The organism is Streptomyces sp. NPDC046821, from assembly GCF_040645335.1.
GTDB lineage: Bacteria > Actinomycetota > Actinomycetes > Streptomycetales > Streptomycetaceae > Streptomyces.
The window spans coordinates 57,212-107,836 of sequence record NZ_JBEYYB010000020.1; the positions used below are offsets into that span (position 1 = coordinate 57,212).

Here is a 50,625-nt window from a genome sequence, read left to right on the forward strand (position 1 = left end):
TGGAGGCTCATCGTCAGCAGGACCTATCCGGGTGAGACGGGATGGGGAGTCGCGTTCTGGGTGCTTCTGGTGGAGACATGAAGTCTGCATAAAGACTTCGGGCCCATCGTATGCGGGGCCGTCTCCGGAGATCACCCCGACTCTGCCGTACGGGCATCCGCCCAGCCCGCGGCCGCTCCCGGCGACCTGTCGCCGTCAGCCTCCGGCGCGCAGCCCGCGGCCCGTCCCGCCGTCAGTCGTCGCGCTTGTAGCCGCGCAGCAGGAACCAGCCGAGCAAGGCGCTGCCGACCACGCCGACGACGATGACCGTGCGCAGCAGATTGCCCGCACCCTGCTGCCCGTAGGAGGCGGCGCTGACCACGTGGGTGAGCCAGGCCGCGCCGGAGGTGTACTCCATGGTGTGTTTCGCTCCTTCTGTGCTGCTGCCCTGCCACGGTAACTCCGCCTACTGTGGAGACCTCCTCGGGGGCACAACAGAACACGCAGGCACACGAACATGGGGGAAGCATGTCCGACGTCCACGACGACCGGAACGAGCGCGTACCGAGCAGGCAGCGGCGGCGCTTCGAGGGAATCTCCTCGCGTGCGTACGAGCACCCGGCCGACCGTTCGGCCCTGGTCGCGCTGCGCAAGCTCAGCGGTTTCGACACGGTCTTCAAGGCGCTCAGCGGCCTGCTGCCCGAGCGCAGCCTGCGTCTGCTGTTCCTGTCCGACTCGGTACGGGTCTCCGACGAGCAGTTCGCGCACCTCAACGACATGCTGCGGGACGCCTGTTACATCCTGGACCTGGAGAAGGTCCCGCCGATGTACGTCAACCAGGACCCCCAGCCGAACGCGATGTGCATCGGTCTCGACGAGCCGATCATCGTCGTCACGACGGGTCTCGTGGAGCTGCTCGACGAGGAGGAGATGCGGGCGGTCGTCGGCCACGAGGTGGGCCACGCGCTGTCCGGCCACGCGGTCTACCGGACGATACTGCTGTTCCTGACCACCCTGGCGCTCCGCGTCGCGTGGATCCCGCTGGGCAACCTCGCGATCATGGCGATCGTCACGGCGCTGCGCGAGTGGTTCCGCAAGTCGGAGCTGTCGGCGGACCGCGCGGGGCTGCTGGCCGGCCAGGACCTCCAGGCGTCGATGCGCGGCCTGATGAAGATCGCGGGCGGCAACCATCTGCACGAGATGAACGTGGACGCGTTCCTCGCCCAGGCCGACGAGTACGAGCAAGCGGGTGACCTGCGCGACTCCGTCCTGAAGATCCTCAACGTGCTGCCGCGCACGCACCCCTTCACCACCGTCCGCGCGGCCGAGCTGAAGAAGTGGGCGGCGACCCGCGACTACCAGCGGATCATGGACGGCCACTACCCGCGCCGCACCGAGGACAAGGACACGTCGGTCACCGACTCGTTCCGCCAGTCGGCCTCGCACTACGCGGACCATGTGCGCAGCTCCAAGGACCCGCTGATGAAGCTGGTCACGGACATCGCGGGCGGCGCGGGCGACCTGGGCGGCAAGCTGTTCGGCAAGTTCGGCGGCGGCACGAGCGGCGGCGGCAACACGGGCAATCACGGGACGCCGGACGGGGACGGGGCGCAAACCCCGTAGCTCCTGTGGGGGCCGATCAGACCGACGGCTGCGCCTTCGGCGACAACGCCCCGCACAGGGCCGCCCCCGCCGCGTCGCCCGTCGCGAACGGGTCAGTGACGGCCGGGCCGCCCTTCGCCGGCTTCTGGCCCGCGAGGAGCGGGCTCAGGTGGCCTGCCGAGTCCACGGAGCAGGACAGCGGCCCGGCCTGCAGATAGCTGACGGTCAGCTCGGCCTGGTGCATCCGCAGGTCGTTCCGGTCGAAGCGGAAGTGCAGCTCGCGGCGGACGGTGAACAGGGACGCCTTCGAGTCGGCGGGTGCGCCGGCCGGGCGCAGCGCGTAGACGAAGGTGTGGTCGGAGGTGACTTCGAGGGTGTCCGTGTCGCTCTCGGCGACGCGCAGGGTGCCCTGGACCCGGATCCGGTTGTCGGCGAGCTGGGCCTTGGCCGGGTCGAAGCGGACGAGCCAGCCGGTGGCCTGGTGCCGGCCGTCGGCGGCGGGCCGGGCGACGCTCTGGTCGAACTGGCCGAGCTGCTGCGGGTCGAGCAGGATCCGCACGGGCCGTACGGCGTTGTGGGTGAGGACGTCGGGGTCGAGCGAGGACTCGACGAGGTAGTCCTTCGCCGTCGTCAGGGCTGAGAGGACCTGGCTCTGCGAGAAGTGCGCCGTGCGCTCGGCCGGGGGCAGGTTGATGCCTTCGGCGGCGGTCCTGAACTGGGCGGCGGGGCTGTGCGCGTACAGCTCGGGGACCGATGTCGCGCCGGGCACGGGTCCGGCCGGGGCGAGGGGGACGACGGTCATCCGCAGCGGGTCGGCGCCTCGCGCCGCCGGGTGCAGATACGGGTTGCGTACGCCCATGTAGATCGCCGTCCCGAAGGCGACGAGGATCAGGACGACGAGGAGTACGGCCTGCTTGCTGAAGCCGCGGCGCGCTCCGGGGCGTCGGCGCACCGCGGGCGCGTGGTCCTCGATGCGCTCGTGCGCGGAGAACTCCTGGAGCCGGGCAGCCTTGATGAACGACTCGTCGAAGACGACGGATCGGTACTCGTCCTCTCCACCACTGCCCGGAGCGCCGTCGGGGGCGCCGTCCGGAGGGTTTCCTGGCCCGCCCATACCTTCAGGGTAGGTCGCGGAGGGGTCCGGTAAACGCCCAGGTACACGACAACTTCGGACAGGCCGGCAACGCCGTTGTCAGCGGGTGCGCGGGGTCGCGGCGACCGGTGGCCGGGAATGATCGGCCGGCGCCGAGGGGGCCGCCGGGAAGCCCTTCTCCAGCTCGGTCGTGGCGGGCGGCGGGACCTGCTCCTGGCGCCCGGAGGAGGACGCGCCGCGGTAGACGGCGGAGAAGGCGAGGGCGACCATGCCGACGCCCATCAGGACGGCGAGCGCCCAGGCGACGGGGCGGCGCCAGCGCACGCTCGACGCGTAGGCGCCGGTGCGCAGACGGTCGTCGTCATCGGGGTCGTAGAGGTCGTCGTCGTCCGGGCCGTGCGCGAATCCGCCGTGCGGTCCGGGTCCGTACCCGTCGTCGTAGAGGTCGTCGTCCACGCCCGAGCCACGCGTACGGGCTCTGCGGGCCTCGGCCTCCTGGGCCTCGGCGCGCGCCTCCGCGGCGGCGAGCAGCCGCTCGACGGCGCTGGGTTCGTGGATCTCGGCGGCCTGTACGAAGGCCTCGTCGAAGACCACGGAGGCGAACTCTTCGTCCGCGCCTCCGCGGTCGCGCTCGTCGTCGGGCTTCCAGCCGTCCGGGAACGGCATGCCCCCCACGTCGTCCGGCACGCGTCCAGAGTAGACCTGGGGGGTCGATTTGGGCAGCCGGTGCGGGAATTCCCCTTGCCCCGCACCGCCGCCCTCGTGGCTATCGGATGTGTCCGTCGCCCGTGACGATGTACTTGGTGCTCGTGAGCTCCGGGAGGCCCATGGGGCCCCGGGCGTGCAGCTTCTGGGTGGAGATGCCGATCTCCGCTCCGAAGCCGAACTGGCCGCCGTCGGTGAAGCGCGTCGACGCGTTCACGGCCACGGTCGTGGAGTCGACCAGCTGGGTGAACCGGCGGGCCGCCTGCTGCGAGGTGGTGACGATGGCCTCGGTGTGGCCGGACGACCAGAGGCGGATGTGCTCGACGGCCGCGTCCAGGGAGTGCACGACGGCGGCGGCGATGTCGTAGGACAGGTACTCGGTCTCCCAGTCCTCCGGGGTCGCCTCGACGACGGTGGCCTTGGAGCCCTCGGCGTACGCGAGGAAGCGCTCGTCGCCGTGCACGGTGACGCCGGCCTCGGCGAGGGCCTCCAGGGCGCGCGGCACGAAGGCGTCGGCGATGTCCTGGTGGACGAGGAGGGTCTCGGCGGCGTTGCAGACGCTGGGGCGCTGGGCCTTGGAGTTGACGAGGATGTCGACGGCCATGTCGATGTCGGCGGCGGCGTCCACGTAGACGTGGCAGTTGCCGGTGCCGGTCTCGATGACGGGGACGATCGAGTTCTCGACGACGTTCTTGATGAGGGAGGCGCCGCCGCGCGGGATGAGGACGTCGACGAGGCCGCGGGCCCGCATCAGCTCGGTGACGGAGTCGCGGCTCTCGCCGGGCACGAGCTGGATCGCGTCCGCGGGCAGCCCGGAGCCGCCGACGGCGTCGCGCAGCACGCGCACGAGGGCGGTGTTCGACTCGTACGCGGAGGAGCTGCCGCGCAGGAGGACGGCGTTGCCCGACTTGAGGCAGAGGGCGGCGGCGTCGACGGTGACGTTGGGCCGGGCCTCGTAGATGATGCCGACGACGCCGAGCGGGACGCGGACCTGGCGCAGGTCGATGCCGTTCGGGAGGGTGTTGCCGCGCACGACCGTGCCGACCGGGTCGGGCAGGGCGACGACGTCGCGCACGTCGGCGGCGATGGCGCGGACCCGCTCGGGGGTGAGCGTGAGGCGGTCGATGATCGACTCGCTGGTGCCGGCCTCGCGGGCGCGCGCGATGTCCTTGGCGTTGGCCTCGACGATCTCGGCGGTACGCACTTCGAGCGCGTCGGCGATCGCCGCGAGCGCGTCGTCCTTCGCGGCCCGCGGCAGCGGTGCGAGGGTGGCGGCCGCGGCCCTGGCACGGTAGGCCGCCTGGGCCACGGGAGTCATCGAGTCGTACGGGGAGAGCGAGGTCATATCGGCAGGGTAATGCGCCCGGCGAGCCGATTCGGCGTCCGTTCCGTTCCCTGAGATGTGACCTAAAACGGGTGTACGCCCACCGGGGTGGCAGGGAGCGGGCCGTATCCCTCGGCGATGCGCTGGTGGTAGGTGTCGCGGTCGATGACCTCGAGGCCGACGATCTCCCAGGGCGGGAGCTGGGAGGTCTGGCGGTGCTCGCCCCACAGGCGCAGGGCCACGGCGGCCGCGTCGTGCAGGTCGCGGGCCTCTTCCCAGTAGCGGATCTCGGCGTGGTCGACGGCGTACCGGCTCGTGAGCAGGAAGGGGTGGTCGTGCGCCAGCTGTTCGAGGCCGCGGCGCACTTCCGCGAGGGGCGCGTCGGCGCCGGACACGCTGAGGGTGACATGCCAGAGGCGGGGCCCTTCCTCCGTCACGGCGCTCTCCTCCCGCCCGCCGGGCTGGTACGACTCGCCGGCCGCGACGCTGGTCAGTGCCCGCTCCGCCGACCCTCGGGACGCGGCCCCCGGGCGCGCTCGCCTCACGACGGCCTCCTTTGCGCAATGGTCGTGCGGAACTTCCTGAATCAAAGTTGAGCAGGCCAAGCGCCCTCGTGGGGTGGTTTTGGGGAAGGTCCCCCACACAAGGCCCGCCTTTCAGCCGTTTACACGGTTTACGACCGCTGCGGACGCCGGATCTTCACGTTCCGCCGTCAATGGCGACGTCAATCACATGCGTCCGGCGTCAGGCCATCGAGTGCGCGACGCGATTTCGCGGGCGCGGGTTCGTCCGTGCGGGCCGAATACCGAGGCCGTCAGCCGTGCAGCAGAACCAGGTCGTCCCGGTGCACGACCTCGCGCTCGTACGCGGGGCCGAGTTCGCGGGCCAGTTCCCTGGTGGAGCGGCCGATGAGCTGCGGGATCTCCTTGGCGTCGAAGTTCACCAGACCCCGCGCGACGGCCCGCCCGGCCGTGTCGCGCAGTTCCACGGGGTCGCCGGCGCCGAACTCGCCCTCGACGGCCTCGATGCCCGCCGGCAGGAGGGACTTGCGGCCCTCGACGACCGCCTTGACGGCCCCGTCGTCGAGCGTGAGCGCGCCCTGCGGGGTGGAGGCGTGCTGGAGCCACAGGAGGCGGTCGGAGCTGCGCCGGCCCGTGCGGTGGAAGTAGGTGCCGGTGTCGCGGCCCGCGAGCGCGTCGGCGGCGTGCACCGCGCTGGTGAGGACGACGGGGATGCCCGCGGCGGCGGCGATCCCGGCCGCCTCCACCTTGGTGACCATGCCGCCGGTGCCGACGCCCGCCTTGCCCGCGCTGCCGATCTTGACGTGCGCGATGTCGGCGGGGCCGCGGACCTCGGAGATACGGGCGCTGCCGGGCTTGCTGGGGTCGCCGTCGTAGAGGCCGTCGACGTCCGAGAGGAGGACGAGGAGGTCGGCGTTGACCAGGTGGGCGACCAGGGCGGCGAGGCGGTCGTTGTCGCCGAAGCGGATCTCGTCCGTGGCGACGGTGTCGTTCTCGTTCACCACGGGCAGGGCGCCCATGGCGAGGAGCTGGTCGAGGGTGCGCGACGCGTTGCGGTGGTGGGCGCGGCGGGCCATGTCGTCGCTGGTGAGGAGCACCTGGCCGACGCGTACGCCGTAGCGCGCGAGGGACGCCGTGTAGCGGGCCACGAGGAGGCCCTGGCCGACGCTGGCGGCCGCCTGCTGGCGGGCGAGGTCCTTGGGGCGGCGGCGCAGGCCGAGCGGCGCGAGTCCGGCCGCGATGGCACCCGAGGAGACGAGCACTATCTCCTTCTCGCCGCCGCTGCGGACCTTGGCGAGCACGTCGACGAGGGCGTCGACCCGGTCCGCGTCGAGGCCGCCCTGTGCGGTGGTGAGTGAGGAGGATCCGACCTTGACGACGATCCTGGTGGCTTCCGCCACGCCCTGCCTCATGTCCTGCCCTGCCGCTGACACGTGCTTCCCCAAAAGTGCTGACTGACCACGGCCCTGATAAGCAGCTACTGACCATGGCCCTCGTCAAGCAATCTACGTGAGGGGCGCGGTGCGGCGCCTCCGAGTTCCGAGGGGCGGACGCGCGTGGGCACACGGGAATTTCCTGTGCCCGGGGGGCGGATGCGAATTCCTTCCCATTGGTTCCGGACCCTTTGCCCCTTTATCCGGTGATAGGTATCACGAAGGATTGCTAGTCAGGGCGCGAAAGTCATACGGTCGGTGGTCGGCCTTCGTCAGACGAACGCCTGAACCCCCACTATTCTTTGCCCGCCCTACCCGACCGTTTCCAGGAGCCCCGCCCAGTGCCCTCCGCCGGACTCGCCCCCCGCCGCGTCGTGCAGCTCACCGCACTGTTCGCGATGTTCGCGCTCTACACGGCTCAGCTCGTCAGCGCGCTGATCCCGTTCGTCCCGGTATTCGTCGCAGCGAGCGCTGCGGGTCTCGCCCTCGACACGTACCTGCAGTACAAGCAGCCCGGTCTGCTGTCGCTCCTGGGCAAGATCCGGTTCGACGTCACGGTCCGGCAGCTGCTGCGCGACATGCTCATCCTGGTGGGCCTCCTGCGCATCGACGGCATCGAGCCGCTGGAAGAGCAGTCCCCCCTCACCATCACGCTGCTCTCCTTCTACGGTCTGCACTTCGTGTGCCAGGCCGTGGCCGTCCTCGTCCGCCGTTCGCGCGCGCTGCCCATCGTGACGCGGAACATCGACGCGTCCGAGCTGCGGCTTTCCGCCGCCCCGCCGCGGATCCTGTCCCGGCGCCCCGGCCACCGTCTGCTCACGTTCGCCATCCCCGGCACGATCGGCCTGCTGGTCACCGCCGTCACCACGAACGCCCTGTGGGGCGGCGTCGGTCTCGGCGTCTCGATCGCGCTGCTCGCCGGCGGCACGGCCCACCTCGCCACGTGGCTGCTCCCCAAGAAGCGCGCCCTGAGCGAGCAGAAGGTCATGGCGTGGCTCGACCGCTGGCTGGCCGACTACAAGCCGACGGTCGCGATGTACTTCTCCGGTGGCACGTCGTCCGCGTACCAGGCCAACATGTGGCTCTCCACGCTCGCGGCGGTCGACGGCAAGCCGCTGATCGTGCTGCGTGAGCGGTTCATGGTCCAGAAGATCGACGCGACCGACGTGCCGATCATCTGCTTCCCGCGCGTCGCCACGATGTTCTCCCTGGAGAACTCGACGCTGAAGATGATGCTGCACCCGGCGAACGCCGCGAAGACCTCGCAGGTCCTGCGTATCCCGACGCTCAAGCACGCCTTCATCAACCACGGCGAGAGCGACAAGCTGTCCTCCTGCAACCCGTACGCGAAGGCTTACGACGAGGTGTGGGTGGCCGGCCCCGCGGCCCGCGACCGGTACCAGCTCGCCGACATCGGCGTCGAGGACAAGGACGTCGTCGAGGTGGGCCGCCCCCAGCTGTCGCCCATCAAGCGCTCCACGGGCGCCTCGAAGGGCAAGTACACGACCGTCCTCTACGCCCCCACCTGGGAGGGCTGGGACGGCAACCCGGGCAATACGTCCGTGCCGCTCGCCGGCGAGAACATCGTGCGGCACCTGCTCGCCGACGAGAACGTCCGCCTGCTCTACAAGCCGCACCCGATGACCGGTTCCGTCGACCCGCGTGCCGGTGCCGCGAACGAGCGCATCAAGGCGATGGTCCGTGACGCCGCCGCGAAGCGTTCCGGTGAGCGGCCCGGGCCCGAGGCCGCCGTCGAGCTGGCGCGGCGCGCCGCTGCGCTCGACAAGCTGACCTCCACGGTGTTCCGGCCGAGCGTGGACGAGATGGAGCGGATGATGCTCCAGGGCAAGCCCGACGGGAACCGGTCGGCCGCGGTGGCCGAGGCGACCGCTGCCTGGGAGGACGCGTACTGGGCGTCGTTCCCGGAGTGGGAGCACCGCGTCATCACGGACGCCCGCCCGGCGATCTTCACCTGCTTCAACCAGGCCGACGTCCTCATCAGCGATGTCTCCTCGGTCGTCTCGGACTGGCTGACCAGCGAGAAGCCGTACGCCGTCGCGAACACCTCGGGCATGTCCGAGGGTGACTTCCGCGCCGGGTTCCCGACGGTGAGCGCGGCGACGATCCTGACGCCGGAGGCGACGGAGGTACCGGCCCTTCTCGCGGCCGTGCGCGACCCGGAGACGGATTCCCACGCGGAGGCCCGCGCGGAGCTCAAGGAGCACCTCCTGGGCCCCTCCGACCCGCCGTCCCTGGACCGCTTCAACGCGGCGGTACGCGCGCTGTGCGCCCAGGCCGACGAGCGCCGCGTCCGCATGGAGTCCCGCCTCGCTGCGGAGATCCCCGGCCAGCGGGACGCCGACGCGGCGGACGAGATGGCGGAGATCCTGGAACCGGGTGACTCCGTCAGCACGTGACACTGCGCTCCGCGCGGTACTGGAAATGGGGAAGGCCCCCGGGAGATTTCCCGGGGGCCTTCCCCATGTCAGTGGCCCGGCGAACGGCTGCCGCACAGCGTGCGCCGAGTCCGGCACCGCCGACGACCCCGGCGGGGGCTGATCGCCGTCGCGGCGGATATAGGGGGCGGGCTACCCGCCCCCTATGACCCCGTAGAACATGGACGAGCGCCCCGCGACACGGCGCGGCCGCGCCAGAGCGTCCACCAGACGCACGGCGGGGCCACAGCGGCGGCGTGCGCCCCTGTGGCCCCGGTCAGCCGACCTGCTCGCCCCTAGAACGGCTCGAAGTCGTCGTACTCGCGCTCCGCGTCGTCGCGTTCCGCCTGCTTGTCGCGGCGGCGCTGGGCGGCCGGGCGGGGGGCCTCGAAGCGGTGGTCCTCGCCTCGGCGGCCGAGCATCTCGGCGCCCGCCATGAGCGTGGGCTCCCAGTCGAAGACGACCGCGTTGTCCTCGGGACCGATGGCCACGCCGTCGCCCGCGACCGCGCCCGCCTTCATCAGGGCCTCCTCGACACCGAGGCGGTTGAGGCGGTCGGCGAGGTAGCCGACGGCCTCGTCGATGTTGAAGTCGGTCTGGCGCACCCAGCGCTCCGGCTTCTCGCCGCGCACGCGGAAGAGGCCGTCCTCCTCCTGCTCGACCGTGAAGCCCGAGTCGTCGACGGCCTTCGGACGGATGACGATGCGGGTCGCCTCCTCCTTGGGCTTCGCGGCGCGGGCCGCGGCGACCATCTCGGCGAGCGCGAAGGACAGCTCCTTGAGACCGCGGTGGGCCACCGCCGACACCTCGAAGACGCGGTAGCCGCGGGCCTCCAGGTCGGGGCGGACCATGTCCGCGAGGTCCTGGCCGTCCGGCACGTCGATCTTGTTGAGGACGACGAGGCGCGGCCGGTCGTCGAGCCCGCCGTACTGCTTCAACTCCTCCTCGATGATGTCGAGGTCGGAGACGGGGTCACGGTCCGATTCGAGGGTGGCCGTGTCCAGTACGTGCACGAGCACCGAGCAGCGCTCGACGTGCCGCAGGAACTCAAGGCCGAGGCCCTTGCCCTGGCTGGCGCCCGGGATGAGACCCGGGACGTCGGCGATCGTGTAGACGGTCGAGCCGGCCGTGACGACGCCGAGGTTCGGGACGAGCGTCGTGAAGGGGTAGTCGGCGATCTTCGGCTTGGCGGCCGACAGGACCGAGATGAGGGACGACTTGCCGGCGCTCGGGTAGCCCACGAGCGCGATGTCGGCGACCGTCTTGAGCTCGAGGACGATGTCCTGGAGGTCACCGGGGACGCCGAGGAGCGCGAAGCCGGGGGCCTTGCGGCGGGCCGAGGCGAGGGCCGCGTTGCCGAGGCCGCCACGGCCGCCCTGCGCGGCGACGTATGTCGTGCCCTGGCCGACGAGGTCGGCGAGCACGTTCCCCGCCTTGTCGAGGATGACGGTGCCGTCGGGCACGGGCAGGACGAGGTCCTGGCCGTCCTTGCCGGAGCGGTTGCCGCCCTCGCCGGGCTTGCCGTTGGTCGCCTTGCGGTGCGGCGAGTGGTGGTAGTCGAGGAGCGTCGTCACGTCCTGGTCGACGACCAGGATGACGTCGCCGCCACGGCCGCCGTTACCGCCGTCGGGTCCACCGAGCGGCTTGAACTTCTCACGGTGGACGGAGGCACAGCCGTGGCCTCCGTTACCCGCGGCGACATGCAGTTCGACGCGGTCCACGAAGGTGGTCATGGTTCAGTGCCTCCAGAAAACTACGGAAATGTCTTGGCTCTGCGGTGACAGAGCCCGGCTTCAGCGTCGCGCCGGCTTCACCGCACTCATTAGAAACACGCGAAAGGCGGACCTGCTTCCCGAACCGAAGCCGAAGCTTCGGAACCGGGAGCAAGGTCCGCCCTCGCGAAACGCTCTACGGAGCCTGAGTCCTAGGAACTAGGGGTTTCAGGCGACCGGAACGATGTTCACGACCTTGCGGCCGCGGTGCGTACCGAACTCCACCGCGCCGGGGTTCAGCGCGAACAGGGTGTCGTCGCCACCGCGACCGACGCCCGTGCCCGGGTGGAAGTGGGTGCCGCGCTGGCGGACCAGGATCTCACCGGCGTTAACGGTCTGACCGCCGAAGCGCTTCACACCGAGCCGCTGAGCGTTGGAGTCGCGACCGTTCCGAGTGGACGATGCGCCCTTCTTGTGTGCCATCTTGTCTCAGTCCCTTACTTCGCAGCCGTGGGGATACCGGTGACCTTGATCGCCGTGTACTGCTGGCGGTGACCCTGGCGACGGCGGTAGCCGGTCTTGTTCTTGTAGCGAAGGATGTCGATCTTCGCGCCCTTGTGGTGGTCCACGACCTCGGCCTGGACCTTGATGCCGGCAAGGACCCACGGGTCGCTCGTCACGGCGTCGCCGTCGACAACGAGCAGGGTCGAGAGCTCGACCGTGTCGCCAACATTGGCAGTGGAAATCTTGTCAACCTCAACGATGTCGCCGACAGCAACCTTGTGCTGGCGACCACCGCTGCGCACGATGGCGTACACGCGGATCTCTCTCTCGCTCGGAACGGAAACCCCTGAAGCCAGCCGCAGGCACGTGCCCGAAGGCGCGATGTGATCATGGCGAAAGCAACGATCGAGCGGCCTCCCCCGGCGGAACCGGGAGGTGAGGTGCTCAGGGGTGCGGCGCTCAAAACACGCCGACGGTCAAGGTTACGGGTCACCCGCCGAAAGGGCAAAATCGGCTCCGCTGCGACGCGACGGGTGCTCGCCGCTACGCGGGCGGCTTCTCACCGTCCTGCGGCAGCGGCTTCACGCCCTTGCAGAGGTCGGTGGCGTCGGCGGTGCCGGGCCAGGTGACGTTCCACACCCGGTTGAAGTGGTCACGGTAGGCGTCGTGCACGTGGTCGTCGTCGACCTTGACGATCGCCTCGTCGTTCTCGCGCAGCGCGGGGCCCGTGTAGTTCTGCGACCCGGTGAAGGTGACCTTGTTCCGCTTGCCGTCGTACATGCCGTCGATGAGCAGGTACTTCGAGTGGATGATGTACGGCGTCGTGAGCTTCTTGCCCGGGTTGAGCGGATCCCGGTCGTCGTTGAAGCAGCGCAGTGAGGGGCCGCCGGTGGCGTGCAGTGCCTCCCAGGTGCCCTTCGTGCCGCCCTGGCTCTTGGCGCTGTCGGTCTCCGCGTACATCAGGCTGACGGCGCAGCCCGCCTTCTTCAGCGAGACCAGCTTGTCCGCGATCTGCTTGCGGGTGACCTTGAAGATCGCGGCGCGGACGACGGTCTTCCTGGCGGCGCCGGTCACCGGGTCCTTGTAGGTGCAGGCGACGTTGTTGAGGACCGAGTACATGGTGTCCGACTCGTTGACCGTGCCGGCGCGCGGGAAGAAGTACGCCTTGTAGAGGCCGCTGCTGACGGTGCGGTAGTCCCAGGTCGACCAGCTCTTGCCGGTCATCTCCGTGAAGTAGTCCGAGTACGCCTCGTACATCACGCTGTTGTTCGGCAGCATCAGCGCGTCGTTGTAGAACTTCGTGTGCGCCGACGGCGTCGAGTTCGACGTGGTCTGTACGACGACGTTCCGGGCGCCCTCGACCTCGGAGAACAGCCAGAACTTGTTGTGCATGATCGACTGGCCGAACTTGGGATCGCCCAGGCAGGACTTGTGCGCCGGACACAGCGTCACGAAGGACGAGCTGGTCCTGCTGGTGCCGAGGGCCGACTTCAGGGTGGCGTACGCCGTGTTGGTGGGCCGGTCGCTGACGCTGGACTCGTCGAGCAGTATCTGCACGTTCACGCCGCGGTTCTTGGCGGCGACGAGCGCGTCGACGACCGGGGCCTCCCACACGTGGTAGACCGCGACCTTGATGACCGAGCCGGGCAGGGCCGCGTTCGTCAGCTCTATGAGCCGGGTGCGGATCGCGTACTGCTGGTCCGCGGTGCCGTTCGGGTCGTTGAAGATCGGCCCTTCGGTCCACGTCGGGACGTCCGCGGACGCGGTCCCCGTGGAAACGGCCTGGATCCCCGCCGCCGACAGGACGGTGGCGAGCGCCACGGCCTGCTTCCCGCCCTTGACCGGTCTCACGGCGCGGTGGCGGCCCGTGCCTCTCAGACGCGCGTGCGCCATCACTGTCCCTCCCCGTTCCCACGGCCCGCGTCATCTCCCCAGAGCGCGGACACGTGGGTCATCCCTTGCTCACTCTTCCGGCTCGATGAGTTTTACAGGTAGTTGACCGGTCCCCAAGAGGTGGGGCGCCGCAACTGGCGCGAAACAGGCCGTGAGCAGCACTCTGACACACCGACGCCCCCGCGCCGCGGAAGGCGGCACGGGGGCGTCGGGACCGGATCAGCGGAGTGCTCAGGCCTCGTCGGCCGCCGCGGAGACGGACGACTGAGCCTGCTGCTCGGCCGCCACGGTCTTCTTGGCGGCCGTCTTCTTGGCGGCGGTCTTGGTCGCCGCCTTCTTGGCCGTCGTCTTCTTGGCGGCGGTCTTCTTGGCCGTCGTCGTCTTCTTGGCCGTCGTCTTCTTGGTGGCGGCCTTCTTCGCCGGCGCCTTCTTGGCCGTCTTACGGGCCGTCTTCTTGGCGGCGGGCGCCTCCTCGACGGCCTCCGGCTCGACGGCCTCCGGCTCGGCCTTCGCCGGCTCGGCCGGGGCCTCCGTGGCCGACGGGACGACCGTGACGGCCGCCTCCGCGGACGCGGTGGGCGCGGTGGCCTTGCGGACGGCGCGGCGACGCGGGCGGGCCGGGGCCGCGCTCTCGACGGGCTCCGGGACCGCAACTGCCTCGGGCTCCGCCTTCTCCTCGGCGACGGGCTCGGGCTTGGCGGGCGTGACGGTGACCTCGGCCTCGGCGGCCTTCGGCGAACCGGCCGGAGCCGACGCCTTACGGGTCGCCCGACGACGCATACGGCCCTTGGGAGCGGCCTCGTCGACCGGGGCGGCCTCCGCCACGACGGGCTCGGCCTCGACCTTGGGAACCTCGACGGGAGCCTCGACCTGCGGAGCCTCAGGCTCGGGCGTCACGACCGGGGCCGCGGCCTCGGCCTTGGGCGCGCCGGCCGGAGCCGACGCCCTGCGGGACGCCCGACGACGCGAACGGCCACCGCGAGCAGCGGCCTCCGCCTCGGCGGGGCTGCTGTAGAGCTCCTCGTCCGGTACGAACTCGGGCTCGGCGAGCGCGACGGGAGCCGCGACCTCGGCGGCGACCTCGGCCTCGGTCTCGACCTCCTCGGCCTCCGTCTCCGGAGTGACCTGCTCGTGGTCGTGCTCGTGCGCCTGCTCGCCGTTGCCGCCGCGGCCGCGCTTCTTGCGCTTGCCGCCGCCACCGGTGGACGTGGGCTGCTCCATGTGGACGATCACGCCACGGCCGTTGCAGTGGACGCAGGTCTCGGAGAAGGACTCCAGGAGACCCTGGCCGACGCGCTTACGGGTCATCTGGACCAGGCCGAGCGAGGTGACCTCGGCGACCTGGTGCTTCGTACGGTCCCGGCCCAGGCATTCGAGCAGGCGACGGAGGACGAGGTCGCGGTTGGACTCCAGGACCATGTCGATGAAGTCGATGACGACGATGCCGCCCAGGTCGCGCAGCCGCAGCTGGCGCACGATCTCCTCGGCCGCTTCGAGGTTGTTCCTCGTCACGGTCTCTTCGAGGTTGCCGCCCTGGCCGGTGAACTTGCCGGTGTTGACGTCGACGACGATCATCGCCTCGGTCTTGTCGATCACCAGCGAACCGCCGCTGGGCAGCCAGACCTTGCGGTCGAGCGCCTTGGCGAGCTGCTCGTCGATCCGGTACGTCGCGAAGACGTCGACCTCGGAGGTCCACTTCGACAGGCGGTCGGCCAGGTCGGGCGCCACGTGGTTCACGTAGCCGTGGATGGTCCCCCAGGCGTCGTCACCGCTGACGATGACCTTGGAGAAGTCCTCGTTGAAGATGTCGCGCACGACGCGGACGGTCATGTCCGGCTCGCCGTACAGCAGGCTCGGCGACGACGTCGAGATCTGCTTGGACTTCTTCTGGATCTCTTCCCACTGGGCCTGCAGACGCTCGACGTCGCGGCGCAGCTCGTCCTCGCTCGCGCCCTCGGCGGCGGTGCGCACGATGACGCCCGCGTCCTCGGGGACGATCTTCTTGAGGATGGTCTTCAGGCGTGCGCGCTCGGTGTCGGGCAGCTTGCGGCTGATGCCGGTCATCGAGCCCTCGGGCACGTAGACCAGGTAGCGGCCGGGCAGCGAGACCTGGCTGGTCAGGCGGGCGCCCTTGTGGCCGATCGGGTCCTTGGTGACCTGTACGAGGACGGACTGGCCGGACTTGAGGGCGGACTCGATGCGGCGCGGCCCGTTGGCCATGCCGAGCGCCTCGAAGTTGACCTCACCGGCGTAGAGCACCGCGTTGCGGCCCTTGCCGATGTCGATGAAGGCGGCCTCCATGGACGGCAGCACGTTCTGGACCTTGCCCAGGTACACGTTGCCGACGTACGAGGTCGACTGCTCCTTGTTCACGTAGTGCTCGACGAGGATGTCGTCCTCGAGCACGCCGATCTGGGTGCGCTCGCCGTTCTGGCGGACGACCATGACGCGCTCGACGGCCTCGCGGCGGGCCAGGAACTCGGCCTCGGTGATGATCGGGACGCGGCGGCGGCCCTGCTCACGGCCCTCGCGGCGGCGCTGCTTCTTGGCCTCCAGGCGGGTCGAGCCCTTGATGGACTGGACCTCGTCGGCGCCGGTGCCGCGCTCCTCCTGCTTGCGGGGCTCGCGGACCTTCACGACGGTGCGCTCGGGGTCGCTGTCGCCCGGCTCGGTGTCGGTGGACGCGTCGCCCGCGCGGCGGCGACGGCGACGGCGGCGACGGCTGCTGCTGGAGCCGGCCGCGCCGGTCTCCTCGCGCTCGTCGGCCTCCTCCTCGTCGCCCTCCTCGGCGTGCTCGGCCTCGGCGCTCTCGTCGGCGGCCTCGGCCTCGTCGTCGGAACGCTCGTCCGACTCTGCGTCCGCGGAGTCACCGCGACGACGGCGGCGGCCACCGCGGCGACGGCGGCGCGTCGGGCGGTCGCCCTGCTCGTCCTGGTCCTCGTGCTCCTGGTCGCCCTCGGCCTCCTCGGCCTCGGCGCTCTCCTCGGCGGCGGGCTGCTCGACCGGCGCTGCGGGCTGCTCCTCGGCGGCGCGGCCACGGCGGCGGCGACGGCGCGGGGTCTCCTCGGCCACGACGTCCGCCACGGTCACCGTCTCGACGGGAGCCTCGGCCTCGGCGGCCTCCTCTTCCTCGACGGCGGCCTCGGCGGCGGCAGCGGCAGCGGCGCGCTCGGGGGTCTGGAACATCGGCTCGGCGAAGACCGGCGCCTGGAAGACGGCGACGGACGGCCGCGCGGGACGGCGTCCGCCCTTGGTCTCTTCGGCGGCGGGCTCGGCGGCACGCGCGGACTTCTTGGCGGAGCGCGCGGGCTCGGAGAAGCCGACGGCGGCCTTGCGGGTGGCACGGCGACGCGGGCGACGCCCGCCTTCCGCATCCTCGTCGGACACGGCGGGGGCCTCGGCCTTGGGAGCCTCGGCCTTGGGAGCCTTCGCCTCGGGGGCCTCGGTCACGGCGGGCTCGGCCTGCTCGGCGGCCGCCTCGGGGGCACCGGCGGGGGCGGAGGCGCGACGGGTGGCACGGCGGCGGGTACGTCCGGCGGGCGCGGCCTCCGGCTCGGGGGCCTGCGCGGGCTCGGGCGTGACGGCTTCGGCGGCCGGGGCCGCGGCTTCGGCGGCGGGCTCGCTCACAACGGCGGCCTCGGCCTGCTGGGGCGCACCGGCGGGGGCAGAGGCGCGGCGCGTGGCACGGCGGCGCGGACGCCCGGCGGGCGCGGCCTCCGGCTCGGGGGCGGTCTCCTCGGCGACGGCGGGCGCGGCGGCGGCAGCGGTCTCGGCCGGGGCGCTCTCGGCCACGTCGGAAGTCTTGGGTGCGCCGGCGGGGCTGGCGGCGCGGCGCGTGGCGCGGCGGCGCGGGCGGCCGGCGGGTGCGGCGTCCTGGGCCGGGGCCTCGGCCTCTGCGGCGGGGGCCGCGGGCTCCTCGGCCTGAGCTGCGGCCGTCGCGGCGGGGGCGGTACCGGCGGCGGCACCCGTGGGCGGGCCCGCGGGGCGCGACGCGGCGCGGCGCCGGCGGCGCGGCGGCAGGGTGTCGCTGGGGCTGTTGTTGTCGGATCCCACGGACGAAGTCGCGTCGGTGGGCTCGGTCGGCTCGAGCATGTCGGGTGGATCTCCCGTCAGGCTCCCGGGCGCCGCGCCTGGTCCGGTGACGTCCGCGGCTCGCGCTTTCCTGCGCGGTGCCGCCGTCCGGGGCGCGGGCGCCGCACGGGAGCTCTCTGTCTGTTCTCGCCGGTTCCGTACGCCATGTGTGCGTACGGCCTGGCGAAAGTCCTTGGGTTCGTGCGCTGCCCGACCCAGGTGGCTCCCGAGTACGAGGGCTGCGCGGTGACGACCGTCCTTACGCTGAACCTGGCACCGGCGCCGCCGCGGCGGCCGTCGTGGCGCTTCCCCCGCGTGCGGGTGATGCGGCCTCGGCTGCCTCGCGGTCGGGCGCGAGCGGGTCGGTCACCGTGCCGGTCTCTTCATCGAAAAGCCCCTGCGCCAGCCTGGTCACCGCTGCGGGGACCGGCGGCGCCAGGTCGGCCACGGCTAGGAGACCGGACAGGACGTCGTCGGGTCGAACGGCAGGCGTCACGTGCCGAACAACCAGGCGCAGTATCGCACAGGCCTTGTCGGTCGGCCTATCAGCCAGGTCGTCGTATCCCTGCGAGGCCTCGGCGGCTTCGAGGCTCACGACTGCGGCGCGGGCGTCGAACGTCCGCATCCCGTTCTTCGTGCGGCGCTGGACCTCGACGGTCTCGGCCGCCATGAACGCGTCCGCGGCGGCCTTGGCCTGTGCGGCCTCGATGCCGTCGAGGCGCAGCTCCCAGATGGAAGCGGTGAGCCGGTCGGCGAGGCCCGAGGTGCGGGACTCGACGGCCTCGGTGATGTCGAGCCCGGTGGGCAGCGACTCGTCGAGGAGCTCGCGCAGCGTTTCGGGGTCGCGCGCTTCGGTGAGCGCGATCTCCAGGTACTCGGCTTCGCTGCCCGTGCCGGTGGGTGCGGCATTGGCGTACGACACCTTCGGGTGCGGCGTGAACCCCGCCGAGTACGCCATGGGTACCTCGGCGCGGCGCAGGGCACGCTCGAAGGCGCGCTGGAAGTCTCGGTGGCTGGTGAACCGGAGGCGGCCGCGCTTGGTGTAGCGCAGTCGGATGCGCTGCACCGCGGGTGCGGGCGGCGGGCCTTCGGGCTGTCGCTTGCCCAGTGTCCTAATCCTTAATGAATGCGGTCTTCGTGAGTGCGGTCGTACTGCTACCAAGAGTACGTGTCGGAACGGATCCAGGTTCCCGCCGGTCCCTTACCAGCGGTTCGGGTTCCGCTCGCGGGGCGCCGAACAGCGCCCTGCGCACGTCGGCCCTCGCCTGCCGGACGCTCGCGCGCGCCGCCGCGAGGATCTGGCGGGTGGGGCGCCAGAGGGTGTCCCGGACGAAGTGGCCGAGCGGGGTGCACACGGAGCGGTACACCCAGCGCGCCGGGTCGACGAAGATCCACCGAAGAATCCGCCCGAGGAACCGTCCGACGGCCCGCGACACATACCCGGCCACCCGCCACGCGTGCCCGAGCGCGTCACCGATCTCCCGTACGAGGATCAGGAGCGCCCGTCCCACGGGCACGAGGACGGGGCTGAGTACGTAGCGCCAGAGGACGGCCCACGGCCAGACCAACAGCGCCTTGGTCAGCCACACGAGTGCGACGCCGAGCGCCCGCCCGACGACAGCGAGGACGGCGCCAACTCCCTTGCCCAGTACGGCGATTGCCCGGCCGAGCGGGGTGAGGACGTACGTGTACAGCCATTGGGCGGGGACGGCGACGAGGATGCGCAGGACCGGCGCGAGTGCGTAACGCCACAGCCACACCACCGGCACCACGAGAAGCCCGTGCAGCAGCCGGCCCACCCCGCGCGCCAGTGGCACCAGGCACCGCCTCCACACGAAGCGGCCGGCCGCGGCGAGGGCGTCCCAGGCCAGGCGGACCGGCACGACGAGGACCAGGACGACGATGCGTACCGGCACACGGATCGCCGCGACGAGGCAGCCCTCGGACGACGGTTCGCCACCCACGTGGCGTTGCCCCCACTCCATGCCCTCGAAGACGCCGTCGGCCGGGATACGGATCCGCGTCACGGGAACTTCATGCATCCCTCTGGCCACGGCCACTTCTGTCTCGTACTCATAACGGGTCTGGGCCAAACAGGCCCCGTGTGGACGGACGTTGGAGGACACCCCCGATGAGCACGAGCACCGGCTCGCACAGCACCGAGCCGAGACCCGCAGTCTCCCGACGCACCCTGATCGGCGGCGCCGCGGCCGCCGGCGTACTCGCCGCGCTGCCGCTCAGCCTGCGCACCGCACTCGCCGCACCCGGCAGGCCCGGCACCCTCGAAGACATCCAGCACGTCGTCGTGTTCACGCAGGAGAACCGGTCCTTCGACCACTACTTCGGCACGATGCAGGGCGTGCGCGGCTTCGGTGACCGCGCCGCCGTGCGTGGCGTCAACGGCAAGCCGGTCTTCCACCAGCCCGACCCGTCGCGCCCCGAGGGCTGGCTCGCGCCGTTCGCGATGAACGCCGCGCACACCAGCGCGTACCGGCAGGGCGCCGCCGCCTTCGGGTTCGGCGACTCGATGAACGCCCGTAACGACGGGATGGCCGACGGCTATGTCACCCGGCGCGGCAGCGGCTGGCTGGGCCAGGGCTACTACGCGCCCGCCGACATGCCGTTCTACAACGCGCTGGCCTCGGTGTTCACCGTCTGCGACCACTACTACTGCTCGGTCGAGACCAGCACCAACCCCAACCGCGAGCACCTCATGTCCGGCACCAGCGGCGGCACGGTGCGCGACATCGCCGTCGTCGACAACAGCGAGCCCGGCTTCGAGTGGACGACGTACGCGGAGCGCCTCGAAGCCGCCGGGATCTCCTGGAAGACGTACCAGGCGCAGGAGAACTTCGACGACAACGCGCTCGCCTGGTTCAACACGTTCCGCGCCGCGAAGCCGGGTGAGCCGCTGTACGAGCGCGGCATGAAGCGGGCGGGGAACCCGGCGCAGCAGGGCGACCCGTGGGCGATGGGGGACGCGCTCGTCGAGGAGTTCGCCACGGACGTGAAGAACGACGCGCTGCCGCAGGTGTCGTGGCTGATCGCGCCGGCCGCGCTGTCCGAGCACGCGAGCTACGCGCCCCCGCACGGCGAGGATCTGACGGCGCGCCTGCTGTCCGCGCTCGCCGACAACCCCGAGGTCTTCGCCAAGACGGCGTTCATCCTCAACTACGACGAGCACGGCGGTTTCTACGACCACCTGGTGGCGCCCGTCCCGCCGGTCGCCGAGGGGCGCGGCACGTCGACGGTGACGCCGGACGGCGAGGTCGTGGTCCGGGTCAGCAAGGGCTCCTCGTCGTTCTACCGGCCGGTCAACCAGCGTGGCCAGTACCGCGTGAAGGCCGCGGACGGGTCGCTGACCTGGGCGGATTCACTGCCAGACGGCGAGACGAAGGCGGCGGGGCCGTTCCCGCTCGGCCTCGGTATACGCGTACCGATGGTCGTCGTGTCGCCCTGGACGCGTGGCGGCGCGGTGGCGTCGACGGTGTACGACCACACCTCCGTCATCCAGTTCCTGGAGAAGCGCTTCGGGGTGCGCGAGCCCAACATCAGCGCATGGCGACGCGAGATCACCGGCGACCTGACCGACGTGTTCGACTTCTCCGGCAAGAACCCGTCGTGGCCCCAGCTGCCCGACACCGGCGGCAACCGCCAGAAGGTCACCGACACCGGCAAGCTGCCCGCGCCCACCGTGCCGAACCCGCAGCTCCTGCCCGTGCAGCAGCGCGGCAGCCGCACCGCCCGCCCCACCCCGTACGACCTGCGCGTCAAGCCGCGCGTGCGCGGCGGCAAGGTCACGCTCGACCTCGCGAACCACGGCGGTCAGGGCGCCGTCCTCGCCGTGTACCCGGAGCCCGGCAGCGCGCCCCGGCACCACACGCTGAGCCCGAAGGCCGACGCCACCGACGTGTGGACCGCGGGCGACAACGGCTACGACCTGCGCGTCCACGGCCCGAACGGCGCCCTGTGGCACCTGCGCGGCGACGCGGCCGGCACGTACGAGGCGCACCTCGACCTCTCCGACGACGGGCGCGCCGCCAATGTCGAGCTGAGCAACGGTGCCCGGACCGCCCGCACGTTCCTCGTCGGCGACCTCGCGTACGGCGGCGGCACCCGCGAGTTCCGCGTCGCGGCGGGCGCGAGCCGCAACCTCCGGGCCGAGATCCCGGCCGAGGGCTGGTACGACCTGGCGGTCACCGTCCAGGACGAACCCGGCTTCCTGCGCCGGTACGCGGGCCGGGTCCCGGGGAGCCTGGAAGGCGTCACCGACCCGGCCATGGGCCTGCCCGACGCGCTCGGTGTGACGGTCTCCCTCCAGGCCGCGTCCGCCACGATCGACGAGCCGATCCTGGTCCCGGGCAAGGGGGCGCGCGTCCGGGCCCGGTTCGACGCGACGGCCGCCGTGTCCTCGATCGAGGTATACCCGGTGGTGCCCGAGGGGTGGGCGTTGAAGGAGATCTCGGCGCCGCCGGCCTCGCTCGCGGCGGGTGCGTCGGCGACCGCCGAGTGGGAGGTGCAGGTGCCGGACGGACTCTCGGGCACGGCCGCGCACCGCCTCCTCGTCACCGCCCGCGCGCGCTCGGGCGAGCGTTTCGTCCTGGCCGACGGCGAGATCTCGGCCCGCACGGCGCCCTCCATGGCGGGCAACCTGCTGGGCGAGGACTTCGAGTCGGTGGCGGACGCGCTGCAGCCGGTCGCGGGCATACTCGGCTGGACGGCGACGGCCCCGAAGGGCTGGTCCGTGGTGAACGCGCCCGGGATGCCGCAGGGCACTGTCCGCCTCCAGGGCTGGACGTTCCACACGAAGCGGGCCTGGTCCACGGGGGCCCAGGACCGCGGCAACTTCACGCGCGGGCTCGGCATCGTCGCGGTGGCCGACCCGGACGACTGGGACGACACGGGCTCGCCGTCGTCGAAGGGCAAGTTCGACTCGACGCTGTCTTCCCCCGAGGTCGCCATCCCGGCCAACACTTCGAAGCTGTACGTCGCCTTCGACTCCCACTACCGCCAGGAGGCCCCGCAGAAGGCCATGGCCTCGGCCGTCTTCGACACGGGCGAGGAGACCCGCCTCCTCTTCTACAGCTCCGACGCGACGGGCAACGACAACGCGGGCCACGACGCCGAGAACACGACGGTGACCCGCGAACTCCAGGTCCCCGCGAACGCCAGGACGGTCACCCTCAAGTTCCGCATGTACGACGCGGGCAACAACTGGTACTGGGCGATCGACCACGTACGCGTGAACGACAAGCCGATCACGGCGTGACATGAAACGAGGGGCCGGAACACCATCACGGTGTTCCGGCCCCTCGTCCTACGCTGTCGCGCTACCTACGGTCCGTCTGGCCCACGAAATAGCTCACGACGATGACCAGTCCGAGGACACCCAGGCCGAACGCGCCGAGCACCCTCCAGATCCCCTCACCGTCCATCGCGGAGCGCACCGCCCCGACGAGGCCGGCGACCGACATGATCATGCCGAGGACGACGGAGTGTGAGCTGCGGGACGAGTTCGTCATCGATGCCGGACGGCGTCAGTGCGTGTGGCCGCTGGCAGCCGGCGTCGGGCCCGCGTTCTTCACCGTCAGCGGCAGCAGCTTCTTGCCTGTCGGGCCGACCTGGATCTCGGTCTGCATCGCCGGGCACACACCGCAGTCGAAGCAAGGCGTCCAGCGGCAGTCGTCGACCTCGGTCTCGTCGAGGGAGTCCTGCCAGTCCTCCCAGAGCCAGTCCTTGTCGAGGCCCGAGTCCAGGTGGTCCCAGGGGAGGACCTCCTCGTAGGTGCGCTCGCGCGTCGTGTACCAGTCGACGTCGACGCCGAAGTCGGGGAGCGTCTTCTCGGCGCACTGCATCCAGCGGTCGTACGAGAAGTGCTCGCGCCAGCCGTCGAAGCGGCCGCCGTCCTCGTAGACCGCGCGGATGACGGAGCCGATGCGGCGGTCGCCTCGGGAGAGGAGGCCTTCGACGATGCCGGGCTTGCCGTCGTGGTAGCGGAAGCCGATCGAGCGGCCGTACTTCTTGTCGCCGCGGATCTTGTCCCGGAGCTTCTCCAGGCGGGCGTCCGTCTCAGTGGCCGAGAGCTGCGGGGCCCACTGGAACGGGGTGTGGGGCTTGGGGACGAAGCCGCCGATCGACACCGTGCAGCGGATGTCGTTCTGGCCGGAGACCTCGCGGCCCTTCTGGATCACGTTCATCGCCATGTCGGCGATCTGGAGGACGTCGTCGTCGGTCTCGGTGGGCAGGCCGCACATGAAGTACAGCTTCACCTGGCGCCAGCCGTTCCCGTACGCCGTCGCGACGGTCCGGATGAGGTCCTCTTCCGAGACCATCTTGTTGATGACCTTGCGCATCCGCTCGGAGCCGCCCTCGGGGGCGAAGGTGAGGCCGGAGCGGCGGCCGTTGCGCGTGAGCTCGTTCGCCAGGTCGACGTTGAACGCGTCGACGCGGGTCGAGGGAAGCGAGAGGCCGATCTTGTCTTCCTCGTAGCGGTCGGCCAGACCCTTCGCGATGTCACCGATCTCGGTGTGGTCCGCGGAGGAGAGGGAGAGCAGGCCGACTTCTTCGAAGCCGGTGGCCTTGAGGCCCTTCTCGACCATCTCGCCGATGCCGGTGATGCTTCGCTCCCGCACGGGGCGCGTGATCATGCCGGCCTGGCAGAAACGGCAGCCGCGGGTGCAGCCGCGGAAGATCTCGACGGACATCCGCTCGTGGACAGTCTCGGCGAGGGGCACGAGGGGCTGCTTCGGGTACGGCCACTCGTCGAGGTCCATGACGGTGTGCTTGGACACGCGCCACGGCACGCCCGACTTGTTCGGCACGACGCGGCCGATCCGGCCGTCCGGCAGGTACTCGACGTCGTAGAACCCGGGGACGTACACCCCGCCCGTCCTGGCGAGGCGGAACAGGACCTCCTCGCGGCCGCCGGGGCGTCCCTCGGCCTTCCACGCGCGGATGATCTCCGTCATGTCGAGGACGGCCTGCTCGCCGTCACCGATGACGGCGCAGTCGATGAACTCGGCGATCGGCTCGGGGTTGAACGCCGCGTGACCGCCGGCGAGGACGATCGGGTCGTCGATCCCCCGGTCCTTGGCCGCGAGCGGGATGCCGGCGAGGTCGAGCGCCGTCAGCATGTTCGTGTAGCCGAGCTCGGTGGAGAAGGAGAGCCCGAACACGTCGAAGGCCTTGAGCGGGCGGTGCGAGTCCACGGTGAACTGCGGCACCTGGTGCTCGCGCATGAGCGCTTCCATGTCCGGCCAGACGCTGTACGTGCGCTCGGCGAGGACGCCCTCGCGCTCGTTCAGCACCTCGTAGAGGATCATGACGCCCTGGTTGGGCAGCCCGACCTCGTAGGCGTCCGGGTACATGAGCGCCCAGCGGACGTCGCAGCTCTCCCACGGCTTGACCGTGGAGTTGAGCTCGCCGCCGACGTACTGGATCGGCTTCTGCACATGCGGGAGCAAAGCTTCGAGCTGTGGGAAAACCGACTCTGCGGCTTCGGCAGGCATACCCGGGACCTTCGTGAGCTGACTGGGGGCACCCCCGGTCGATGACTGGGGGCGGGTGACTGTCAAGCGTAACGCGACCAGGAGACAGCCTTCGCCCAGAGCGGGGGAAGCTCGTCCTCGGCGGCCGTCGCGCGGGCCTCCTCGCGCCCGTACAGGAGTCCGTACGTGAAGGCGCTCTCGCCCGCCTCGTACGCCTGCGCCGCGAGGTCGTGCAGGGCCTCGCGGGCCATCACGCTGTCCTGGTGCTCGCCGAGCAGGGTCTGGAGCGCTTTCGCGTGCTTGGCGACGGCCTTGGCCGGGTCGCCGAGGGCGGGGACGGCGAGCTCGGCCGCGTACCGGGCGCGTTTGGCGGCCTTGCGGGCCTCGTGGAGGGAGACGTCGCGGTCGGTGCCGGGATCCTTGGCCAGGGCTTCCTCGACGTGCTCGGCGAGCCGCCGGTAGTCGTGCCGGACGGCCTTCGTCAGGGCCTTCTCCGGCTGCTTCTTGCGGAGCGGGGGCGCCTCGACGAGGGCGTCGAGGGTGCCGAGGAGCGTGAGATACCGCCTGCCGTCGAGTACGGCGATCAGGTGGCGGCGGGATCCGGAGCGGCGGGCCCGCGACCAGGTGCGCAGGCGGGTGTGGACGGGGCCGGTGGACAGCTCGCGGGGCAGGGCGTCGAGGTCGGCGGTCAGCCGCTCGGTGAGGACTTCCTGGTCCCGGTCGACGCCCAGCTCGGCGGCGAGCCATTTCAGCTCGACGCCGATGGGGCGGGTGACGGCGCGGTCGAGGATCTTGCGGTACGAGCGCAGGGCGCCGCGCAGCCGGCGGGTGGCGACGCGCATCTGGTGGACGGCGTCGGGCAGGTCGCGCCGGACGGCTGGGTCGAGTTCGACGATCGCGTCGCGCTGGGTCCTGATGTAGGCGAGGACGTGGTCGGCGGGGGTCTCGGGGTCGCCGGGGGCCTGGGGCGGGCGGAGGGCGGTGCCCGTCTCGTCGAGGGCGCGGGCGAGTTTCGAGGGGGCGGCGGAGCGGCTGGCGCCTGCCTTGCGGAGCTTCTTCTCGACCTTGCCGAGGAACGCCGGGTCGCCGTCGTCCGCGAGTTCGACCTCGATCTCGGTCCAGGCCGCGCTGCCGCCGCCGTCGGTGAGCCGCTCGGCGCGTACGCCGTCGACGCTGACCTCGGCGAGCAGGGCGCCGTCGGCGTCGGTGAGCTCGCGGACGTCGCGGGAGGAGCGCAGGCGCATCAGGGGGACGAGGCCGGTCTCGCGCACCCGGGAGCGGACGAGGCCGGTGAGTTCGCGGGGTACGTCGTCGGAGAGGGGGGCGCGGATCTCGTCCCGTACGCCTTCGGCGAGGGAGACGGGGAGTTTGAGGTGCCAGCCCTCGTCGCCGCCGCCGGTGCGGCGGCGCAGGGTGATCGAGGCGGCGGCGAGGCGCTGGTCGAGGGTGTCGTAGTAGACGGCGTCGAGGTCGACGACACCTCGGTCGACGACGGCCTCGACACCACTGACATTGCTGAGATCGGGCAGTACGAAGCTTTCGCCGGCCTCGGGGGCCTCGTACTTCCGCTCGATCTCGCGCTTCGTCTCGGCCATGCCCCGAATCTAGTCGCGATCGGGCATTCAGGGCAGCCCCACTTGGGCCGGTCTTACGCCGACATGGGCTTTTGCACCCGAATCGACTGGAGCAGCCCGACCGCGACCCAGACCGCGAACATGGATGATCCGCCGTAGGACACGAAGGGCAGCGGCAGTCCGGCCACCGGCATGATGCCGAGGGTCATGCCGATGTTCTCGAAGGACTGGAAGGCGAACCAGGCGATGATCCCGGCGGCGACGATCGTGCCGTAGAGCTCGGTCGTCTCGCGGGCGATGCGGCAGGCGCGCCACAGGACGACGCCGAGCAGGAGCAGTATGAGGCCCGCCCCGGCGAAGCCGAGTTCCTCACCGGCGACGGTGAAGACGAAGTCGGTCTGCTGCTCGGGGACGAACTGGCCGGTGGTCTGCGAGCCGTGGAAGAGGCCGGCGCCGGTGAGGCCGCCGGAGCCGATCGCGATGCGGGCCTGGTTGGTGTTGTAGCCGACGCCGGACGGGTCGAGGGCCGGGTTGGCGAAGGCCGCGAAGCGGTCGATCTGGTAGGTGTCGAGGACGCCGAGCTTCCAGACGGCGACGGCGCCGAGGGTGCCGAGGGTGAGGAGTCCGAACACCCAGCGGTTGGAGGCGCCGGAGGCGAGCAGCACCCCGAGGATGACCATGACCATGACCATGACGGAGCCGAGGTCCGGCATGAGCAGCACGATCATGATCGGTACGGCGGCGAGGCCGAGGGACTGCAGGACGGTGCGGTGGTCGGGGTGGACCCGGTCACCGGCGTCGACGCGGGCGGCGAGCAGCATCGCCATGCCCAGGATGATCGTGACCTTGAGGAACTCGGAGGGCTGGAGCGAGAAACCGCCGCCGAGGACGATCCAGTTGCGGTTGCCGTTGATGGTGGCGCCCAGCGGGGTGAGCACCAGCAGCGCGCCGAACAGCGAGACGCCGTAGAGGATCGGCACGGCGGTGCGCAGGGTGCGGTGGCCGAGCCAGATCGTGCCGATCATCAGGGCCATGCCGATGCCGGTGTTCATGAGGTGGCGGAGGAGGAAGTAGTACTGGTCGCCGTGGTTGAGCACGGTGCGTCCGCGGGTCGCCGAGTAGACGAGCGCCGTGCCGATGAGGGACAGGGCGATCGCGGACAGCAGTATCGGCCAGTCGAGGCGGCGCAGCACGGAGTCCCTGGCCATGAGCCGGGACAGGGTGGAGCGCTCGGGTCCGTACCCGGAGACGGAGAAGCTGTTGGTGCCGGCCATGGTCGTCAGTCCCGCCTTCCGGTGACCGGGGCGCCGAAGACCGCGGCCAGTTGCTGCGGGGCGGTCGGATCGGGCGACGGCGGCTTGTAGGGCGTGATGGTGGGCGCGTCGATAGAACCGTCCGGCTGGATCTTCGGGAGGTTCTTCTCGGGCGTGGGCAGCAGGGCCTTCTTCTTGTCGATCGAGCCGTCGTCGGCGACGCCGTACATCGCGTTGTAGATCTTGCGGACGGCCTCACCGGAGGCGCCGGAGCCCGTACCGGCCTGGGAGATCGTCATGATGACCGAGTAGTCCTTGGAGTACGTGGCCAGCCACGACGTGGTCTGCTTGCCGTAGACCTCGGCGGTACCGGTCTTGGCGTGCAACGGGATCTTGTCCTGGGGCCAGCCGCCGAACTTCCAGGCGGCGGTACCGCGGGTGACGACGCCGGCGAGGGCGTCGTCCATGCCCTTGAGGGTCGCCTGGCTGATCGGGAGCTTGGCCTTGACCCGGGGCTTGATCTCCCTGACCGACTTGCCGTCGGCGCTGATGACCGCCTTGCCGATGGTCGGGACGTACTCGGTGCCGCCGTTGGCGAGGGCCCCGTAGATCATGGCCTCCTGGATCGGCGTGAGGAGGGTGTCGCCCTGGCCGATGGAGTAGTTGATCGAGTCGCCCTCGCGCATCTTGTTGCCTTCGAGGCAGTTCTCGTAGGCAATCTTCTCGACGTAAGAGCCGTCCTTCTTGCCGGTCTTGCACCAGCTTTCCTTGTTGGCCTCCCAGAAGGCCTTCTTCCACTGGCGGTCGGGGACGCGGCCCTTGACCTCGTTGGGAAGGTCGATGCCGGTGGTCTTGCCGAGGCCGAACTGGTGGGCGGCCTTGTAGAAGAAGTCCTTGGTGGGCCCCTTCGGGTTGATGCCGCCGTCCTTCTTCCACTCCCGGTCGGCGAGGCCGTAGAACACGGTGTCGCAGGAGACCTCAAGGGCGCGGCCGAGCGAGATGGGGCCGAAGCTCTCCCCCTCGAAGTTCTTGAAGACCTGGCCGCCGACCGAGTAGGAGCTGGTGCAGGGGTAGCCGCCGTCCCACTTGTAGCCGGCTTCGACCGCGGCGGCCGTGGAGATCACCTTGAACGTCGAACCGGGCGCCGACTGCCCCTGGATGGCCCTGTTGAGCAGCGGGTAGTCGGAGTCCTTGCCGGTGAGCTTCTTGTAGTCCTTGCCGGAGATGCCGCCGACCCAGGAGTTCGGGTCGTAGGTCGGGTTGGACGCCATCGCGACGATGCGGCCGGTCTTGGCCTCCATGACGATGACGGCGCCGGAGTCGGCTTTGTAGTTCTCGCCGGTGATCTTGTCGAACTGCGATCGGGCGGCCTTCATCGCCTCGTTCAGCTCGAACTCGGCGACGCCCTGCACGCGCGCGTCGATCGACGTGACGACGTTGGCGCCGGGCTCTGCCTTGTCGCTCTTGGCGCGGCCGATGACGCGGCCGAGGTTGTCGACCTCGTAGCGGGTGACGCCGGCCTTGCCGCGCAGCTCCTTGTCGTAGGTGCGCTCGAGGCCCGAGCGGCCGACCTGGTCGGAGCGCAGGTACGGCGACGAGGTGTTCTTGGCCTTCTCGATCTCGGCGTCGGTGACGGGCGAGAGGTAGCCGAGGACCTGGGCGGTGTTGGAGTCGCCGGGGCCGGCGTAGCGGCGGACGGCCTCGGGTTCGGCGGTGATGCCGGGGAAGTCCTCGGAGCGCTCCCGGATCTGGAGGGCCTGCTTGGGTGTGGCCTCGTCCGTGATCGGGATGGGCTGGTAGGGCGAACCGTTCCAGCAGGGCTGCGGCGTCTTGGCGTCGCAGAGCCGGACCTTCTCGGTGATGTCCTTGGGCTTCATGCCGAGGACGTCGGCGAGCTTGGCGAGTACGGCCTTGCCGTCGTCGTGCATCTTCATCAGGTCGGTGCGGGACGCGGAGACGACGAGGCGGGTCTCGTTGTCGGCGATCGGCACGCCGCGCGCGTCCAGGATCGAGCCGCGCACGGCGGGGGTGACGACCTGCTGGACGTGGTTGCCGGAGGCCTCCTTGGCGTACTCGGCGCCGTTGCGGATCTGGAGGAACCAGAGGCGGCCGCCGAGGGTGAGCAGGAGGGACAGCACCAGGATCTGGAGGACGACGAGCCGGATCTGGACGCGTGGCGTCCGCCCGGTCTCGGGAATGTTGGTCACGCTGTCTCCCCCTCCCAGTACGTGTACGCGCGGTACGGGTACGCGGTCATGTGCGCGCCGGTCACAGTCGCTTGACCCCCTTGATGCGGCCGGCCCGCTGGGAGCGCGCCTTGGCGGCCTTCATGCGCAGTCCGCCCCGCTGGTTGCCGATGCGCAGGCCCGTGCCGGAGGACAGCCAGCCGGCGGTGACGTCGGCGGCCTTGCCCGAGCCGGACGAGGAATCGGCCAGCGGGTCGTTGTCCGCGCGTCTGGCGACGGCGATGATCAGCGGCACGGTGAACGGCGCCAGCAGCAGATCGTAGAGCGCGGCGGTGAACAGCAGGCTGCCGAGGCCCACATGGCGGGCGGCGGTGTCGCCGACGAGGGCGCCCACGAGCCCGTAGAGCAGGGTCGAGCCGACGGCCGCGGCGGCGACCACGACCATCGGGCCCACGGCGGACTTGAGCTGGCCCTTGTCCGGCTTGGCGAGCCCGACGAGGTAGCCGACGACGCACAGCACGAGGGCGTAGCGGCCCGCGGCGTGGTCGGCGGGCGGCGCGAGGTCGGACAGCAGGCCCGCGCCGAACCCGATGAACGCGCCGCCGACATGGCCGTACACGAAGGCGAGGCCGACGACGGTCAGGAGCACGAGGTCCGGCACGGCGCCGGGCAACTGGAGACGGGCGAGTACACACACCTGGAGGACCAGGGCGACGACCACGAGGGTCGTCGAGAGCAGCAACCGGTTGAAGCGCATGAAATCCAGCTCCTACTGCTGTGTGCCGGCGGGGCCCGTCGGCATGTCGGACGGCGTGGCCGTCACGGTCACCGTGGGCGTCGGCTTGGGCTTCTCCGGCTTGGGCGGCAGCACGTCGTCACGCGGATCGTTGCGCGGCGCCTGCACGACCACACCGACGATGTCGAGCTTGGTGAACCCGACGTACGGCTGCACGTAGACCGTGCGGGTCAGGTCGCCGCCGGACGGGTCGACGCGCACGACGCGCCCCACGGGCACCCCCGGCACGAACGGCTTGTCGCCCTGGGAGCCGAAGGTGACCAGACGGTCACCCGCCCTGACCTTGGCCTTGCCGTTGAGGAGCTGGACGCGCAGCGGCCGGTCGCCCTGGCCGGAGGCGAAGCCGAGCTCGTCGGTGCGCTCCATGCGGGTGCCGACGGTGAAGTCGGGGTCGTTGGCGAGCAGGACGGTCGCCGTGTTCGGGCCGACCGTCGTGACGCGGCCGACGAGTCCGTCGCCGTTCAGGACGGTCATGTCCCGCTGGATGCCGTCGTTGGCACCGGCGTCGATGGTGACGGTCCAGGAGAAGCCCTGGGCCGCTCCTATGGCGATGACCTGGGCGCCCTTGATGCCGTACTGGCCGGCGCCGGCCGTCTTCAGCAGGGAGTCGAGCTGGCGGACCTTGCTGCGGTTGCGGTCGTCGCTGCCGAGCTTCGCCTTCAACGCGGCGTTCTCGTGCTCCAGTTCGCTGACGCGGTTGTGCCGCGTACCGGAGTCCTTGACTGCAGCTATGGCGTTGCCGATCGGGTCGACCGCGCCGGCGACGCCTTTCTCCACGGGGCCGAAGACCGCGGCGGCTGCCCGCCGCGCGCCTTCGACCGGCGAGGCCTCTCCCCCACGGATGTCCACCGTGATCAACGCGAACGCGATGGCGATCAGCAGCACCAGGAGCAGCCGGCTCTCTCGTGTGTCCCTCACGTGCGGCGGCCGTGCCTTCCTCAATCGGGATTCAATCGGGATTCATGCGGAAACACTGGAGCCCCAGCGGTCCACGGGGATCGTCGGCGATCCGCGGGCTCTGGGGAATTGTTGTGCTCAAGCCTCTATATCAACGATCCGCCGTACGAAATGGCAGGCACTCGTACGGCGGACGTCGCGCGTCAGGTCATCTGCGGGGCTGGGCGTCCAGCACCTGCTGGAGCGCCTCGAACTCCTCCACGCACTTGCCGGAACCGAGCGCCACGCTGTCGAGGGGGTCCTCGGCGATGTGGATCGGCATCCCGGTCTCGCGGCGCAGCCGCTCGTCGAGGCCGCGCAGCAGGGCGCCGCCGCCGGTGAGCACGATGCCCCGGTCCATGACGTCACCCGAGAGCTCGGGCGGGCACTTGTCGAGCGTCGTCTTCACGGCGTCGACGATCGCGTTGACCGGCTCCTCGATCGCCTTGCGTACTTCGGCGGCCGAGATGACGACGGTCTTCGGAAGTCCGGACACGAGGTCGCGCCCGCGGATTTCGGTGTGTTCGTCGGAGTCGAGGTCGTACGCGGAGCCAATCGTGATCTTGATCTGCTCGGCAGTCCGCTCACCAAGAAGCAGCGAGTACTCCTTCTTGATGTGCTGGATGATCGCGTTGTCCAGCTCGTCCCCGGCTACCCGGATGGACTGTGCTGTGACGATTCCGCCGAGCGAGATCACCGCGACCTCGGTGGTGCCGCCGCCGATGTCGACCACCATGTTGCCCGTGGCCTCGTGGACCGGGAGGCCGGAGCCGATGGCCGCGGCCATGGGCTCCTCGATGATGTGCACCTGGCGGGCACCGGCCTGCGACGAGGCCTCGATGACCGCGCGACGCTCGACACCGGTGATGCCGGAGGGCACGCACACCACAACACGAGGACGAGCGAGGTAGCGCCGCTTGTGGATCTTCAGGATGAAGTAGCGGAGCATACGCTCGGTGATCTCGAAGTCGGCGATCACGCCGTCCTTCAGCGGTCGCACGGCGACGATGTTGCCCGGCGTGCGGCCGATCATCTTCTTGGCTTCGGCGCCGACCGCGAGGATGCCACCGGTGTTGGTGTTGATCGCGACGACGGACGGCTCGTTGAGTACGATCCCGCGTCCCCTGACGTACACCAGCGTGTTGGCGGTCCCGAGGTCGACAGCCATGTCACGGCCGATGAACGACATTGAGTTCCCCATCAGGATTCGTCTGGCCTTCCCAAGTGGAGCGTTTGATGGCTTGTTAGGTAGGCGAGGTGGGTGCGAGTGGCGTGGAGGCTTACATCGTAGTCTCGCCTGCACGAACACGGCGCGAGGGTCTTCGCCATTGTCAGCAGATGATTCCCCGCCCCGCTATTGGGGACGTGCCGACGGGGGGTCACGTTCCCCCAATGGGGGCGCATATGCCAAGGGGCGGCCGAATTTCTCCGGCCGCCCCGTTCGGCGGCATCATCCCGCCGGGTCCCCGTTCCGGACGGGCCCGGGGGAGGTACTGGACGAGCCCGGGGGGACGTACTAGACGAGCCCGGGGAAGAAGATCTTCAGCTCGCGGTCGGCCGACTCCTGCGAGTCCGACGCGTGGATCAGGTTCTCGCGCACGATGGTGCCGAAGTCGCCCCGGATGGAGCCGGGCGCGGCGGCGATCGGGTCGGTCGGACCGGCGAGCGCGCGCACGCCCTCGATGACCCGCTCGCCCTCGACCACGAGCGCGACGACCGGGCCGGACTGCATGAAGCCCATCAGCGGCTCGTAGAAGGGCTTGCCCTTGTGCTCGCCGTAGTGCTGCTCCAGCGTGTCCTGGTCCAGGTTCCGCAGCTCCAGCGCGCTGATCGTCCAGCCGGCCTTGCGCTCGATGCGGCCGATGATCTCGCCGACGAGTCCACGGCGGACGGCGTCGGGCTTGAGAAGGACAAGAGTGCGCTCACTCATGGTGCGGCTCCAAAATCTACGGGGACTGCCCGCACGATACCGGGCACGGCTACGCGGCGTTACCTCCGGCCTCGGCCTCGGCCTCCGCCAGGGCGGCCCACCTGGCCTTCGCCTCGTCGATCTTGCGCCCGAAGTGGATCGACGCCCACCACAGGCCCGCGAAGCAGAGCCCGAGCGGGAACATCATCGGCACGACGAAGCCGCTGGCGACGAGCCCGGCCTGGAGCACCCACCCCAGCTCGATCCCGCCGCGCCGCCCGAGGGCGCCGCACAGCAGCACCGACAGCAGCATGGCGACACCGCACACGCCCCACACGGCTCCGCCCGACAGGCTGTCGTCCTTCATGGCGACGAGCCCGGCGAAACCGATGACGAAGAACTCACCGATCAGGGTCGAAGAACACAGCACACGCACGACGGATCAGCCCTTCCCGAGGAGCAGCCGGGCCTCGCCGACCGTGATCACCGAACCGGTCACGAGCACGCCGCCGCCCGCGAACTCGCCCTCTTCCTCGGCGAGCGTGATGGCGGCCTCCAGCGCGTCGTCGAGGCGCGGCTCGACCTGTACCCGCTCGTCGCCGAAGACCTCGACGGCGATGGCGGCCAGTTCGTCGGCGTCCATGGCGCGGTGGCTGGAGTTCTGCGTGATGACGACCTCGGCGAAGATCGGCTCGAAGGCCTCCAGGACCTCCTTCGCGTCCTTGCCGTCGCTCACGCCCACCACGCCGACGAGACGGCTGAAGTCGAAGACCTCGCTGATCGCCTCGGCGGTGACGCGGGCGCCGGCGGGGTTGTGCGCGGCGTCGATCACCACGGTGGGCGAGCGCCGGACGACTTCGAGCCGGCCGGGCGAGGTGGCGCCGGCGAAGGCCCGGCGGACGGTGTCCAGGTCGAGCTGGCGGGCCTGCTGGGCGCCGATGCCGAAGAAGGCCTCGACGGCGGCCAGCGCGACCGCCGCGTTGTGCGCCTGGTGGGCGCCGTGCAGCGGGAGGAAGATCTGGTCGTACTCGCCGCCGAGCCCACGCAGGGTCAGGAGCTGTCCGCCGACGGCGACCTGACGGGAGACGACGCCGAACTCAAGACCTTCGCGGGCCACCGTCGCGTCCACGTCGACGGCCTTCTTCAGGAGGACCTGCGCGGCGTCGACGGGCTGCTGGGCCATGATCACCGTGGCGCCCTGCTTGATGATCCCGGACTTCTCCGAGGCGATCTCACCGTGCGTGTTGCCGAGCCGGTCCGTGTGGTCGAGGTCGATGGGCGTCACCACGGCCACCGAACCGTCGATCACGTTCGTGGCGTCCCAGGTGCCGCCCATGCCGACCTCGACCACGGCGACGTCCACCGGGGCGTCGGCGAAGGCCGCGTAGGCCATACCGGTGAGCACCTCGAAGAAGGAGAGCCGGAACTCTTCCTTCTGGTCGACCATCTCGACGTACGGGGCGATGTCCCGGTACGTCTCGATGAAGCGCTCGTAGTCGATCGGGGCGCCGTCGAGGCTGATGCGCTCGGTGATCGACTGGACGTGGGGCGAGGTGTACCGCCCGGTCCGCAGCTCGAAGGCGCCGAGCAGCGACTCGATCATGCGGGCCGTGGACGTCTTCCCGTTCGTCCCCGTGATGTGGATCGAGGGGTACGCGCGCTGCGGCTCGCCCAGCACGTCCATCAGGGAGGCGATGCGCGTGACGGACGGCTCCAGCTTCGTCTCGCCCCACCGTCCGGCGAGCTCGGTCTCGACGTCGCGCAGGGCCTTGGCCACCTCGGGGTCCTGCGGCCGCGCCGGCACACCGTCCCCCTGCGGAGCACCCCCCTGCGTGCGGAGGGTACGGCTGCCGGCCTCGATCACCGCAAGATCGGGGTCGCGCTCGGTCTCGGCGTCCACGATGTCGTCGAAGCCGTCGGATGCGTCGCTGTCGCGCGGGGGGAGCTCACTCACGTCAGCCAGTCTACGGAGAACCACCGACAGGACCCGGCCCGCACCCCACCCGTTCCGTACCACCCCGGCGTGAGTCCCGCCACGCCCGGGATGTGACCCGAACCGGGGACGCCGCAGGGCCCCCCGGCGCGGTGCGCCCCCACCCCCGTACGGCCGCGGTCCAATCGGACCATGTGGTACGCACACAACCCCGCCCGCCGCGCGCGGCAACTCCTCGGCGACGGCGCCGCCCTGCTGTGGACGGCGCTGTGGGCCGCGGCGGCGTGGGCCGCGCACCGGCTGATGCAGCCGGTGCCCCGGCCGGCCCCGCACCGCCCCCGCCTCCCTCTCCTCGGCAGCTCGGTGGACGGCGCGCTGCGGGGCGTGGCCCGGGCGAGCGACCGGATCGTGAGCGCGGCGCCGGCCGAACAGGCCCCGGCGGCGGCGGAGGCGTTCGCGATCCTGGGCGCGGTGGCGGTCTTCGTGGTCCCGGTGGGCCTGATGCTCACGGTCTGGCTGCCGCGCCGCCTGCGCTGGACCCGTCAGGCGGCCGCGGCGCAGGAGCTGGCGGCCACGGAAGACGGGCGGGAACTCCTGGCACTGAGGGCGCTGTTGCGGCCCCTGGACGAACTGGCGGCGACGGCGGCGACGCTCCCCCACATCCCCGAGCCGTCCCCGCCCTGCGAGCTGGACCTGGACCTCGACCTCGACGGGCCGCCCGACCCGGGCCCCGGCTCCCTCGCGAAGGGCTGGCGCGAGGCGGACCCGCTGGTCCTGGACGCCCTCGCCGGCACGGAACTCCAGCGGCTGGGGCTACGGGCGTAAGAGGTACGGGTGCCCCTGAGCAGCTGGGCGCACAGGCTCCCGGCGCACCCCGTGAGCAGGCAAGCGAAGGCCCCCGGAACCCTGTCGGTTCCGGGGGCCTTCGTCCGTTCACGTCAGCCGCGCGTCAGGTCACGCCTGCGGCAGCCGCTCCAGCTGCTGCTGGATGCGGGCGATGTCCTCGTCGGCCTTGGCGAGGCGGCCGCGGATCTTGTCGACGACGGCGTCCGGCGCCTTGGCCAGGAAGGCCTCGTTGCCGAGCTTCGCCTGGGACTGGGCCTTCTCCTTCTCGGCAGCGGCCAGGTCCTTGGCGAGACGCTTGCGCTCCGCCGCCACGTCGATCGTGCCGGACAGGTCGAGCGCGACCTCGGCACCGGCGATCGGCAGGGTCGCGGTGGCCGCGAAAGCGTCGCCCTCCGGCTGGAGGCGCAGCAGCTGGCGGATGGCCGCCTCGTGCGGGGCGAGCGCCGTCCCGTCGAGGGTGAGCCGGGCCGGGACGCGCTGGCCGGGCTGGAGGCCCTGGTCGGCGCGGAAGCGGCGGACCTCGGTGATGACCTGCTGAAGCGTCTCGATCTCGCGCTCGGCGTCGGCGTCGCGGAAGCCGCTGTCGGCCGGCCAGTTCGCCACGACGACGGACTCGCCGCTGGTGAGCGTGGTCCACAGGGTCTCGGTCACGAACGGGACGACGGGGTGCAGCAGTCGCAGCGTCACGTCGAGGACCTCGCCGAGGACCCGGCTGGACACCTTGGCCTGCTCGCCGCCGGCCATGAACGTCGTCTTCGACAGCTCGACGTACCAGTCGAAGACCTCGTCCCACGCGAAGTGGTAGAGGGCGTCGGAGAGCTTGGCGAACTGGAAGTCGTCGTAGAACGCGTCGACTTCGGCGACCGTCTTGTTCAGGCGCGACAGGATCCAGCGGTCCGTCGCCGACATCTGCGACGGCTCCGGCAGCGGGCCCTCGACCGTCGCGCCGTTCATCAGCGCGAAGCGGGTCGCGTTCCAGATCTTGTTGGCGAAGTTACGGGAGGCCTGGACCCAGTCCTCGCCGATCGGGACGTCCGTGCCCGGGTTGGCGCCGCGCGCCAGCGTGAAGCGCAGGGCGTCCGAGCCGTACTTGTCCATCCAGTCCAGCGGGTCGACGACGTTGCCGAAGGACTTCGACATCTTCTTGCCGTTCTCGTCGCGGACGAGACCGGTCAGGGCGACCGTCTTGAACGGGACCTCGCCGTCCATCGCGTAGAGACCGAACATCATCATCCGGACGACCCAGAAGAAGATGATGTCGTGGCCGGTGACCAGGACGTCGGTCGAGTAGAACTTCTCCAGGTCCGGGGTCTGCTCCGGCCAGCCGAGCGTGGAGAACGGCCACAGGCCGGAGGAGAACCAGGTGTCGAGGACGTCCTCGTCCTGGGTCCAGCCCTCGGCCTCGGTGCCGGGCGGCTGCTCGTCGGGGCCGACGCAGACGACCTCGCCGTTCGGGCCGTACCAGACGGGGATGCGGTGGCCCCACCACAACTGGCGGGAGATGCACCAGTCGTTGAGGTTGTCGACCCAGTCGAAGTACCGCTTCTCCATCTCCTTGGGGTGGAGCTTGACGCGGTCGTCGCGGACGGCGTCACCGGCGGCCTTGGCCAGCGTCTCGACCTTGACCCACCACTGGAGCGACAGGCGCGGCTCGATCGTGGTCTTGCAGCGCGAGCAGTGGCCGACCGAGTGGACGTACGGACGCTTCTCGGCGACGACGCGGCCCTGGCCGCGCATCGCGTCGACGATGGCCGAGCGCGCCTCGAAGCGGTCCAGGCCCTCGAAGGGACCGGGCACGGTGATGATGCCGCGCTCGTCCATGACGGTGCGGGTCTCCAGGCCGTGGCGCTGGCCGATCGCGAAGTCGTTCGGGTCGTGAGCCGGCGTCACCTTGACGGCACCGGTGCCGAACTCGGGGTCGACGTGGGTGTCGGCGACGACGGGGATGGTGCGGTCGGTGAGCGGCAGCTTGATGCGCTTGCCGATCAGGTGCGCGTACCGCTCGTCGTCCGGGTGGACGGCGACGGCGGTGTCACCGAGCATCGTCTCGACACGGGTCGTCGCGACGACGAGGGTCTCGTCGCCCTCGCCGTACTTCAGCGAGACGAGCTCGCCGTCGTCGTCCTGGTAGTCGACCTCGATGTCGGAGATGGCCGTCAGACAGCGCGGGCACCAGTTGATGATGCGCTCGGCGCGGTAGATCAGGCCGTCGTCGTACATCTTCTTGAAGATGGTCTGGACGGCCTTGGACAGGCCCTCGTCCATCGTGAAGCGCTCGCGCGACCAGTCGACGCCGTCACCGAGGCGGCGCATCTGGCCGAGGATCTTGCCGCCGTACTCCTGCTTCCACTGCCAGACGCGCTCGACGAAGTCCTCGCGGCCCAGGTCGTGGCGGGACTTGCCCTCCTCGGCGAGCTGCTGCTCCACCTTGTTCTGCGTGGCGATACCGGCGTGGTCCATGCCCGGCAGCCACAGCGTCTCGAAGCCCTGCATCCGCTTACGCCGGGTCAGCGCGTCCATCAGCGTGTGCTGGAACGCGTGCCCGAGGTGGAGCGAACCCGTGACGTTCGGCGGGGGGATGACGATCGTGTACGGCGGCTTCTCGCTCTTGGGATCGGCCGTGAAGTAACCCCGGTCCACCCAGCGCTCGTACAGCGCCCCCTCTACCTCGGCCGGCGCGTACTGGGTCGGCAGTTCGGTGGTGGGCGCTGGGTTCTGCTGCTGAGTGTTCTCGGTCACGGGCTCAGTTTAGAGGCGCGGAGGGGGTGCACCGAAACCGGATTCCCGTGCGACGTGGCCACGCCGTACGGCCGACGTTTCGGAAACAGACTTTCAACAACCTGGCACCGATCCGCCCCTGGGTTCCCCACGCGCGACCGGCTTCCGTCAGGATGTTCGGAACGCGTATGCATCGGAGGGAACCCCAGAAATGAGCTACAACCAGCCGGGCCCGTACGGCGGGCAGCAGCCTCAGCAGCCCGGACCTTACGGCCAGCCGCAGCAGCCTGGCCCTTATGGCCAGCCGCAGCAGCCTGGTCCTTACGGTCAGCCGCCCCAGGCGCCTCAGCCCGGCTACGGGTACCCGCAGCAGCCCCCGCAGGGCGTTCCCCCGCAGCAGCCTCCGTACGGCCAGCCGGGCGGCTACAGCCAGCCCCAGCAGCCGGGCCCCTACGGGCAGCAGCCCCAGGCCCCTTACGGCCAGGCTCCCTACGGGCAGATGCCCCCGCCCCCCGGTGCTCCCGCGGGCGGCAAGAACAAGACGGGCCTGATCATCGGCGCGGTCGCCGTGGTCGCGGCGCTCGGTGTCGGCGCGTACCTGCTCTTCGGCGGCAACTCGCTCGCCGACGACGGCCCGCACAAGCTGATCACGCCGGCGGTGGTGATGGGCGACTACAAGCGCCTCACCGACGACAAGGGTCCCCAGGAAGCCAGTTCGGGCAGCGCCAAGGCCCTCGCGGAGAGCGGGGTCACGAACGCCAAGGCCGTCAACGCCATCTACTCGACGCTCAACATCAACCCCGCCGCGCCGAAGCCGCCGTCGCCGGCCGAGGTCGCCACGTCGAAGGCCGTCACCTTCGTGGGCATCTACGGCAAGGTGAAGGACCCCGAGGCGGCGATCGACGCCACCTTCGCCAACATGAAGAAGCAGCAGGCGGATCAGCCGGCGGATCCGTCGAAGCCGAAGCTGACGTACAAGGGCGACCCGCAGACGGTCGAGCCCGACGGTCTCGACGGCGCGATCATGAAGTGCCAGCAGGCGTCGGCCAAGAACGCCCAGACCCACCAGATCGACACGCAGTACATGTGCCTGTGGGCGGACTACAGCACGATCGGCATGGGCGTCCCCGTCGCCGGCGGCAAGGGCATCAGCCTGGACGACTCCGCGAAGGTCACCGCCAACCTGCGCAAGGAAGTCCGCGTCGCCGAGTAAGCACACCCGGACATGACGGAGGGGCGCCCGGCGATCAGCTCGCCGGGCGCCCCTCCGTCATGTCGTACGCCGCCGCCTACGCGGACTTCTGCTCCCCCGCGCCCGGGCCGCGGGCCTCGCGCGGGATGAGGGTCGGGTTCACGTTCGAGTGGACCGCCTCGGCCGTGATGACTACGCGGGCCACGTCCTTGCGGGAGGGGACCTCGTACATCACGGACTGGAGGACTTCCTCCATGATCGCGCGCAGGCCGCGGGCGCCGGTGCGGCGCAGGATGGCCTGGTCGGCGATGGCCTCCAGGGCCGCCCGCTCGAAGTCCAGCTCCACACCGTCGAGTTCGAAGAGGCGCTGGTACTGCTTCACCAGGGCGTTGCGCGGCTCCAGGAGGATCTGGAGGAGCGCCTCGCGGTCCAGGTTGTGGACCGAGGTGATGACGGGGAGACGGCCGATGAACTCGGGGATCATCCCGAACTTCACCAGGTCCTCCGGCATAACCTCCTGGAACTGGTCCTTCTCCTCCAGCTCGCGCTTGGAGTGGATCGTCGCGCCGAAGCCGATGCCCTTGGCACCCGCGCGGGCCTCGATGATCTTCTCCAGGCCCGAGAAGGCGCCGCCCACGATGAACAGGACGTTCGTCGTGTCGATCTGGATGAACTCCTGGTGGGGGTGCTTGCGGCCGCCCTGGGGCGGGACGGAAGCCGTGGTCCCTTCGAGGATCTTGAGCAGGGCCTGCTGGACGCCCTCACCGGACACATCGCGCGTGATCGACGGGTTCTCGCTCTTGCGGGCGACCTTGTCGATCTCGTCGATGTAGATGATCCCGGTCTCGGCCTTCTTGACGTCGTAGTCCGCCGCCTGGATGAGCTTCAGGAGGATGTTCTCGACGTCCTCGCCCACATAGCCGGCCTCCGTCAGCGCCGTCGCGTCGGCGATGGCGAACGGCACGTTCAACATGCGGGCCAGGGTCTGGGCCAGGAGGGTCTTGCCCGAGCCCGTGGGGCCCAGGAGCAGGATGTTGGACTTCGACAGCTCGATCGCGTCGTCGCGTCCCTGGGCCCCGCCGTTCTCTCCGGCCTGGACCCGCTTGTAATGGTTGTACACAGCGACCGAGAGGGCTTTCTTCGCGGCCTCCTGGCCCACGACATAGCCCTCGAGGAACTCGTAGATCTCACGAGGCTTGGGAAGTTCTTCCCAGCGGACCTCGCTCGTCTCGGCGAGCTCTTCCTCGATGATCTCGTTGCAGAGGTCGATGCACTCGTCGCAGATGTACACACCGGGGCCTGCGATGAGCTTCTTGACCTGCTTCTGGCTCTTTCCGCAGAACGAGCACTTGAGCAGATCGCCGCCGTCACCGATGCGTGCCACGAGGTGCTTCCCCTTCGCCTGGGAGACGCTCGCACAAGCGGCTCCTGGTGCCTGTATCCGACGGTACCTTGCCGGGCCCCCCGTTCGGGCCCCCCTTGGCACGGTTCACTTTGACGTGAATCGTGCCAAGGAACGGCAGACGATACAGCGCTGTGTCACGCCACCGCGGAGTTGTTCATCTTCCGGGTGGAGATGATCTGGTCGATCAGGCCGTACGCCAGGGCGTCCTCGGCCGTGAGGATCTTGTCGCGCTCGATGTCGTCGCGGATCTTCTCGATCGGCGTCGTCGAGTGCTTGGCCAGCATCTCCTCCAGCTGCTCACGCATCCGGAGGATCTCGTTCGCCGCGATCTCCAGGTCGGAGAGCTGCTCGCGGCCGGTGCCGCCGGAGGGCTGGTGGATCAGCACGCGGGCGTTCGGCAGCGCCATGCGCTTGCCCGCCGTACCGGCGGCGAGGAGCACGGCGGCCGCGGAGGACGCCTGGCCCATGCAGACCGTCTGGATGTCCGGCTTCACGAACTGCATCGTGTCGTAGATGGCCGTGAGGGCCGTGAACGAGCCGCCGGGGCTGTTGATGTAGATGGAGATGTCGCGGTCCGGGTCCATCGACTCCAGGCACAGGAGCTGCGCCATGACGTCGTTGGCGGACGCGTCGTCGATCTGCACACCGAGGAAGATCACGCGCTCCTCGAAGAGCTTCGCGTACGGGTCGTACTCACGCACGCCCTGCGAGGTGCGCTCGACGAAGCGCGGGATGACGTAGCGGTTGTCGACCTGCGGGCCGGTGTACAGGCCGCTGCCGGGGATGTTGTTCATGGTCGGTGTTCCGTCCTGGTGAGGTGGGCTTGATTGACCGCGTACCGGGGCTCAGGCCCCGGTACCGCCGCCGCCCGGAACACCCGTAGCGGCAGTGATGATCTCGTCGATGAGGCCGTACGCCTTGGCCTCCTCGGCGGTGTACCAGCGGTCACGGTCACCGTCACGGATGATCGTCTCGACGGTCTGGCCGGAGTGCCGGGCCGTGATCTCCGCCATGCGCTTCTTGGTCCGCAGCAGGTACTCGGCCTGGATCTTGACGTCCGAGGCCGTACCGCCGATGCCGGCGGAGCCCTGGTGCATCAGGATGTCGGTGTTGGGAAGCGAGAAGCGCTTGCCCGCGGTGCCGCCGGTCAGCAGGAACTGGCCCATGGAGGCGGCCATGCCCATGCCGATCGTCACGACGTCGTTCGGGATGTACTGCATGGTGTCGTAGATCGCCATGCCGGCCGTCACCGAGCCGCCGGGGCTGTTGATGTAGAGGTAGATGTCCTTGTCGGGATCGGCGGCGAGGAGCAGCATCTGGGCCGTGATCTTGTTGGCGATCTCGTCGTCGACCTGCTGGCCCAGGAAGATGATCCGCTCACCGAGCAGCCGGTTGTACACATGGTCGCCGAGGCCACCACCGATGGACGGCTCGCCTGCGGCGGAAGGCATCAGATTCGTCACGTATCCACCTGCTCGTCTCTGACGGCAACGCGCCGTCTCGCGTCTTCTGCGGAGGGCCCAGGGCCCGCATCCGCTCGCCGGGTCCGGCGGCGTCGGGGAGTCCTGCCCTCGTATTCATGGACCCTAACGCGCGGGCCCCTCCGGGGAATCCCGCGGAGGGAACTGTTCGCTGTGAGCGCAGGTCGCTGCGCCGTCGCTGCGCGGCTCGGGAGGGTCGTCTGCGGGTCGGTGGGGGCTTGTCGCGCCCACGCGGCGGAGCCGCACATGTGACAGCCCCGCGCCCCTTACGGGGACGCGATGGGCCCCGGGACATGAGATCCCGGGGCCCATCGACCTACAGCAGAGCTACGCGATTACTCGGCGGCGTCGGCCTCGACCGCGGCCTCGACCGTCTCCTCCGCGGCAGCGGTCTCGTCCTCGTCCTCGAGGTCGACGAGCTCGCCGTTCGTGTCCTTGACCGTGGCGGCCTCGACGACGACCGCGAGGGCCTTGCCGCGGGCGACCTCGCCGACGAGCATCGGGACCTGGCCGCCCTCGACGACGGCCTGGGCGAACTGGTCGGGGGACATGCCGGAGGACTGCGCGCGACGCATGAGGTGCTCGGTGAGCTCCTCCTGGTTGACGTTCAGCTTCTCCTTGTTGACGAGCTCGTCGAGGACGAACTGCGTCTTGATGCCCTTGACCGCGGCAGCCTCGGTCTCGGCGTCGAACTCCTCGCGGGACTTGCCCTGGATCTCCAGGTACTTGTCCAGGTCGAGGCCCATCTGGCCGAGCTGGTGGTGCTCGAGGTTGTGCGTACGGGTCTGGATCTCGTCCGCGAGGAGCTTCTCGGGGACGGGGACCTCGACCAGCTCGAGCAGCTTCTCCAGGACGCGCTCCTGGGCCTGCGTGGCCTGGTCGTACTGCTTCATGTTCTCGAGGCGCTTGCGGCTGTCGGCCTTCAGCTCGTCGAGGGTGTCGAACTCGGAGGCGAGCTGGGCGAACTCGTCGTCCAGGCCCGGCAGCTCACGGGCGGCGACCTGGGTGACCTTGACGGTGACCTCGGCCTCCTTGCCCTCGGCGGAGCCGCCCTTGAGCTCGGAGGTGAAGGTGGCCTCGCCACCGGCCTCCAGGCCCTTCACGGCCTCGTCGATGCCGTCGAGGAGCTCGCCGGAGCCGATCGTGTAGGAGACGCCGGAAGCGACGCCGTCCTCCAGGACCTCGCCGTCGACCTTGGCCTCGAGGTCGATCGTCACGACGTCGCCGTCCTGGGCGGCACGCTCGACCGGGGAGGTCGAGGCGAAGCGCTCACGGAGCTGCTCGACGGACTTGTCCACGTCCTCGTCGGTGACCTCGACGGCGTCGACCTCGACCTCGATGCCGGAGTAGTCCGGGATCTCGATGGTCGGGCGGACGTCGACCTCGGCGGTGAAGTTCAGCGTCTCGCCGTCCTTCAGCTCCGTGATGTCGACCTCGGGCTGGCCCAGCACGTTGAGCTCGGCCTCGTTGACCGCTTCGGTGTAGAACTTCGGAAGCGCGTCGTTGACCGCCTCCTCCAGGACCGCACCGCGGCCGAACCGCTGGTCGATGACGCGGGCAGGGATCTTGCCCTTGCGGAAGCCCTTCACCGTGACCTGCTGGTTGATCTTCTTGTACGCCGCGTCGAGGCTGTCCTTGAGCTCCTCGAAGGGCACCTCGATGCTGAGCCGAACCCGGGTCGGGTTCAGGGTCTCCACGGCGCTCTTCACGGTTCGGTCTCCTTGGGGGCTGACTTCTGGGATCCTGCCCGGTTTAAGAGACACACGGGCACGCAGCTTGCATAGTAACGGCAAGCCGGAGCCGACCCACAACGCGATCTTGGAGAGAGATTGACGGCTGTCCCCGACCACGGTCGACGGCCTGTCTCAGACGCTGGTCGGGGTGGCGGGATTTGAACCCACGGCCTTCCGCTCCCAAAGCGGACGCGCTACCAAGCTGCGCCACACCCCGTCGGTGCGAGACGTAGGGTACATGCACGCGGCCGGTGCGGCTCCCGCATCGCGAGCGGCGTGAAAGGGGTGTGCGGCGAAGGCCCGCGACCCGCTACGATGCATCCCGTTGCCGCGGTCGAAGACCTGCGGTGCGAGTTGTGCGGGCGTAGCTCAATGGTAGAGCCCTAGTCTTCCAAACTAGCTACGCGGGTTCGATTCCCGTCGCCCGCTCTTGTGGCCCCGGGCCCGGTTCTCAGGAACCGGGCCCGGGGTCTTTTCGTACGTCGCGCGTCAGAACCGGATCGAGTTGATCGTGGACGCAATCGAGTTCAGGAACCTTTGGATGTCGCCGGCCATGCCGGTCGAGGCCAGGAAGAACCCGAAAAGGATCGCCACGATGGCCGGCCCCGCCTTGATCGACCCTCCTCGGATCAGCACGACAAGAATGATCGCCAACAGCAGCACTACTGACAGCGAAATGGCCACACTGATCACACCCTAGGTCGGTCGACTCTCCCGGCCCGGGGGGTACGACCCCGCACACCCCCGCCAGAACCATCGTGCCACCAACACGCCTCCCCTATGCGGCCCATGACGCAACGTCGGCCACGGGCGAACACGGGCGCTCGGGCCGCGGACCCGTGCGGCACATGATCAGCGCGGCCCCCCGGGGAAAATTCGCAGGACCGCGCGCCCGATAATTCGACCTGATCGTTTCCATGCACACACAGCGCGTCCACAGGATGGTCACGCGAGCACCGGAACGTGCCACTCCGCAGTAATTCAAATTGTCGCGCAGGACACATCCAGGCCGACCTTTCGCGGCCGATATGCACTAATTAATCGGGATGAAAGTGGCCATAGCGGACTGATATGGATGCCTCCCGAAGTAATGAGGGGGCTACCTGCGGAAACACCTCAAGGGTCATACCGACTTCTCCTAATCAGGGGTGCTCGCGTGTTAAGGAAGATTTGAGGCGAGGGTTTTACGAAATACCTGAGGCGCCACTAAGGTGCCTCAGATGTTCCGCGCTGCCCCCACCCGAGCCCCGCTCCCCGCGGCGCACACGGCCCCTTCCCATCAGCCTCCGAACGCGGCAGCCGCATCCCCCACACCGGCCGCCCAGCCCGCGAAACAGCGGGACGCGTTCTTCGACAACGCGAAGTACCTGGCCATCGTGCTGGTCGCGATGGGCCACTCCTGGGAACCCCTGACGGATCACAGTCGCGTCGCCGAGGCGCTCTACATGATCGTCTACACGTTCCACATGCCGGCGTTCATCGTCATCTCCGGCTACTTCTCGCGCAGTTTCGACATGCGCCCGGACCGGCTCAAGCGCCTGATCACCGGCGTCGCGGTCCCCTACGTGCTCTTCGAGGTCGCCTATACGTTCTTCAAGCGCTGGGCGGACGACGATCCGACGCAGCCGATCAGTCTGCTCGACCCCTGGTACCTGACCTGGTTCCTGGTCGCCCTCTTCGTGTGGCGGCTCACCACGCCGCTGTGGAAGATCGTGCGCTGGCCCATCCCGCTCGCGGTCGCGATCGCGGTGCTGGCGTCCGTCTCCCCCGACATCGGCGACGACCTGGACCTCCAGCGTGTGCTGCAGTTCCTCCCCTTCTTCGTGCTCGGCCTGTGCATGAAGCCCGAGCACTTCCAGCTGGTGCGCCGGCGTGAGGTGCGGATCCTGTCCGTGCCGGTCTTCGCGGCCGCGCTGCTCGTCGCCTACTGGGCCGCTCCGCGGATGACGTCGGCGTGGTTCTACCACCGCGACAGCGCGCAGGAGCTGGGTGCGCCGTGGTGGGCGGGTGTCGTGATGACGCTCGCGCTGTTCGGCTGCTCGGTGGTCCTCACGTCGTGCTTCTTCGCGTGGGTGCCGCGCCGGAAGATGTGGTTCACGGTGCTGGGCGCCGGCACCCTGTACGGCTACCTGCTGCACGGCTTCATCGCGAAGGGCTCCCGTTTCTGGGGCTGGTTCGACGACTACGCGTGGCTGCACAAGCCGCTGGGCGAGGTGTTCGTGACGGTCGTCGCGGCCACGATCGTGACCCTGCTGTGCACGCCGCCGGTGCAGCGGATCTTCCGGTTCGCCATGGAACCGAAGATGGAGTGGGCCTTCAAGAAGGACGCGGCGCAGCTGGCCCGCGACCGCGGCGGGGCCTAGGCCCCTAGGTACTGAGAGGGGGTGTCCGGCGAACTGGTCGCCGGGCGCCCCCTTTTCGTTGCCTACGCCTTTCGTTTCCTACGCCAGGCCCAGGAGTGCGCGCATCGTGGCGTACTTACGGGTCAGGCGCTCCCGGGTCGGCTCGTCCAGTACGGCAAGGCGGGCCGGGTTCGCGTTGTGGGCGAGGTCCGACTCCTTGACGAGGAGGGCGCCGGGGGTGGCCAGGATGCGTTGGGCGTACGCCTCCGGAGGCTCGCCGGGGCGTTTGGTGAGGGCGAGGACGACTGCTTTGGTGCGGTCCGTGAGGTCGGCCTCGGCCAGCCATTGCGGGGTCAGGGCGTCGTCCTCGATGGCGTCGTGCAGCCAGGCGGCCGCGATCTGGTCGTCGTCGCCGTCCCTTGCGCGTACCCCTGCGGCGACCGCCGCGAGGTGCTCCGCGTAGGGGCGGCCGGCCTTGTCGGTCTGGGTGGCGTGGGCGCTGCGGGCCAGGGCCTCCACGGCGGCGAGGGTCAGCATTCGCTGAGCGTACGGGGTGGTTTGTTCGTCAGGTGCGGGTCCGCTGTGGCTGGTCGCGCCCTGCGGCGGAGCCGCTATTAGACACAGCCCCGCGCCCCTGAAGGCTTGCGCTGCACGCAGCCTTCCCCGATGAGATGCCGCACGAAGTGCGCATCTAAGGGGCGCGGGGAACTGCGCGCTCAGCCACGACGAAAGCCGCACCCGACAACGAACCCGCTACACATCCCGGCACACCAGCAGCAGCGCCCTGTCATCGTTCACGTCCTTGGCCACCGCCTCGATGAGATGCCACGCCGCCCCGTGGAAGCCGCCCGTGACGTAGCGGTCCGCTTCGCCCGTCAGGCGGTCGATGCCTTCCGTGATGTCGCGGTCCGACGTCTCGACCAGGCCGTCCGTGAAGAGCATCAGTACGTCGCCGGGGCGCAGCGTGCCCTTGATGGGGTCGAACTGGGCGCCGTCGTAGACCCCGAGGAGGGGGCCCTCGGCGGTCTTCTCCTCCCAGCGGCCGCTGCCCGCGCTGAGCTGGAGGCCCGGTGGGTGTCCGGCGGAGAAGAGTTCGTAGTCGCCCGACTCCAGGTCGAGGACCAGGTGGATGGAGGTCGCGAAGCCCTCGTCCCAGTCCTGGCGGAGCAGATAGCCGTTGGCGGCGGGCAGGAAGGCGTGCGGCGGGAGGGAGCCGAGGAGGCCGCCGAAGGCGCCGGACAGGAGCAGGGCCCGCGAGCCCGCGTCCATGCCCTTGCCGGAGACGTCCGTGAGGACCACTTCGAGGGTGCGGCCGCCGTTCGTACGGGCCGCGACCACGAAGTCGCCGGAGAAGGACTGTCCGCCGGCCGGCCGCAGCGCCATCTCGCGGTGCCAGCCGTCGGGCAGCTCCGGGAGCTTGCTCTGTACGCGGATGCGCTCGCGCAGGTCGAACAGCATCGTGCCGCCGCGCCGCCAGGGCACGCCGACGCGGCTGCGGAACTGGGCTATGAGCAGGCCGAAGAAGCTGCACGCGGCCACGACAAGGACGGTGCCGGGGGTGACCTGGGCCGCGCCGTGCGCACCCGGGTCGAGGCTGACCGACTCCACGACGAGGGCGGTCGCGGCTGCCGCGTACAGGCCGAGGAGGCTGGCCGGGCGGAGCAGCAGGCCGCCCGCGACGATCGGCAGGACGAGCGCCGTCGGGGAGTACCACACCGGGCTGATGAGGGTGGCGAACGCGATGACGGGGACCGTGATGAGCAGGCCGACGAGGGCGACCCAGTCGGAGCCGTTGCCCCGGAAGTAGTCGACTCCGGATCTGCGCAGGCCGATGCGGGCCCGGTGCAGTCGCATCTTCATCCGGGCCGTGAACGTGTCCGCTTGCGCGCGTCGTCTTGCCATTTCCCGTGGACCTTATCCATCAGAGCAGGGGATGCGCACGGGAGGTCCTACTTGTCCCTCTTGCTGGACAGTTCCGGGTGGCCAGAGCGCCCTGAACTGCGGGGAAATTCCCTCGCTTCGCCCGAGGTGTCCTGGTAGGGATGCCTTAGGACGACGGACCTGCGCGGTGATCTACGGGCGGTTCGGGTACGGGGTCGGCAGCCGTAAGACGTCTGTGGAGATCGACTCGACGCGGGTGCGGATCGGCGCGCCGGCCGGGACGGACGACGTGCGGGTCCGCTGTGGCTGAGCGCGCAGTTCCCCGCGCCCCTGAAGGCGTGCGCTGCGCGCAGCCTTCCCCGACGAGATGGCGCACGAAGTGCGCATCTCAGGGGCGCGGGGAACTGCGCGACCAGCCACAACAGCGCCGCACCCGACAACGAACCCGCGGGACGGGATGCATGTGCGGCTCGTGGACGTGGGTGCCGCGCTGGAGGCCCGTGCGTATCAGGTGCCTGTGGACGTCGTGTTCGAGGTCGCGGACGACTTCTGTCCCTGGAACGCGGGGCGTTGGCGGCTCACCGGGGACGCTAAGGGGGCGTCCTGCGTGCGTACGGAGGACGCGGCCGATCTTGCGCTGTCCGTGGGGGAGTTGGGGGCTTTGGCTCAGCGCGTGGGCTGGCAGGTCGGGCACCAGAAGAGGTTGCGGGCCGCGAGGGACGCGGTGCGGATCTCCGTGCCGCAGAGGTGGCACGGCATCGTGGCCCGGCGGTACACGTACACCTCGCCGCCGTGGTCGTCGACGCGCGGCGCGCGGCCCATCGCCTCCGGCGTGTGCTCGGGGCGGACCGTGTCGATGCGGTTGTGGCGGACGCCTTCGCGCATCAGCGCGACCAGATCCGTCCAGATCGCCGACCACTCGGCGGGGGTCACGGCCTTGCCCGGGGTGTACGGGTCTATGCCGTGGCGGAAGAGGACTTCCGCGCGGTAGACGTTGCCCACGCCCGCGATGATCTTCTGGTCCATGAGGAGGGCGGCGACCGTGGTGCGGCTGCGGGACACGCGGGCGTACGCCTTGTCCGGGTCGTCGCCCGTTCTGAGCGGGTCGGGGCCGAGGCGGTCGTGTATCGACTGCTTCTCGGCGTCCGTGATCAGGGCGCAGGTGGTGGGGCCTCGGAGGTCCGAGTAGTGGGTCTCGCTGAGGAGGCGTAGGCGGACGGTGTCCGTGGGGGGTGGGGCGGGGGTCTCTCCGAGGGTGTATTTACCGAAGAGGCCCAGGTGGATGTGGATCCAGGATGTTTCTTCGAAGCCTAGGAAGAGGTGCTTGCCGTGGGCTTCTGTGGTGGTGAGGGTTTGGCCGTCCAGGAGGGTGGCGCTGTCGGAGAATTTGCCCTGCGGGCTGCGGACGGCCACGGGCCGGTTCGCGAAGCGGTCACCGTGGTCTTGGGCCAGGCGGTGGATTGTGTGGCCCTCGGGCACGTCGCTCTTTCTCCTTGGGTGGGTGGGGGCGGGCGTTGGGGGGTTTTACTCCCCCAGCCCGCCCCTTCCCGAAAGTCGGGGGGGGGGGGGGGGGGGCCCCCCCCGCCCCCCCCCCCCCCCCGGGGGGGGGGGCCCCCCCGCCCCCGGGGGGGGGGTGGGCCTTCCCCGCACCACATTCCCTCCCCGCGGCCTCCCGGGGCCG

Annotated in this window: 41 protein-coding genes, 2 tRNA genes and 1 pseudogene (1 of these 44 running past the window's edge); 9 read left to right on the top strand and 35 right to left on the bottom strand. The window is 70.2% G+C overall.

What is annotated here, in order from left to right; translation table 11 throughout:
- Together ABZ893_RS32690 and ABZ893_RS32695 are read right to left on the bottom strand one after the other, a co-directional pair.
- On the bottom strand, positions 1-11 hold the beginning of the coding sequence (locus ABZ893_RS32690) for a hypothetical protein (RefSeq protein ID WP_189492240.1). 154 nt of this gene lie to the left of the window's left edge; the window shows 11 of its 165 coding nt (coding positions 1-11); the start codon lies at positions 9-11; the stop codon falls past the left edge of the window.
- Between the two features lie 221 nt (positions 12-232).
- The gene (locus tag ABZ893_RS32695) at positions 233-397 is read right to left on the bottom strand and encodes a hypothetical protein (RefSeq protein WP_361411313.1); all 165 of its coding nucleotides are present in this window, start codon (positions 395-397) and stop codon (positions 233-235) included.
- A gap of 110 nt (positions 398-507) precedes the next feature.
- Between ABZ893_RS32695 and ABZ893_RS32700 the strand changes: the two genes are divergently transcribed.
- Positions 508-1,602 (top strand): M48 family metallopeptidase, encoded by a 1,095-nt coding sequence (locus tag ABZ893_RS32700; RefSeq protein ID WP_361411315.1) that lies wholly within the window; start codon positions 508-510, stop codon positions 1,600-1,602.
- A gap of 16 nt (positions 1,603-1,618) precedes the next feature.
- Here the strand turns inward: ABZ893_RS32700 and ABZ893_RS32705 are convergent, their stop codons facing one another.
- From ABZ893_RS32705 to proB, 5 genes are all read right to left on the bottom strand, one after another.
- Complete coding sequence (locus ABZ893_RS32705) at positions 1,619-2,695, bottom strand: hypothetical protein (protein ID WP_361411317.1); 1,077 nt, start codon at positions 2,693-2,695, stop codon at positions 1,619-1,621.
- Between the two features lie 78 nt (positions 2,696-2,773).
- A complete protein-coding gene (locus ABZ893_RS32710; RefSeq protein ID WP_361411391.1) occupies positions 2,774-3,340 on the bottom strand; it encodes a hypothetical protein in 567 nt (188 codons plus the stop codon).
- Between the two features lie 100 nt (positions 3,341-3,440).
- Positions 3,441-4,724, bottom strand: a complete 1,284-nt coding sequence (locus ABZ893_RS32715; protein ID WP_361411319.1) for a glutamate-5-semialdehyde dehydrogenase — start codon at positions 4,722-4,724, stop codon at positions 3,441-3,443.
- 62 nt (positions 4,725-4,786) lie between these two features.
- Positions 4,787-5,248, bottom strand: a complete 462-nt coding sequence (locus ABZ893_RS32720) for a hypothetical protein (RefSeq protein WP_361411321.1) — start codon at positions 5,246-5,248, stop codon at positions 4,787-4,789.
- Between the two features lie 269 nt (positions 5,249-5,517).
- On the bottom strand, positions 5,518-6,624 hold the full coding sequence (proB, locus tag ABZ893_RS32725) for a glutamate 5-kinase (RefSeq protein ID WP_361411323.1): 1,107 nt from the start codon (positions 6,622-6,624) through the stop codon (positions 5,518-5,520).
- A 374-nt stretch (positions 6,625-6,998) separates the two neighbouring features.
- Here proB and ABZ893_RS32730 point away from each other — a divergent pair, with 374 nt between their 5' ends.
- Positions 6,999-9,074, top strand: a complete 2,076-nt coding sequence (locus ABZ893_RS32730) for a hypothetical protein (protein WP_361411325.1) — start codon at positions 6,999-7,001, stop codon at positions 9,072-9,074.
- A gap of 314 nt (positions 9,075-9,388) precedes the next feature.
- On the opposite strand, the gene obgE is transcribed toward ABZ893_RS32730, so the two are convergent.
- The 7 genes from obgE to ABZ893_RS32765 all read right to left on the bottom strand — a co-directional run bounded on the left by obgE (position 9,389) and on the right by ABZ893_RS32765 (position 19,257).
- A complete protein-coding gene (gene obgE, locus ABZ893_RS32735) occupies positions 9,389-10,825 on the bottom strand; it encodes a GTPase ObgE (RefSeq protein WP_361411327.1) in 1,437 nt (478 codons plus the stop codon).
- 207 nt (positions 10,826-11,032) lie between these two features.
- A complete protein-coding gene (gene rpmA, locus ABZ893_RS32740; protein ID WP_361411329.1) occupies positions 11,033-11,287 on the bottom strand; it encodes a 50S ribosomal protein L27 in 255 nt (84 codons plus the stop codon).
- A 14-nt stretch (positions 11,288-11,301) separates the two neighbouring features.
- Positions 11,302-11,622 (bottom strand): 50S ribosomal protein L21, encoded by a 321-nt coding sequence (gene rplU, locus ABZ893_RS32745; RefSeq protein ID WP_176161587.1) that lies wholly within the window; start codon positions 11,620-11,622, stop codon positions 11,302-11,304.
- A 229-nt stretch (positions 11,623-11,851) separates the two neighbouring features.
- On the bottom strand, positions 11,852-13,201 hold the full coding sequence (locus ABZ893_RS32750) for a phospholipase D-like domain-containing protein (RefSeq protein WP_361411332.1): 1,350 nt from the start codon (positions 13,199-13,201) through the stop codon (positions 11,852-11,854).
- 231 nt (positions 13,202-13,432) lie between these two features.
- Positions 13,433-17,293: an Rne/Rng family ribonuclease gene (locus ABZ893_RS32755; RefSeq protein ID WP_361411334.1), complete on the bottom strand. Its 3,861-nt coding sequence runs from the start codon at positions 17,291-17,293 to the stop codon at positions 13,433-13,435.
- A gap of 238 nt (positions 17,294-17,531) precedes the next feature.
- On the bottom strand, positions 17,532-18,338 hold the full coding sequence (locus ABZ893_RS32760) for a TIGR03936 family radical SAM-associated protein (RefSeq protein ID WP_361411336.1): 807 nt from the start codon (positions 18,336-18,338) through the stop codon (positions 17,532-17,534).
- Positions 18,339-18,384: 46 nt separating this feature from the next.
- Complete coding sequence (locus ABZ893_RS32765) at positions 18,385-19,257, bottom strand: hypothetical protein (protein ID WP_361411393.1); 873 nt, start codon at positions 19,255-19,257, stop codon at positions 18,385-18,387.
- 146 nt (positions 19,258-19,403) lie between these two features.
- Between ABZ893_RS32765 and ABZ893_RS32770 the strand changes: the two genes are divergently transcribed.
- Entirely contained in the window at positions 19,404-22,541 is a 3,138-nt protein-coding gene (locus tag ABZ893_RS32770; protein ID WP_361411338.1) for a phosphocholine-specific phospholipase C, read from the top strand.
- A gap of 61 nt (positions 22,542-22,602) precedes the next feature.
- Here the strand turns inward: ABZ893_RS32770 and ABZ893_RS32775 are convergent, their stop codons facing one another.
- The 11 genes from ABZ893_RS32775 to ABZ893_RS32825 all read right to left on the bottom strand — a co-directional run bounded on the left by ABZ893_RS32775 (position 22,603) and on the right by ABZ893_RS32825 (position 35,367).
- The gene (locus tag ABZ893_RS32775) at positions 22,603-22,794 is read right to left on the bottom strand and encodes a hypothetical protein (RefSeq protein ID WP_361411340.1); all 192 of its coding nucleotides are present in this window, start codon (positions 22,792-22,794) and stop codon (positions 22,603-22,605) included.
- Positions 22,795-22,809: 15 nt separating this feature from the next.
- On the bottom strand, positions 22,810-24,780 hold the full coding sequence (locus tag ABZ893_RS32780; RefSeq protein ID WP_361411342.1) for a TIGR03960 family B12-binding radical SAM protein: 1,971 nt from the start codon (positions 24,778-24,780) through the stop codon (positions 22,810-22,812).
- A gap of 62 nt (positions 24,781-24,842) precedes the next feature.
- Positions 24,843-26,354, bottom strand: coding sequence for a CYTH and CHAD domain-containing protein (locus tag ABZ893_RS32785; protein ID WP_361411344.1), 1,512 nt, complete (start codon positions 26,352-26,354; stop codon positions 24,843-24,845).
- A gap of 53 nt (positions 26,355-26,407) precedes the next feature.
- Positions 26,408-27,607: a rod shape-determining protein RodA gene (rodA, locus tag ABZ893_RS32790; protein ID WP_361411346.1), complete on the bottom strand. Its 1,200-nt coding sequence runs from the start codon at positions 27,605-27,607 to the stop codon at positions 26,408-26,410.
- A 5-nt stretch (positions 27,608-27,612) separates the two neighbouring features.
- Positions 27,613-29,793, bottom strand: coding sequence for a penicillin-binding protein 2 (gene mrdA, locus ABZ893_RS32795; protein ID WP_361411348.1), 2,181 nt, complete (start codon positions 29,791-29,793; stop codon positions 27,613-27,615).
- Between the two features lie 61 nt (positions 29,794-29,854).
- Positions 29,855-30,529: a rod shape-determining protein MreD gene (gene mreD, locus ABZ893_RS32800; protein ID WP_361411350.1), complete on the bottom strand. Its 675-nt coding sequence runs from the start codon at positions 30,527-30,529 to the stop codon at positions 29,855-29,857.
- 12 nt (positions 30,530-30,541) lie between these two features.
- Positions 30,542-31,486 (bottom strand): rod shape-determining protein MreC, encoded by a 945-nt coding sequence (gene mreC, locus ABZ893_RS32805; RefSeq protein ID WP_361411352.1) that lies wholly within the window; start codon positions 31,484-31,486, stop codon positions 30,542-30,544.
- Positions 31,487-31,673: 187 nt separating this feature from the next.
- Entirely contained in the window at positions 31,674-32,693 is a 1,020-nt protein-coding gene (locus tag ABZ893_RS32810; protein ID WP_059131610.1) for a rod shape-determining protein, read from the bottom strand.
- A gap of 327 nt (positions 32,694-33,020) precedes the next feature.
- Entirely contained in the window at positions 33,021-33,434 is a 414-nt protein-coding gene (gene ndk / locus ABZ893_RS32815; protein WP_361411355.1) for a nucleoside-diphosphate kinase, read from the bottom strand.
- Between the two features lie 49 nt (positions 33,435-33,483).
- Positions 33,484-33,849, bottom strand: coding sequence for a DUF4233 domain-containing protein (locus ABZ893_RS32820; protein ID WP_361411357.1), 366 nt, complete (start codon positions 33,847-33,849; stop codon positions 33,484-33,486).
- A 6-nt stretch (positions 33,850-33,855) separates the two neighbouring features.
- The gene (locus ABZ893_RS32825) at positions 33,856-35,367 is read right to left on the bottom strand and encodes a folylpolyglutamate synthase/dihydrofolate synthase family protein (protein ID WP_361411359.1); all 1,512 of its coding nucleotides are present in this window, start codon (positions 35,365-35,367) and stop codon (positions 33,856-33,858) included.
- A 171-nt stretch (positions 35,368-35,538) separates the two neighbouring features.
- Between ABZ893_RS32825 and ABZ893_RS32830 the strand changes: the two genes are divergently transcribed.
- Positions 35,539-36,171, top strand: a complete 633-nt coding sequence (locus ABZ893_RS32830; protein ID WP_361411361.1) for a hypothetical protein — start codon at positions 35,539-35,541, stop codon at positions 36,169-36,171.
- A 129-nt stretch (positions 36,172-36,300) separates the two neighbouring features.
- Here the strand turns inward: ABZ893_RS32830 and ABZ893_RS32835 are convergent, their stop codons facing one another.
- Complete coding sequence (locus tag ABZ893_RS32835) at positions 36,301-38,931, bottom strand: valine--tRNA ligase (RefSeq protein ID WP_361411363.1); 2,631 nt, start codon at positions 38,929-38,931, stop codon at positions 36,301-36,303.
- Positions 38,932-39,121: 190 nt separating this feature from the next.
- Here ABZ893_RS32835 and ABZ893_RS32840 point away from each other — a divergent pair, with 190 nt between their 5' ends.
- Positions 39,122-40,123: a hypothetical protein gene (locus ABZ893_RS32840; protein ID WP_361411365.1), complete on the top strand. Its 1,002-nt coding sequence runs from the start codon at positions 39,122-39,124 to the stop codon at positions 40,121-40,123.
- Positions 40,124-40,199: 76 nt separating this feature from the next.
- On the opposite strand, the gene clpX is transcribed toward ABZ893_RS32840, so the two are convergent.
- From clpX to ABZ893_RS32865, 5 genes are all read right to left on the bottom strand, one after another.
- Positions 40,200-41,486, bottom strand: coding sequence for an ATP-dependent Clp protease ATP-binding subunit ClpX (gene clpX, locus ABZ893_RS32845; RefSeq protein WP_361411367.1), 1,287 nt, complete (start codon positions 41,484-41,486; stop codon positions 40,200-40,202).
- A 155-nt stretch (positions 41,487-41,641) separates the two neighbouring features.
- Positions 41,642-42,301 (bottom strand): ATP-dependent Clp protease proteolytic subunit, encoded by a 660-nt coding sequence (locus ABZ893_RS32850; RefSeq protein WP_361411369.1) that lies wholly within the window; start codon positions 42,299-42,301, stop codon positions 41,642-41,644.
- A gap of 51 nt (positions 42,302-42,352) precedes the next feature.
- A complete protein-coding gene (locus ABZ893_RS32855; protein WP_361411395.1) occupies positions 42,353-42,958 on the bottom strand; it encodes an ATP-dependent Clp protease proteolytic subunit in 606 nt (201 codons plus the stop codon).
- A 365-nt stretch (positions 42,959-43,323) separates the two neighbouring features.
- Positions 43,324-44,697: a trigger factor gene (tig, locus tag ABZ893_RS32860; protein ID WP_361411371.1), complete on the bottom strand. Its 1,374-nt coding sequence runs from the start codon at positions 44,695-44,697 to the stop codon at positions 43,324-43,326.
- Positions 44,698-44,861: 164 nt separating this feature from the next.
- Positions 44,862-44,938, bottom strand: a tRNA-Pro gene (locus ABZ893_RS32865).
- Positions 44,939-45,079: 141 nt separating this feature from the next.
- Here ABZ893_RS32865 and ABZ893_RS32870 point away from each other — a divergent pair.
- Positions 45,080-45,150, top strand: a tRNA-Gly gene (locus tag ABZ893_RS32870).
- Between the two features lie 60 nt (positions 45,151-45,210).
- Here ABZ893_RS32870 and ABZ893_RS32875 read toward each other — a convergent pair.
- Positions 45,211-45,405, bottom strand: coding sequence for a hypothetical protein (locus ABZ893_RS32875; protein WP_361411373.1), 195 nt, complete (start codon positions 45,403-45,405; stop codon positions 45,211-45,213).
- Between the two features lie 536 nt (positions 45,406-45,941).
- Here ABZ893_RS32875 and ABZ893_RS32880 point away from each other — a divergent pair.
- On the top strand, positions 45,942-47,084 hold the full coding sequence (locus tag ABZ893_RS32880) for an acyltransferase family protein (RefSeq protein ID WP_361411375.1): 1,143 nt from the start codon (positions 45,942-45,944) through the stop codon (positions 47,082-47,084).
- 78 nt (positions 47,085-47,162) lie between these two features.
- Here the strand turns inward: ABZ893_RS32880 and ABZ893_RS32885 are convergent, their stop codons facing one another.
- Positions 47,163-47,600, bottom strand: a complete 438-nt coding sequence (locus ABZ893_RS32885) for an HD domain-containing protein (protein ID WP_361411377.1) — start codon at positions 47,598-47,600, stop codon at positions 47,163-47,165.
- 216 nt (positions 47,601-47,816) lie between these two features.
- Positions 47,817-48,965, bottom strand: a complete 1,149-nt coding sequence (locus tag ABZ893_RS32890; protein ID WP_361411379.1) for a PP2C family protein-serine/threonine phosphatase — start codon at positions 48,963-48,965, stop codon at positions 47,817-47,819.
- Positions 48,966-49,131: 166 nt separating this feature from the next.
- On the opposite strand from ABZ893_RS32890, the gene ABZ893_RS32895 reads away from it, so the two are divergent.
- The gene (locus ABZ893_RS32895; protein ID WP_361411397.1) at positions 49,132-49,254 is read left to right on the top strand and encodes a hypothetical protein; all 123 of its coding nucleotides are present in this window, start codon (positions 49,132-49,134) and stop codon (positions 49,252-49,254) included.
- A gap of 138 nt (positions 49,255-49,392) precedes the next feature.
- A pseudogene (locus ABZ893_RS32900) lies at positions 49,393-49,605 on the top strand (sterol carrier protein domain-containing protein); the annotation flags it as partial.
- Between the two features lie 5 nt (positions 49,606-49,610).
- On the opposite strand, the gene ABZ893_RS32905 reads toward ABZ893_RS32900, so the two are convergent.
- The gene (locus ABZ893_RS32905) at positions 49,611-50,423 is read right to left on the bottom strand and encodes a DNA-formamidopyrimidine glycosylase family protein (RefSeq protein WP_361411381.1); all 813 of its coding nucleotides are present in this window, start codon (positions 50,421-50,423) and stop codon (positions 49,611-49,613) included.
- Between the last annotated feature and the right edge of the window lie 202 nt (positions 50,424-50,625).

What these genes read in the sequence shown, in the direction of transcription:
- ABZ893_RS32775 (WP_361411340.1), bottom strand. Translation starts at nt 22,794, where the DNA reads ATGACGAACTCGTCCCGCAGCTCACACTCCGTCGTCCTCGGCATGATC.
- ABZ893_RS32750 (WP_361411332.1), bottom strand. Translation starts at nt 13,201, where the DNA reads ATGGCGCACGCGCGTCTGAGAGGCACGGGCCGCCACCGCGCCGTGAGA.
- ABZ893_RS32765 (WP_361411393.1), bottom strand. Translation starts at nt 19,257, where the DNA reads ATGGAGTGGGGGCAACGCCACGTGGGTGGCGAACCGTCGTCCGAGGGC.
- ABZ893_RS32695 (WP_361411313.1), bottom strand. Translation starts at nt 397, where the DNA reads ATGGAGTACACCTCCGGCGCGGCCTGGCTCACCCACGTGGTCAGCGCC.
- ndk (WP_361411355.1), bottom strand. Translation starts at nt 33,434, where the DNA reads ATGAGTGAGCGCACTCTTGTCCTTCTCAAGCCCGACGCCGTCCGCCGT.
- ABZ893_RS32885 (WP_361411377.1), bottom strand. Translation starts at nt 47,600, where the DNA reads ATGCTGACCCTCGCCGCCGTGGAGGCCCTGGCCCGCAGCGCCCACGCC.
- ABZ893_RS32830 (WP_361411361.1), top strand. Translation starts at nt 35,539, where the DNA reads ATGTGGTACGCACACAACCCCGCCCGCCGCGCGCGGCAACTCCTCGGC.
- rodA (WP_361411346.1), bottom strand. Translation starts at nt 27,607, where the DNA reads ATGGCCGGCACCAACAGCTTCTCCGTCTCCGGGTACGGACCCGAGCGC.
- ABZ893_RS32770 (WP_361411338.1), top strand. Translation starts at nt 19,404, where the DNA reads ATGAGCACGAGCACCGGCTCGCACAGCACCGAGCCGAGACCCGCAGTC.
- ABZ893_RS32810 (WP_059131610.1), bottom strand. Translation starts at nt 32,693, where the DNA reads ATGTCGTTCATCGGCCGTGACATGGCTGTCGACCTCGGGACCGCCAAC.
- rpmA (WP_361411329.1), bottom strand. Translation starts at nt 11,287, where the DNA reads ATGGCACACAAGAAGGGCGCATCGTCCACTCGGAACGGTCGCGACTCC.
- ABZ893_RS32850 (WP_361411369.1), bottom strand. Translation starts at nt 42,301, where the DNA reads ATGAACAACATCCCCGGCAGCGGCCTGTACACCGGCCCGCAGGTCGAC.
- ABZ893_RS32700 (WP_361411315.1), top strand. Translation starts at nt 508, where the DNA reads ATGTCCGACGTCCACGACGACCGGAACGAGCGCGTACCGAGCAGGCAG.
- obgE (WP_361411327.1), bottom strand. Translation starts at nt 10,825, where the DNA reads ATGACCACCTTCGTGGACCGCGTCGAACTGCATGTCGCCGCGGGTAAC.
- mreD (WP_361411350.1), bottom strand. Translation starts at nt 30,529, where the DNA reads ATGCGCTTCAACCGGTTGCTGCTCTCGACGACCCTCGTGGTCGTCGCC.
- ABZ893_RS32755 (WP_361411334.1), bottom strand. Translation starts at nt 17,293, where the DNA reads ATGCTCGAGCCGACCGAGCCCACCGACGCGACTTCGTCCGTGGGATCC.
- ABZ893_RS32785 (WP_361411344.1), bottom strand. Translation starts at nt 26,354, where the DNA reads ATGGCCGAGACGAAGCGCGAGATCGAGCGGAAGTACGAGGCCCCCGAG.
- ABZ893_RS32855 (WP_361411395.1), bottom strand. Translation starts at nt 42,958, where the DNA reads ATGCCTTCCGCCGCAGGCGAGCCGTCCATCGGTGGTGGCCTCGGCGAC.
- ABZ893_RS32705 (WP_361411317.1), bottom strand. Translation starts at nt 2,695, where the DNA reads ATGGGCGGGCCAGGAAACCCTCCGGACGGCGCCCCCGACGGCGCTCCG.
- ABZ893_RS32890 (WP_361411379.1), bottom strand. Translation starts at nt 48,965, where the DNA reads ATGGCAAGACGACGCGCGCAAGCGGACACGTTCACGGCCCGGATGAAG.
- ABZ893_RS32710 (WP_361411391.1), bottom strand. Translation starts at nt 3,340, where the DNA reads ATGCCGTTCCCGGACGGCTGGAAGCCCGACGACGAGCGCGACCGCGGA.
- ABZ893_RS32780 (WP_361411342.1), bottom strand. Translation starts at nt 24,780, where the DNA reads ATGCCTGCCGAAGCCGCAGAGTCGGTTTTCCCACAGCTCGAAGCTTTG.
- ABZ893_RS32840 (WP_361411365.1), top strand. Translation starts at nt 39,122, where the DNA reads ATGAGCTACAACCAGCCGGGCCCGTACGGCGGGCAGCAGCCTCAGCAG.
- ABZ893_RS32715 (WP_361411319.1), bottom strand. Translation starts at nt 4,724, where the DNA reads ATGACCTCGCTCTCCCCGTACGACTCGATGACTCCCGTGGCCCAGGCG.
- ABZ893_RS32880 (WP_361411375.1), top strand. Translation starts at nt 45,942, where the DNA reads ATGTTCCGCGCTGCCCCCACCCGAGCCCCGCTCCCCGCGGCGCACACG.